This is a genomic window from Bacillaceae bacterium S4-13-56 (assembly GCA_040191315.1).
Classification (GTDB): domain Bacteria; phylum Bacillota; class Bacilli; order Bacillales; family JAWJLM01; genus JAWJLM01.
Genome location: JAWJLM010000033.1, coordinates 1 through 52761, shown reverse-complemented (window position 1 = coordinate 52761; position 52761 = coordinate 1). Strand labels below are relative to the sequence as shown.

Here is a 52761-nt window from a genome sequence, read left to right as displayed (position 1 = left end):
ATATCGATGAGGTCCACCGCCTTACGTCGATGATCGAAGGCGTTTGCGCTTTTCTTAATGTCAAAGGTATTGTATAATCAACATATCCTTAGTAAGAAACTTAGATTAAAAAAAAGGTGGGGGAGAAGACTATGCAACCACAAACGAATGAGTACTCCCAGGATATGAAGAACCGTTTAAAACGTATAGAGGGACAGATTCGTGGTGTTATTAAAATGATGGATGAAGGTAAGGATTGTAAAGATGTCATCACTCAATTGTCTGCCGCTCGTTCAGCTATAGATCGTGCAGCTGGATTTGTAGTAGCAAAAAATTTAGAAACTTGTATTCGTGTGCAACTCGATTCTGGTGAGTCAACGGATGATTTAATTCAAGAAGCAGTACAGATGCTTGTGAAAAGCAGATAAAAAGCCCGGGTGATTCCGGGCTTTATTTCAAGATAAAGTATAAAACTTGTCTAGCTCCAAAGAAAAAGCATCATCGAGTAATCTTCGAAGTTTTTGCCCCGAGTAAGGAAAGCTACATAGAGCTACTTCGCAGAAACAAGTGCTTTTCTTGTTTCGAAGGGCGCTTGCGCTTTTCTTATTCTTCTTTTTCCTCTGTAGTTGGAAATGGTTCATGCTCATCGGGTAAGTCCCTTGCATGTTCAAGATGCACATGCCCATATTCATGACTAACTGTGCCACCAGCCATTCCCTCGTTGATCATTCGGTCAACATCCACTTCTTTTTCTTCTCGAACATCTTTTTGTTTTCTAGGATGAGGCTTTGCCATCGAAAACACCTCCTTATCCCTATTGTTCACAGACTTTTCTGCCATCATGCAAGGATCCTACTCATTTTTCGTTAAGAGATATGCTGCAAAAAGAAATGGGAACCGCAATGCATTTTGTTTTAACTTCAAGGTGTTCTCTGTTTGAAATATGTGAACACCTGGCTTCGAATTTGCTTCGAATAGCCAAATTCTTCCTTCCTCATCAATACCAAGGTCAAAACCAATTTCTGCTACAGTTCCTTCTATATTCTTGTCGATGACTTTGCTCATTTGCAAAGAGACTTGAGTTAATCTTCGCTTTAACCAATCAGTTTCCTTGGCCGTAAAGATTTCCTCCAAGGAAAATACCTTTCCTCCATGTTCCACGTGTGTAGTTATACTTCCTTTGCCTGCAAATTTACAGGCAATAAGGGAAACTTCCCATTCCCCTATATCATTTTTGTTGGTATGAACTCTAAAATCGACGGGAAATCCTTTCTTTTTTTGTAATTGAACATCGGGTTGAGCTAAGTACCCCTGTGCTCCTTTCGGGAATGTACGGTCATACCAATAAGTTAGGGTCGGGTAGTAAGTAGTTTCCACTTTACCTTTATGATAGCGATCCACTTGGTAGTGATTTTTAATTCTATCTCTTTTTAATAGAATGAGACCTTTTCCTACACTTCCGTTTCTAGGTTTAATATAGATGGAAGGATGTTCCTCTATCATTGCTTTGAGTCCTTGTAGGGATGGATGGAGAATAGTTTCTGGAATATAAGGATGGCATATTGGATCCTCCATTAGCATTTCATGAATATAACCTTTGTCAAAAAAAGAGGGATTAAAAATGGTAGAATGTTTAGATATTTTTTGATAGGCATCTTTTATGAAAGGATGCTGCTCCACCTTCCTGTTTGGTAAACGGTTATAAATAACATTCGGAACAGGAAAAGATTTTTGTTTCCATTCCTCCTTTTCCCATTGAAAGCCGCGAATAGTTTTGGTTTCCCAATCTATATGTTGATAACCAAAAAGAAAGCAAGTAAATCCCATTTTTGCACCTGTTTGTAATAGTTCTTTGGCATAGGCTGTTCTTTTTGGATAGATGAGACCTTTCCAATTAAAACCAGCCATCCAAATCCCAATGAGAGGACGTAGAATTAATTTGTCTTCTGCAAAATGAAGAGGGAGTTCTTCTCCACTGTTTATATGGAGTCTTTCAAACATGTGCTGAGGTAAATGAATACTACTAGAATGGGGGTGTATAAAAAAAGAGCAAGAATAGACATCATGACCTATTTGTAATTTATTAATGTCCTTTCCTTTATGATACAGATTACTTGGAAGAGCAATTCTGTTTTTTCTACCATTATGTGAACGTACTTGGACATCAATAAATTCCATGATTTTTCCTCCTACTTTAAGCGTATTTTTACTACTATATGAGTTCCAAAATAAAAACATGAATTGCTAACTTGACGAAGGTGACAAGTTCATCCAAAATAAAAAGGATAATGAATGTAGGAAGGTAGATGTAGTATGTCCCCATTTTGGCTAATTCTTTTAATGGTTATCATCGGTGCAGTTATTGGAGGAGTAACCAATTCACTAGCAATAAAAATGTTATTCAGACCTTATCGACCAGTTTACATAGGGAAAAAACGCTTTCCTTTTACTCCTGGTCTCATTCCAAAAAGAAGAGAGGAATTAGCTGAACAATTAGGAAAAATAGTTGTCCAACACTTGTTAACACCAACAGGAATACGTAACAAATTTCAAGAACCTGAGTTTAAAAAGCAAATGGTGGTTTGGGCTCAAGATGAAATTACTCATCTTTTGAAAAGTGAGAAGACGTTGAAAGAGGTATTGCACCAACTTTCAATTGGATTAGATGAAAAAATGCTCAAGGAGAAAGCTTCCTCACTTATAGGGAAAAATATACAGGAAATTCTCTTGTCCCATTCCGATAAGACCATAAAAGAACTAATTGGAAGCGAACTCTCGGAGAAAGCGGAAACCTCCATTCAGTATGTAAGTGGTTATATTCTAAATAAAATTTCCAATTATATGAGAAGTTCTGATGGTCGCAGGATGATGGGGAATATCACGGAAAAATTTTTAGAAGGACAAGGATTTTTAGGGAATATGCTTTCCTCTTTTTTAGGAAATGACGGATTGACAGATAAACTCCAACCTGCCCTAATCGATTACTTACATTCTGAAAGTGCACAACATATGGTCTATGAATTACTTGTAAATGAATATGAAAAGCTTCTTGAAAAACCTGTAGAGGAATTGAACGAAAAAATCAGCTCTTTTCAAATTGCGGACCACTTAGGAGACGTTGTTTCCAATATGTTGCCAGTTGAAGATTGGCTGAATCGTTCTGTTAGTCAGTGGCTCGAAACTATACGTCCTTATGTTGTGGAAAAACTTGTTCCTCTTGTTGTGGAGAGTGCAGGTGATTTCCTATCCACGCGATTAGATTCCTTAATGGACCGTCTGCATCTTGCGGATATTGTGAAAAATGAAGTAGAATCTTTTTCCGTTCAACGTTTAGAGGAAATGGTGCTATCCATTTCAAAGAAAGAATTTAAAATGATCACTTATTTAGGAGCGTTACTTGGAGGAATCATAGGACTTTTGCAAGGAATTTTTGTCACACTTATGAACTAATGCCCATATTCCTATACAGAAGACTCTCACTTTGTTATAGTGGTAGGGTCAGTAAAAAATGGTTCCGACCATGAATTCCAAGGAGGAACAGTACATGTCAAAAAATACTTATGATATCGCCAATGATATGGAAAAAGCAATCCGAGAAAGTGACGAGTTCAAAAGTTTGAAACAAGCCTTTGATGCTGTAATGGGGGACGAGTCAACAAGAAGAATGTTTGATGACTTCCGTGATACACAACTTGAACTTCAACAAAAACAAATGCAAGGTTTAGAAATCACTGAAGAAGAAGTTGAAAAGGCCAGAAAAGTAGTAGAAGTTGTTCAACAAAACCCAGTGATCTCTAAACTTATGGAAGAAGAGCAACGCTTAAATGTATTAATTAATGATATTAGTACCATTATTACGAAGCCCCTTGAAGAGCTTTATGGTCAAGATCAATAGAAAAAGGGAAAGCAGACGAAGTAAGGGAATCGTCTGCTTTTTTCTTCCCAAAAGAAGGATTTTTTCAAAAAAACAAGAATTTTACAACATAGATAGACAAGGGGGGAATGGTTATGGAATTCATTCATTTAGAGAGTCGTCAGGGAGTTTCTATTCTAACTTTGAATCGACCGAAGAAGCTTAATGCTATCAATTCACAAATGTTGCTTGAATTGGATGAGGCATTAGAAATGGTGGACCAAAACGATCATAAACTTTTGATTGTGCGAGGAGCAGGGCAAGGTTTTTGTTCTGGCGGAGACATCTCAATGATGAAGGAAATCTCTGATCAACAAACTTTTAATGACATCATGGAACTTATCGAAAAGATTATCACTAAGATTTACTTGATGGATAAAATAGTAATTGCAATGATACAGGGACCTGCAGTTGGTCTGGGACTTAGTCTTGCGTTGGCGTGTGATTATGTAATCGCTCACAAAAGACATAAGCTATCCATGAATTTTATTGGAATTGGTCTTGTTCCAGATGGTGGGGGACATTTCTGGTTAAAAGAACGCCTTGGAGTGACGCAGGCATCCAAATTCATTTGGAGCGGGCAGGAATTTGAAGGAGAAGAATCTCTAACACATGGTTTAGTGGACTTAATCGTCGAAAAGGACTTGGAAAGCCTTATAGATGAAGTCGTTGCATATTGGCATAGCCGTCCACTTCAATCAGTTGTTGCAACTAAGTTAATCTATCACCGTTCCTTATATAAGGAGCTTCAAAAATACTTGGAACAAGAAAAAGAAATGCAATGGAAAATGCGACAAACTGCTGATCACCAAGAAGGTGTACAAGCCTTTTTAGAAAAAAGAAGACCCAAATTCGAAGGGAAATAAGGGTATTTCAATAGGTGATTACCTTTTGACCTATATTATTTATAAAAGGTCATCAATGGAAGGTCTAGATTACATTTTATCAAATGTTAAACAGCAAAAGGTCATCAAGATAACCCCTTGATGACCTTTTTTAAAAGATAAGCATAAAATTTGTCTAGCTCCAGCGAAAAGCTTCATCGAATAATCTTCACCCCGAGTAAGGAAAGCTACATAGAGTTATTTCGCAGAAACAAGTGCTTCTCTTGTTTCAAAGGGCGCTTGCGCTTTTCTTAAAAGATAAGAAATCATTATGGCTCGCTTCGCGGAGCCACCATCTACCATGAAAATGGATTCCTAATCAAACAAGGAGGATAAATCTTGTTCATCTTTGGGAATACCTTTAATAACAATATGACCAGGTCGAAATATACATTGGTGGATCCTGAAAAAGGATACCCTGCATAAGAAACGGGTTGTGACGGTATAGAAGTACCATCTATTGTGACTTGATCACGTATACAAAAGTTTTACAGGGTCTGTTTTCATACAAAAGTATAAAACTTTCCTATCTGCATAAGTACAACTAAGGCATTCGCTACAAAGGCTTGGCGAATGCCAAGTTTTTCTAAAAATTATCTATGGAACAGTACAAGATGTCCTTCTGGTGCTACGCAACGATGGGTGTGTTCAAGATATCCTTTTTCCTCTAATAATTGCTCCCCTTTTGTTTTGGCTTGCCTGTCATTTTCCTCTTCAAATACCTCATCTAAAAGCGATGATCCATCCTTTTCAAAAACTGTTAAGAAGTATTTTTTCACTAGTTTCTCCCCCCTTGCTTCCATATTCTTCTTTATTTTACAATATGGACTGAAAAATGAGTAATAGAATGCATGCAAATGAAAAATTTTAACAAGATTAGTATATTTGAAACTTTTTTGAAACATACCTCGTAATTTTTCATAGAAAGAAGGAGGAGTTGAATACTTTGAGTCTTGAGTTGAAAAATGTAACAAAGCGTTTTGGGAGCTTTGTAGCTGTAGATGACCTATCTTTATCCATACCGGAAAGTGAAATGTTTGGCTTTGTTGGGGCGAATGGAGCTGGAAAGACAACAACTTTTCGGATGATTTTAGGGCTTATGGATGCGACAAAAGGAAGTATTTCCTGGAACGGGCAAAGAATTGACGATAAGTTGAGTCATATTGTTGGGTATTTACCTGAGGAAAGAGGATTATATCCTAAGTTAAAGGTGAAAGATCAACTCGTATACCTAGGTCGACTTCGAGGAATGAATAAAAGCAGTATTTTAAATGAACTGGATTATTGGCTGGAACGTTTTAAGATCCCTGATTATAAAAACAAAAAAGTAGAAGAGCTTTCAAAGGGGAATCAACAAAAGATTCAGTTTATAACAGCTGTTATCCACAATCCAAAACTATTAATTTTGGATGAGCCATTCAGTGGATTGGATCCAGTAAATGTGGAGCTTTTAAAGGATGCTGTACTAGAATTAAAGGAAAATGGGACTTCTATTGTATTTTCTTCTCATCGTATGGAGCACGTTGAAGAATTATGTGAACATCTTTGTATATTACATAAGGGTAAACCGGTTGTCCATGGATCATTAAAAGATGTTAAAAGAGCCTACGGTAAGAAAACCATTAGAATTCATGCTGATTTCAATGTCGACTTTTTGAAAAATGAGAAAGGAGTCGTTCGATATTCTCCAACTGCTGAGGGTTGTGAATTACAGGTGGAGAGAGAAGAGATAGCCAAAGAATTGTATGAAATTTTAGCTGGGAAAGGATTCGTTCGAACGTTCAGCTTAGAAGAACCTTCCTTAAAAGATATTTTTATTGAAAAAGTAGGTGCTTCCTATGAGTAAGTTTTGGATTATTTTATGTCATACGTATACTAGCACATTAAAGTCAAAGGGATTTATTGCGACTACGATTATTACCATATTATTAATTATTGGGTTAACTAATTTACAATCCATTATGGATTCTTTTAGTGATGGGGAAGAAAATAATCGTAAAGTTGCCGTAATTGATGATACAGGTGCTGTATTTGATTCTTTAAGTCAACAGGTGGCGATTATGACTGAGGATGAGCTGCAAGTAGTTTCTTACTCGGAAGATTTGGAGAATGGAAAAGAAGCGGTTAATAGTGGTGAGTATGATGGCCTCCTGCATGTGACTTTAGATAATCAACAGGTACCTCAGGCAACTTATTATGCGATGCAGATTGCTGAAAATCAAGTGAGTAACCAAGTGCAACAAGCCTTGCAGCAGGTAAAAGTTAGCGTTGCAACTCAGGCAGCTGATCTTGATCCGCAAACCATCCAACAAATTTTTGCTCCTGTTTCCTTTGAAAAATCAGCTTTACAAGACAATGCAAAAACAGAAGAAGAACTTACACAAGCACGAGGATTAGTGTACATTATTCTATTCTTAATCTATTTTGCTGTTTTAATGTATGGAAATATGATTGCTATGGAAGTCGCAAAGGAAAAGGCTTCACGAGTTATGGAGATCCTTATTTCCAGTGCACCACCTGTGTTACAGATGTTTGCCAAAATATTTGGCGTAGCTCTGATTGGTTTAACACAATTCTTAGCTATTATTCTAACTGGATACTTTTCATTAAGAAACAATCAATCTGAGCTAACGGGTGGCTACTTCGAATACTTCGGTGTTCAGGACCTGGATGTTTCAATCTTTGTTTATGCTGTAGTTTTTTTCTTATTAGGATATTTACTTTATGCAACACTAGCAGCCATGCTTGGATCTTTAGTAAGTAGAATAGAGGACGCTCAGCAAATCATTACTCCTATGACATTATTGGTAGTGGCTGGGTTCATGATTTCGATGTTTGGCTTAAATATGCCTGAATCCACATTTGTAACGATTACTTCCTACATTCCATTCTTCGCGCCAATGATTATGTTCTTACGTGTCGGAATGCTTGATGTTCCGATTTGGGAAGTCGCTTTATCTATTGGAATTTTGATAGGAACTATTACATTATTTGCATGGATAGGGGCTCGAGTCTACAGAGGAGGAGTTCTTTTGTACGGTGCCTCATCCTCATTGAAGGATTTTAAACAAGCGTTGTCTTTGTCAAAGAAAGATTAACTTATTAATGGTTTTGCCGCGGTCTCTAAAGGGGGATGACCGTGTTTTTTTGGCAGATAGGAAAGTATAAAACCTTCCTATCTGCATATGTGCAACTAAGGCATTCGCTACAAAGGTTTGGCGAATGCCAAGTTTTCTTACAAGAAAGTATAAAATTTGTCTAGCTCCAGCGCCCTATCGACTAGAGTCGGTTCCCTCCTCTCCATCGATAAGTCAACATCGATGAAGGAGGTTCGGTTAAAAACGCGACATCCGATTACTCGGCCCACCGAAAACATTTGTCGCAACACCGAACTGACTCGCAGGATGCGAGCCCTCGTGAACCGTGTTTCCTTTGGGCCTACACGATGTAGGTCACCACACGATGGGACGGTTTTAGCCGACGATCCTTAATATCGACGAGGTCCACCGCCTTACGTCGATGATCACAAGAAATGCTTCTAAGAATTTTCTTCGCAGCAACAAGTGATTTTCTTGTTTCGAAGGGCGCTTACGCTTTTCTTATTAATTTGATGATGGAGCTAGGGGTGAGCATAGAAGATAAATTCTGAGCTTAATGAATCTGAATTGAGCTTAGAGAGTTCACATAGAGCATTGATTTATAAAAGCAGCGCTTAATCTCTTCTATTTTGAGCATAGGTATATCAGATTCCGAGCATTTGATGATGATTCTGAACATAAAGGAAATACTCTGAGCTATAGGGGGCAATCTTGAGCATTTTCCCTGAAAAACTAAGCATAAAATTACAAATTTTGAGCATAGGGATATCCAAACCCGAGCATAAAGGGTTAATTCTGAGCATAAGGGATAAGCTTTGAGCATAAAGGACTCAAACTGAGCAAAGACACTCTCCCACAATCAATACATAAATCTTTTTGTAAGAAACTGTACGGAATGAGCGACTATTATTATGAACACGCAAATTGGATACTGAGGTTTTGATCAAAGCCTGTTTAAATGACCCTTATCAAGAGATTTGAATTATATGTACTTGCAAAGTGGTTCTATAGAAGATGCTTATGATTTAACGCAAGAAGTATATATAAAAGTTGTAAAGCATGCGAGTCTTTTCAAGGGAACTCTCAACCACAGACTTGGTTATTCTTTATTGCCAGAAATGTTTTTCATACACATCTTCGCAAAAAATACCGTTTAAAAAAATTACTCGTTAAGATGAGAGGGCAGACGGTATTGAAAGAAGAAGAATCAGAACACGGAATACCAGAAAAGAGTGAAGTCTTTATGGTTTTAGACCAATGTTCACATGAAGATCGTCAGTTAATCATGTTTAAACACTATTTTGGGTTTTCTTATCAGGAAATCTTCGACTTAAAGATGATCACAAGCTAACAAAGAGTGTCGAACTCACATCATCTTCAGCGCAAAAATGATAAAAAGTCATTAAAGAGCGTCGAACCGCCAACAACTTCGACGCAAAACAAAAAATATGTGAGCAAAACTGCAGAAAGACCCCCCTAGGCAACTCAACAATTGCCCAGGGGGGTCTTACACTCCTACCAAACAAATAAAAAATTAATCATCTTCCTTACTCGTATTTTCAGCTCCATATTGCATATTCGTTGTCTGATGTAAGTGTTCCTTACCAAATTCCTCATTTTGACCACGATTTTTTAAACCTTTCACACTTGCTGCACTAACGGCACGTTGACTTGGGTTTTTTGTACGTTTTGGCATTCCAATCACCTCCTAATCTTTAGGATGACCATAAGAAAAAACAATATAATCCGAACGTGCATTCGTAAGAAAAGTTTGGTAAAATGAAAGGGAAGTTACGAAGAGGAGAGAGGGATCTTTATGGAAAAGATTCGTTTTATACATTGTGCTGATTTACATCTAGGATCACCTTTTAAAGGGATGACCAACATTCCTAAGGGATTATTAAAAGATATACGCGAAAGTACATATAAAGCTTTTGAAACATTAACTAACATTGCTATGGAGGAAAAAGTGGATTTCCTATTAATTTCTGGGGATGTTTTTGATGAGGATGCACGGAGTCTCACCTCGCAAATTCGCTTTCGAAAGGAATGTCAAAAGCTTCACGCAAAGGGAATTGAAGTGTTTGTGCAACACGGGAACCATGATCACCTGTCTGGTGATTATTTTCCTGTTGATTATCCTCCTAACGTAAAGATTTTTGAAACAGAAAACGTAACTACAAAGCCCTTTTTCAAAAATAATCTTCATGTAGCATCCATACATGGATTTAGCTATGAAAGAAGATCATTATATGATAACAAAGCGCTCGAATTTAATAAAGAATTCAACGAAGCTTTTCAAATTGCTATGCTTCATGGAAGTTTGGCTACCAATACCGATCATGATGTGTATGCTCCTTTTCAAAAAATGGATTTGCTTCAGCAGGGGTTTGATTACTGGGCTTTAGGCCATATTCACAAGCAACAAATATTGAACGAGGATCCACCCATTGTTTATCCAGGTAATATCCAAGGAAGACATCGAAAAGAGCAAGGAGAAAAGGGAGCTTTTCTAGTGGAGCTCTCCAAAAATCATCCTCCTGTTATGAATCAAATTTTTGTACAAGATATTCTTTTTGAGACACTGGAATACAATCTGAATCAATACTCGACTTTAGAGGAATGGATGGATTTTTTTCATAAAGAAAAAGAAGAATTGAAACGAGATCATGGAAAAATGGTTATTTCCCTGAAACTTATAGGAGATGGTCAGTTAGAAAAGAGATTAAAGGATCCCCATGCTAGAATGGAATTTTTGGATCTATTAAATGATGGAGAAGACCAAGATGATCTATGGATTTGGGTCGATCAGTTCCAAATGGAATTTCGACAAGAGTGGGATCGCGAGGAGTTAGCCCATCATTCTCATTTCATTGGGGAGTTAATCAGAATGAATAATGAAGAGCCCCCTTCTCAAGATCTATTATCCCCCATTACAAAACATTCCATTGGCCGTAAGTACATCCAAGAAATCACTGATGAGGACTGGCGCGAATTGATAAGAGAAGCAGAATTTGAACTTTTAGAAGCTTTATTGGAGGAGTAAAGATGCAAATTGAAAAAATAGAAATTTATAATTTTGCGAAATGGCAGAACTTCACTCTATCCATAAAATCTCATGGAATTACGGTAATTCAAGGTAAAAATGAATCGGGAAAAAGTTCTTTGCGAAAATTTCTCCTGTATCTGTTTTTTGGACTACCTCCTAAGCAAAGAGAATTTTTTCGGCCGAAAAAGGGGGGTCCTATTGGTGGGCGAGCCTGGATCGATCATCCCAATTATGGAAGTTTTATCTTAGAAAGGATAGATGGACAATGGAATAACGAGGCGAGATGCCTTTTCTCTGATGGAGAAGTAAAAGATGAATCGTGGTTAAGAAAAATATATGGCGGATTAGATCGAAGAATGGTTGATGCTATTTATTCTTTTGATGTCCATGATCTCCAAGATATTGAACAAATGGATGAAGGAAAACTTGGGGACTTGTTATTTGGTTTGGGAATGAGTGGTACTAAAAAGATTAATGAATTAGAAAGAAGAATCCAAGCGCAAAGAGAACAATTATTTAAAGAAAGAGGAAAGAAACCGGAAATTAATGATCTTCTCAACGAATTAAAGGAAAGTGGAGCACAACTCCACCAGCTAAAACAGCAAGAAAAGAAATATGTAGACAGTCATGAAAAACTTCAGGAACTTTCCAAGGAAATCACCAATTTAACAAAGGAAAAGAAAAATATTTCTTTTCAAATCGAGGATTTAGACCGAAAAATCCAAGCAGCTCCCTTTTTACAGGAATATCTGGAGATTAAAGAAAAATTAAGTAACATGGATGAATATATTTCCTTTCCTAGCAACGGGATCGCTAGACATCAATCGTTGAAAGAACAAATTCGCCCACTCCTAAGTGAAAAAGAGTCTATTGAGTACAGAATGGAAGAAAAAGAATCTGAACTTCAAACCTTAACACCAAAAGACAAAACAGAAGGTGAGCAAAAAGAAGTTCAAAGACTTTATAAGGGAATCCAGGAATATCAATTTAAGAGCTCAGAATTCAAACAAAAACAAAAAGATTTGGAATCTATTCAAAACAAAATTATAGAGCAGCAAAGGGAAATGGGGGTAAAAGTAGAGGAAGACATTCAGCAAATGGATTTACCCTTTTACAAAGAAGAATATTGGTTGCAGCTTTATTTAGATGATCGGAAGTATAAGGAAGAACAAGAAAAGCTGATTCAAAAAGAAAGACAACTGTCAGAAAATATTCAAACACTAGAGAATTCTCTTCAGACATTACCCAAGAAAAAAGTAGATTCAAATGAATGGGAAGACTGGAAAAAGGCACTTCAGAATATTCAACAGCTAGAGTGGAAGAAAGATTTTGAAAGAAAACAGGGAAATGAAATGAGAAAATGGCAAGAAAGACAGAGAAAAATATTCTTGGGTTTTGGATTCATAGCCACTCTATTATTCTCTGTTGTAAGTTGGTTTTCCCAGCAACCACTTTACTTGATAGTAGCAGGTCTTTTTTTAATCAGTACGATTTACATGTTAATGACTTCTAAAAAAGAAAATTTCCAAAGTGGTAATAAAAACACAATTACAAATGAACATCTTCAAGAGGAGAAACAACTCCAAAAAAATATTTTAGAGCAAGAGAAGATTTTCCAAGAAGAAAAAGAATTGATGAGACTATTAAATGAACGCAAAAAAGAGAAGAGAAATGTTTCTCTAGAAATACAACGGATTGATACCCTACTGAACGAAGTAATGGAAAACCAGAGAAAAGAAATAGAGCAATACCCTTTTCTATCAGACATTCAACTATCTTTGTGGTCTAGTGTATTTAAACATTTAAAGAAAGTAAAAGAGCAAGTGATAGAAAGGGAATCGTTAACTCGCAAAATCGTAGAATTACAAGAGGAATTGAAGAGGTTTGAAAATGACATAGAAAGATCTATTTTAGACGGGGAAACTTTTGAAGAAAAACGACTATCCCTAGAAAAGGAATATAAAAACTTGTCCTACGCCAAGGAACGTATCCAAAACCTCAAACAAGATTTAGTGGATCTTAATCGTCAGCAAACAGAGGTCATGAGAAAGTTGGCCCCATTGTTGCGTGAAGAAAGGGCATTTTTTGAACAGGCAAAAGTGGAGGGGGAAGAGGCTTACTATCTAAAGGCAGAAGAAGTAAGGGAAAAGCAAAGCTTAGAACAAGAGGAGAAAAAAGTCCAAAATCGTATTCATTCTGTCATACCATCACGTGAAAAACAAGAAGAAGTCTTACGGGAACAATTAGATATTTTTGGTTGGCAAGGGCAGTCAAAGGCTTTACAAGAACTGGGGAAAGAACTGGAGGAACAACTCGACAAGAAAAAAGAGGATATCGCTAAAGAAAAAGCTCTTATACAACATCTCGAAAATTCTACAGAAGTGGCTATCCAACAGGAAAAAATGCAACTAGAAAAAGATCGTCTACAAGTACTTGTTAAAGAATGGGTTAAGCTAACTATTCAAGAGGATATGCTTCAACGCGCCAAGAGAAAATTTAAAGAAGAACGTTTACCAGATTTGCTGATTGTCACATCGGAGCTTTTTTCTGAGCTAACAGATGGAACCTATGAGAATGTCTATGCTCCTGTTAATGTTTCTAATCGCTTTATGGTTCAACGATATGACCATGTTCCATTTGCTGTTGAGGAGTTATCCCAAGGAACAAAGGAACAATTATATATAGCTTTAAGGTTTGCTCTTTGCTTAACTTCAAATCAGGGAGTCAGGTTTCCGTTTTTTTTGGACGATGCTTTTGTACACTTTGATGAGGACCGCCGCCAAAATCTATTTCAGGCCTTAGCTAAACTAAGCGATTATCACCAGATTTTGATGTTTACAGCGAATCAATATGACTTTGAAGGGAAACACAGCACCATTCCTGTTTTAAGATTAGATGATCCTAAAATTATAAAAAAAAGTCTATAAAATCTATGAAATCTCGCGAATTGCTTTGAATCATGATAAAATTGTTTTTGCAAAAAGGTCTAACAAACGGAGGTTTCTATTTTGGCTGAAGAAAAAGCTACTAAAGAATGGAATGAGTATGAGCAAACGATTGAAAAGTTTATCCAAGTGATCGCAAAGAATATGTCCTTATATGGAATTACATCCTCAGTAGGTCGCTTATATGGAGTCCTTTACTTTTCTGAAAAGCCATTAACACTAGATGAAATGAGTCAAGCATTACAAATGAGTAAGACAAGTATGTCGACAGGTGTACGCTCGTTATCAGAATTAAGAATGGTTGAAACTGCCTATAAAAAGGGAATAAGGAAGGATTTATATCATTCTGAAGAAGATTGGTATAAATCGTTTACATCTTTGTTTGGGAATCGATGGAGAGGTTTTACGGAGACAAACATTGATGAGGCGGAGGAAACCATTGAGAGCTTACATGATCTTCTTAAGGTGACAACAGATGAACATCTCAAAGAGAAGATTACCAATGATCTAGAAAAGCTTGAGTATGCAAAAAATTATTATAAGTGGCTCATGAAATTTATCCAAGTTGTGGAGTCAGGAGAAATTTTTAAGCTTATTCCAAGGGATTAGGCATAAGGGAGGGGAATTGAAATGAGGGGAATTAGTAACTATCAAATTGGAGAAGCCTTTGATGGCTTCTTGTTAGTAAAGTCTGTAACAAAGGGGACGGCAAGTAATGGGAAGCCCTTCCTAACATTGATCCTAAAGGATGCATCAGGTGAAATGGAGGCAAAACTATGGGACTCAACCAAAGAGGATGAAGAACATTTTCAGCCACCAGAAATTATAAAAGTGAGTGGAGAAATCAATCAGTTTCGTGGGAAGCCACAATTAAAAATTCAACAAATTCGATTGAGTAGTCCAATGGACGGTGTTCAACTTTCGGACTTTCTAGAAAAGGCTCCTGTCGAGCAAAGTCAGTTAATGGACCGCATAACCGAAGTGATTTTTGAGATGAAAAATGCAAATCTCCAAAGAATTTGCCGCTATTTTATAAAAAAATATAATGATGATTTTTTTGTTTTCCCTGCAGCCACTAAAAATCATCATGAATATGTTTCGGGGTTAGCCCATCATGTGGTCAGTATGCTTAATTTAGCTAAAAGCCTGGCTCAATTATATCCTTCCCTTAACCTTGACTTGCTTTATGCCGGAGTTCTTCTTCATGACCTTGGCAAATTAAAGGAACTTTCTGGTGTTGCAGCACCTTCTTACACATTGGAGGGCAAATTACTAGGGCATATCTCTATCATGAGTGATGAAATCACACTTGCGGCACAAGAGTTGGAAATTGAAGGTGAAGATGTATTGCTACTGAAACATATGATTCTTTCTCATCATGGAAAAAACGAATGGGGAAGTCCTAAGACTCCGATGATTAGAGAAGCTGAAATTCTGCACATGATTGATTTGATCGATGCAAAAATGAATATGTTAGATCGAGCTCTTGAGAAAGTTGCTCCAGGTGAATTTACTGACCGCTTATTTGCTATGGATAATCGTAGCTTTTATAAACCATTATCACAAGGTATGGTGAAAATTGAATAGGAGAATTTTTTATGAAATGGAAAGACTGGGACTTTAATTTAAAACTACGATTGTACGGTGAAGGTGTAATGAACATTTTGTTCTGGTCCTTCTTTCCGTTTATGACGATCTTTTTTTCGGATACCTTTGGTAAAAAAGAAGCAAGTATATTATTGATTATATCGCAATTTTTCTCTGTAATTGCCAATCTTGTAGGGGGGTACTGTGCTGACCGATATGGTCGAAAAAAAATGATGGTATTATCTGTGATGGGGCAAAGTATATCTTTTGTCCTTTTTGCAGCGGCAAATTCTCCGTGGTGGAATTCTCCTCTTGCAACCTTCATTGCTTTTAGCCTATTAAGTATTTGTGGATCGTTTTATTGGCCAGCTTCCCATGCTATGGTTGCTGATGTGGTAGATGAGAAAAACCGAACACAGGTGTTTGCCGTTTTTTATACTGCAATTAATATCGCAGTTGTTGTTGGCCCTATTATTGGGGGACTTGTGTTCTTCCAATATCGATTCCAAATGCTTCTTGCTGGAGTCATAATAAGTGCTATTTTAGCTTTTGTTCTATCCCGATATCTAAGGGAAACAGCTCCTTTACAAGCAAAAAAGGAGACGAAAAAAAGATCCTGGTATTCAGCTATTTGGGATGAAATACAGGATTATAAAATTATTGTAAATGATAAGATGTTTCTACTATTTATTCTTGCTGGTATATTGATTGCTCAAACCTTTATGCAATTAGACCTCATTATTTCCGTTTATATGAAGGATAGTGTTGGTCAGCAAACTCTATTGCGAATTTTTGATTGGAAATGGGAAGTAAAAGGGGCACAAGCTTTTTCACTTGTCCTGGCTACCAATGGACTCCTTGTAGCTCTATTTACGGTTTATATAACGAAGGTTATGAGTAAATATAAAGAATCAAGAGCGTTCATCCTATCTAGCTGTTTATACGCGATTGCTATATCCCTGTTTGGTTTCTTTACGAATGTATGGGTGTTACTGATTCTTATTTCAATCTTCACACTGGCAGAGCTTATGGTGGCAGGGGTCCAGGAAAGTTTTATTTCTAAGCTTGCCCCTGATCACATGAGAGGCCGATACTTCTCTGCTGCTAGTCTGCGATTTACTATTGGGAGACTACTAGCCCCAATTAGTTTAGCCTTTTCAGATTGGTTCTCTTATCAGGTAGTGTTCATCTTATTGGGTGTTCTTGCATTAAGTGGGGCATTTCTTTACAGTATTCTGTTCCATAGGCTAGAAAAAGTCCAACCCACATCAACAACATAAGACATAGTTCTAAAATGGGACAAGGGTTCATACAATAGAAAAAAAGCGTGAGGTGACCCTTTATGTTTACTAGTGTCCCATTGTGGGTGTTGTTGATTTTCTTAATGATTCTTTTCAGTGGATATATGGCGTTGAGAGCTATGAGAGATGATTACAAAGATGAAATGCAGGTAATTGAAAAAGAAGGCCAAGTGTATATGGATAGAATAAAAAAAGATCGACATAAAAAAACAAGCTAACAAAAAGCAGTGCCAACAAGCACTGCTTTTTGTTACAAGATAAGAAAGTATAAAATTTGTCTAGCTCCAGCAAAAAAGCTTCCTCGAGTAATCTTCGAAGTTTTTGCCTTGAGTAAGGAAAGCTACATAGAGCTACTTCGCAGAAACAAGTGCTTTTCTTGTTTCGAAGGGCGCTTGCGCTTTTCTTATTCTTCATTAAACAGATTTTCAAATTCATCAATTTTGATGTCTACATTCGAATCGTTGATGAGTTGGTCAATTTTCGCTTTCGCTTCTTCCGCATTAATTTGGAGGTTAATAAGTTTGCTTTTTATGTCATCTTTTATTTCGTCAAGTGGAGGTACTTCTTCTTTGACCTCGCGTTTATCAGTTACTTTAATGATATGCCAGCCAAATTGAGACTGTACAGGTTCGCTAATTTCATTTATATCTAGGCTATAAGCTGTTTCTTCAAATATAGGGACCATTCGATCTACGCCAAAATAACCAAGGTCACCACCGGATTCAGCAGAAGGGTCTGTGGAGTATTCTTTAGCCAATTCAGCAAAGTCGTCTCCGTTTTTAGCTTTCTCATAAATCTCTTGAGCTAACTCTTCATCTGCCACTAAAATATGGCTTGCCTGTATTTCTTGCTTCATGTTGTTGTAATAATTCTCGATGTCTTCATCCGTAATTTCTATACCTTCAGTCGCTGCTTTTTCCTGCAACAAACCAAATTTCACATCCTTACGGAAATCATTTTCATTTTTATAATTATTTTGCTGCAAGGCCGCTTCAAATTGATCACCAAATTCATCTTTTAGACGTTGGACTTCAGCATCAACTTCTTGATCAACCGAACCATAAGTTTCCTCAAGAACCTTTGTTATAACCATCTCATGAAGTAGAGCCTCACCATATCGATCCTTAAGTTCTTGGTAAAATTCCTCTTCTGTAATATTCCCTTTTGAAGTTTCCACCACTAACTCCTCTTCATCTTTTTGAACTTCGTTTTCAGTACATGCAACAAGGGAAGCCAAAGATAAAACAACTACCCCTGAAATTAATAATTTTTTAAACACTTTGTCCACTCCTATATGTTGGATTTTACATTTGCTTGTCCTTTTCTCCTTAAAATAATATACCATATCTTAATAAAAAATAAATAGGGTGATTATACATCAATTTGAAGTTTCACTTTATCTCGCCTGAACGGGCAGCCAACCGTCAAGCTTCACCAACAAGAATGAAAAATTTAATGTTTTATTTCATGGGAGTAATACCCCCAACTCAAGCCTTAAGTGATACGAAAAGAGTAGGTGAGGGATAAATGCCTGTAAATGTCCAAACGGTTAAGGGCAGGGCCTTTGGGTCATACCCTTGGATGCTAACAATCAGTGGGGGACGGCAACTAATTGAAGTTTCACCTTATTTTGGGCAAAGAGCCCATTCATTCTTCATGCATCTGCATAAGATACAGTAGCCTACAAATAAGGAGGGATTTTCATGAGCCACGGTTACACTGGGGGCTTTGCTTTAATCGTCGTATTGTTCATTCTGTTAATAATCGTAGGTGCCGCTTGGTTCTAAATCTTGCATCTACCTAAAAAAACTCCGGTTTATTTATTACCGGAGTTTTTGTCTTACACTGTACCAAATCTTACCTCAACATAAAAAGACAGGAGAAGGATCGTAATCAAAATATTGATTGTCCTAAATACAAAAGGTTGTTTTTCCTGAGACATTTCCGTACGAAGGACAAGATTATGGGTCAATGAATTAAAAAGAAACAAGATAAATAAAGCATAGGGAATAAAGAAAAAAAGCATAAATGAACCTCCTTTTGCAAATACAGTAATAACTGTACCAAAAATTCATTAGCTTGAACAGAAATATCATAAAATACAAGAAAGATGCTATTCATATTTTTAAATTGTTGGACTGGAATGGCATAAGAAAAACCCACTTCAAGTAGAAGTAGGTTTAAAAAGAATTATTACGGTTTTATTAGAATATCATAACCTTCTTTTGCTTCTTCAATTATACAACGTTTAGGTGCTTTGAAGAACTGGTGCATATATATAAAGTCAGTAAAAGAAAGTGCTATATTACAAGAGGCTAATAACATAAGATACGGCATATAACCAACGAATATATTCGCCATAATTAAAAGTGGTAATGTTAATAAAATACTAGGTCCTAATGCGAGAAAAATGGAAGAAAATTTTGATAAAGGTGAATCAAGTTTATAACAAAGCCTCGGAATCAAAGGATTTTTACATTTAAACTTAACGTGTATTTTTTTGTATAGTATGACAGCCAGAAGTATATGGGTCAGCCTATGCATAAAAGGTAGTAAGATTACAAATCCCACAAAAAAGTATATTCCATTTTCATGAATTTCTATTACTCCATGATACATTGAAAAAGGTACATATAAAACTAAAAAAGATATTAGTCCTAGAATAATAGACATCAGATGAACACGTGATGATCCATAATCATGGCTGATGTTTACTGATTTCCAGCAATTCATTGTAAATCCCCCTATTAGGTCACAAAATTGGGTCATGGGATTGTTTAAAAAGGTAAACAATCTCTTTAATTCCACTCACTACTATTTTTTGCATAATAGCGCTAATTGTGAGTAGGCAAAAGATCATTTAAAGATCTTATACCATGGAATCATACGATTTTTACCAAGAGAAATCAATACTTTTTTTTATTTTTTTGCTAGGAAATATGACAATATTATTGCACAGTAAAACAAAGGAAAAGAAAAAAAAGAACGAAAGCCTTTTCAAAATTTTAGAAAAGAAATTCGTTCTCTATAGTTTATAATTTTAGGATCACGAGTCTTGTTGTTTAGTTGGTAATCTGGTCTTTTTTAAAATGCCATGCTCATCATAAAAATCTTTGTCGATGTTCTCCATACTTCTTTGGAATATTTCCATGTAATCTTTCCCGTAAATTTGGCGAACAATAGCTACTAGTTCTGACAACTCGGGATACTTTCCGTATAGTTCTTTTAAAGGCAAGGCACCTTGAAAGGAACTATGTTCAGTGGGTACATAGTTTTCTAATGTCTCCAGAAGAAGATCTTCACCAGCCTGGGTAAGCTCGATGTAAGTATTTCGCTTGTCATTCTCTTTCTTTGAAAAAGTGAGTAAGCCTCTTTCTTCTAACTTTTTGGAGAAGTTAAAAGCTGTCGAAACGTGCATAACTCCAAACTTTGAAACTTCAGACACACTGGCGCCTTTTAAATGAAAGGCAATCCATAAAATATGATGTTCGTTGATGTTTAAATTATAAGGTTTGATCCACTGTTGCCAATCTTTCTCTACAGCCTTCCATAACGCTTTACTCAACTGAACCGTTTTGTGACCGTAAAGAATGGCTTCTCTTACAGACTCACGATCCGTCATAATTCCACCAACTTCAAATAATAATAGATTACTTGTTATCTATTATTATGACAATAAAATACTTAAGAATAAAGAATAGATTTTATAGTTTTTAAATGTTCACAAAATGTTCACATTTTTCAGAGGGTGAATTAGCCTTTTTTAGCAATTCCTTTGAAAACTTTCTCTAATGAATCGTGGAATTCAATCATGTCTTGGATTTTTTCAATAAAGTGCCCAAAGTCTTGGTCACCCTTTACTTGAGAAGTTTCTATGTGATGTTTTATTTTAGATAATGCTTCTTTTTGACGGATAGTTAACTCGAGCCAACGTTGAGTATAATTGGACATAAACTTCTTGTATAGAGCTTCATCAGCTTTATAATAATCCTTTCTTTCCCCTTTTTTCCAAACGCGTTCCACAAGCTTCTGGTCTAGTAATGTACGAATTCCAGTACTCATAGATGTTTTGCTTTTCCCCAATGCTTCGCTCATTTCATCTAAGGTCATTGGTTCGCCATATAAATATAGAGTGGCGAATAACCGAGCTTCGGAAGGAGTAAGGTCGAACATTTCTATCGTTTTCGTAAACTCGTTAATGATATCCTCTTGAATTCGAAGAGCAATCGTTTTGTTCGATATCGTCATGAAGAGACCTCCTTCATCATGTACTAATATTTACCGTACATTAAAAATATAAAAAATGGAAATGGACGATCTATGTAAAAATTGGAGCATATTTAAGGAAAAAGGAGCAAGTTACATGTTTATATTGTACAGTTTTATCTGTATGAATTATATCAACTTATTTAAAAGAATATACAGTTTGTGCGAAATTAGTAGTAGAGTTATAGTTAAAGAGGCTTTTAGCGAGTGAATACTTTTGGCATTTTTATAGATTGAATGAAAAATTGAGGTGAACTTATATGCCGATTATTGAAGTGAAAGGCTTATCCAAAGTCTTTGGAAAGAACCCAAAGAATGCCTTGAAACTTATGGAAGAAGGGATGAAGAAAGAAGAGATTTTCAAAAAAACTGGTAACACAGTTGGCGTCAATCAAGCTTCTTTTGAAGTAGAAGAAGGAGAAACATTTGTTATCATGGGTCTTTCAGGAAGTGGAAAATCCACATTGGTCCGTTTAATTAATCGACTTATCGAGCCAACGGTCGGTGATGTTTTTATTGATGGAAGTAACTTGGCTAGAATGGATAAAAAAGATTTACGTCAAGTTAGACGTGAAAAGTTAAGTATGGTATTCCAAAGATTTGCTTTATTCCCTCATCGTACCATTTTAGAAAATGCGGAATATGGCTTGGAAGTCCAAGGAATGAACAAAGAGGACCGCCGCAAAAAAGCAATTGAAGCTCTAGATTTAGTTGGGTTAGGTGCAAACATTGATCAATATCCATCTGAACTGTCTGGTGGGATGCAGCAACGTGTCGGATTGGCGAGAGCTCTTGCCAATGATCCTGAAGTGCTGTTAATGGATGAGGCTTTTTCTGCACTTGATCCTTTAATCCGGAAGGAAATGCAAGATGAACTTCTTGATCTTCAAGAGAGAATGAAGAAGACTATCATTTTTATCACTCATGACTTAGATGAAGCTCTAAGAATTGGTGATAGGATTGCACTCATGAAAGATGGTTCGATTGTTCAAATAGGTACTCCAGAAGAAATATTGGTGAACCCTGCCAATGATTATGTAGAAAGATTCGTGGAAGACGTTGATCGATCTAAGATTTTAAATGCTGAAAACATTATGAAGCGTCCTGAGACTATAACGATTGAAAAGGATGGACCACGCGTAGCTCTTGAAAGAATGAAAGAAGAAGGGATTTCTAGTATCTACGTGGTAGACAAGCAAAGAAATTTGAAAGGTTATGTTACTGCAGACAAGGCATCAGAGGCTGTGAAGAATAATGTGAAGGATCTTACCGAAATTCTTGAGTCTGACGTGCCAACTGTAGATCCTGAAACCTCTATGCATGATATATTTGATATTATTTATAATTCCCATGTTCCTGTTGCAGTTCTTAAAGATGGGAGATTAAAAGGAATTATCGTTCGTGGAGCTGTGATTGCAGCTTTGGCAGGACAAAGTGAGGTGCGATTAGACCATGTTTGATTTTGTCGATAAATGGCCTCAAATACCAGTAGCGAATTGGATTAAAAATTTTACAGATTGGTTACAGGAAGCTCTAGCCGTCCCATTTGAATTTATTCGTGAAGATTTTGGGGATTTCCTTGAAAAAACAGTCACTGAAAATTTAGTTGAGATTTCTGCTGTCCCAATTATTCTGATTGTTGCCATATTAGCATTCTTTGTTTCTGGCAAAAAATTCGGTTTAGCAACATTTTCAATTATTGGACTACTTTTCATATACAATCAAGGACTTTGGACAGAACTAGTTGAAACCTTTGTTCTTGTTTTAACCGCTAGTATCATTTCGATCATTATTGGTATTCCATTGGGGATCTTAATGTCAAAAAGTAATATTTTCGAGAAAATTATGACTCCTATATTGGATTTTATGCAAACTATGCCGGCCTTTGTTTATTTGATCCCAGCAGTTGCATTCTTCAGTATTGGTATGGTTCCAGGGGTGTTCGCATCCTTAATATTTGCAACACCACCAACTATCAGGTTAACTAACCTAGCTATAAGGCAGGTACCGGATGAGCTTGTTGAAGCATCTGAATCTTTCGGAAGTACGGGTTTTCAAAAGCTTATAAAGGTTGAATTTCCACTCGCTACGAAAACAATTATGGCAGGGGTTAACCAAACAGTTATGCTATCCCTTTCAATGGTTGTTATTGCATCCATGATTGGTGCACCTGGACTAGGGAAGATCGTTCAAACGGCCTTATCTCGAAATCAGGTAGGTCTAGGGTTTGTAGCAGGTTTTGGAATTGTTATTTTGGCCATTATAATGGACCGTTTTACTCAATACCTGAATAAGCAAAAAGGTCAATAATGTGAACAATCCACTAAATAGTGGATTGAAATAAATATTAAATAAAGGGGAGAATTAATCATGTTTAAACTAACATGGAAACACTTAGGAATGGCACTAGTGCTTGCACTAGTACTTATCGTTTCTGCATGTGGTTCTGATGAAGAAAATGAACCAGCAAACAATGCAAATAACACAGAAGAAAATGGCGGAAATGATACTTCTGCTAATAATAATGCAGGAAATACAGGTGATGATGCTGCTGCTACTTATGGTGAAGAAATGGATTATGTCATTACAGGTATTGAGCCGGGAGCTGGTGTAGTTAAGGCAGCTGAACAAGCAACACAAGATTATGAAAATCTTGCAGGATGGAGTGTACAAACTTCTTCAAGTGGTACAATGGCTACTTTATTAACGGAGGCCATTGAGAACGAGGAGCCTATTATAGTAACTGGATGGACTCCACACTGGAAATTTGCTAAATATGACCTTCATTACTTAGAAGATCCACAAGGTGTATTTGGGGAAGCTGAACAAATTAACACAATGGTTCGCCAAGGTTTAGAGGAAGAAGAACCTGAAGCTTACCAAATCCTAGATCAGTTCAATTGGACTGCGGCTGATATGGAATCCGTTATGCTTGAAATTACCAATGGTGCTAGTGAAGAAGAAGCTGCACGTAACTGGATTGAAGCAAACTCAGACAAAATAGCTGAATGGCTAGATGGCGTGGACAAAGTGGATGGAAACGAAATAGAGTTAGTTTATGTGCTATGGGATTCTGAAATCGCGTCTACAAATGTTATCGCTGAAGTAATGCGTGATCATGGATTCGAAGTAGACATTAAGTCTGTTGAGAATGCAGCTATGTGGGAAGCAGTTGCTCAAGGCGGTGCAGATGGAATGGTAGCTGCGTGGCTTCCAGGAACACATGGTGACCTATATGAGCAATTTAAAGATGAGCTTGTAGATCTTGGACCAAACCTTGAAGGTGCTAAGATTGGTCTAGTTGCTCCAGACTACATGGAAATTGATTCTATTGAAGACTTACAACCAGCTGAATAAGTTAGTTGAGAAGAGAGATGGCGAACACGCCATCTCTCTTTTTTTAAATACATAGAAAATCATAAAACTTTCCTATCTAGATAAGCGAATGTGTTTATGGTAGTGGTGGGGAGAGGTGACTCGTTGGGTTCGGGCAGACTCTCTATTGACTTGTTTTACCGGTTGAGGAAGCAAATCTGGTAAATAGAACGATTCTATTGACTTATCTGGTAAATAGAACGATTCTATTGACTTGTTTTACAGATCAAGGAAGCAAACGTGGTAAATAGAACGATTCTATTGACTTGTTTTACAGATCAAGGAAGCAAACGTGGTAAATAGAACGATTCTATTGACTTGTTTTACCGGTCGAAGAAGCAACCCCGGTAAATAGAACGGTTCTATTAACTTGTTTTACCGGTCGAGGAAGCAAACCCGGTGAATAGAACGGTTCTATTGACTTGTTTTACCGGTTGAAGAAGCAAACCTAGTGAATAGAACGGTTCTATTGACTTGTTTTACCGGTTGAAGAAGCAAACCTAGTAAATAGAACGGTTCTATTGACTTGTTTTACCGGTGGAGGAAGCAAACCTAGTAAATAGAACGATTCTATTGACTTGTTTTACCGGTGGAGGAAGCAAACCTAGTAAATAGAACGGTTCTATTGACTTGTTTTACCGGTTGAGGAAGCAAACCTAGTGAATAGAACGATTCTATTGACTTGCTTTACCGGTCGAAGAAGTAAACCCGGTAAATAGAGCGATTCTATTGACTTGTTTTACAGATCAAGGAAGCAAACCCGGTAAATAGAGCGGTTTTATTTACTTGTTTTACCGGTCGAAGAAGCAACCCTGGTAAATAGAACGGTTCTATTGACTTGTTTTACCGGTCGAGGAAGCAACCCCGGTAAATAGAACGGTTCTATCGACTTGTTTTACCGGTTGAAGAAGCAAACCTAGTGAATAGAACGTTTCTATTGACTTGTTTTACCGGTGGAGGAAGCAAACCTAGTGAATAGAACGTTTCTATTGACTTGTTTTACCGGTTGAAGAAGCAAACCTGGTAAATAGAACGATTCTATTGACTTGTTTTACAGCTCAAGGAAGCAACCCCGGTAAATAGAACGGTTCTATTGACTTGTTTTACTGGTCGAAGAAGCAAACGTGGTAAATAGAACGGTTCTATTGACTTGTTTTACCGGTGGAGGAAGCAACCCCGGTAAATAGAACGGTTCTATCGACTTGTTTTACCGGTTGAAGAAGCAAACCTAGTGAATAGAACGTTTCTATTGACTTGTTTTACCGGTGGAGGAAGCAAACCTAGTGAATAGAACGTTTCTATTGACTTGTTTTACCGGTTGAAGAAGCAAACCTGGTAAATAGAACGATTCTATTGACTTGTTTTACAGCTCAAGGAAGCAACCCCGGTAAATAGAACGGTTCTATTGACTTGTTTTACTGGTCGAAGAAGCAAACGTGGTAAATAGAACGGTTCTATTGACTTGTTTTACCGGTGGAGGAAGCAACCCCGGGAAATAGAACGGTTCTATCGACTTGTTTTACCGGTTTAAGAAGCAAACCTCGTGAATAGAACGGTTCTATTGACTTGTTTTACAGAGAAGAAGGCAAACCTGGTAAATAGAAACAAACATAAATTTGTGTGTGAACACGAATTAATAAAGAAATAGGAAATCACCAAAAAAGAGATGACCATTTTAACTGGCCATCTCTTTTTTACTATATCTGTTCTTCACTCTTCGTTTGTTTCTCCAGTTCCTTCAAGCTTTCCTCGATTTCTTTTAAATGTTTCTCGATATTCCGTTGATGAGGCTCAATTGTGCTTTTCCAGCCTTCAATGGATGATCTAACATCAGACGAGAGATCTTTAAGTAGTACTACCCCTTCCTTTGAGGTCTTCAATACTTGATCTTTTATTTGCACACCTTCCTCTAAAAGAACATCCAACTTATTTCTGTAGTATTCCGTTTGGTTTTTGGCTTTTGCGCGAAGCTCTCTTCCTGATGAGGGAGCTGTAAGTAATACAGTTGCAGCACTAACTGCACCTCCAATTAAAAAGCCTGCCAATAATGATTTTCCCTTACTCATTGACATTACCCCCTTCTTTACCCTCATTATACTTGTTTTGAGTTTATTTGTTTAGTCTTATTCATATTCTATAGTACAGTTTTTCAACAAAAAATAATTAAAACATCGTTTTCTTTCTTTGATTAATGATTAGAGGTTTAAATAGGATAGTTATTCTATTATTCAAATAATTTATCCCGCATGAGCTGGCATTAATATCCCCACCTCAAGTCTTAAGTGAAACGAAGACTAGGTGGGGTATTACTCCCATGAAAATAAAAAATTAAATTTTTCATCCTTATTGGTGAAGCTTGCTTCTTGGTGAGCTGCCTGTAAATGTCCCATTGGTTCAAGGGTCTTTAGGTCTATACCCTTGAGTGCTAATAATTAGTGAGGGGACTGCCACTGGATGAAATTTCACTTTATATAAGCTATTTCAAAAAGCCTTATAGAAAACAGCAGCGGGAAATTGGGATTTACAATGGGAAAGTAAGAAAAGATAAAATCCAGCCGATTAAATCCTCCTATTAAGAATGATGTGTTTTGTTTAAAAATAAATCCAAATAGAAAAAGAAAAGACCCTCAGCAAAGGCTGAGGGTTAAATATTATACTTCTGGAATTAATTGTGAGCGTCTTGAAATGGTCTGAATGACTGGGTAAAGTACTCCCATGAGTACAGCATTGATGGCTGTTGTCGGCAAAACGATCGTTGTAAACATGAGTAGGAAACTTCCTTCTATTCCTAAGAAAAGAAGCAATACAGAAAGGAACACAAATCCACTTACGATAGTTCCTACAACAGTTAATGATATCGCCGTTACATTACTTGATAACTTCTTACGAAAGAATAGGAATAGTCCAAAAAACACAAGTGCTGTAATCGGTTTATCAATCATATTTGCAATGGCACCACCTGGGATTCCAGTGGTTAAGGCGGAAATCATTCCAGTAACAAGAGATATTAGGACAACATATGGGAGTTTAGGCACAACTAAAATTCCCAAAAACATCATCGTTAACATCATATCTGGCTTCATTCCAAAAACTAAACCTGGCACTACTGCATGTAACACTGCTCCAATACCCACAAACACAGACAACAAGACTAAACTTCTAATATTCATTTCTCCATCTCTCCTCAGCTAATCTATACTAGATTACTATTTTTCCTTCCAAACGTATCCTCATGACCGCTTGCGAAAGATTAAAGTTATTATAGCAGAAACCTTTTCTAAATGGAAGTTACATAGACTCCTATCTTATTTATTACGATTGGCCATGTAAAATCTTTTCATGAAATCTTCAAGGTATTGAACAGCTTCTAAAGGTACCGCGTTATATAACGAAGCTCTTAGTCCACCTACAGATCGATGTCCTTTCAGACCCATCATACCTTCCTTTTCAGATTCTTTGATAAAAGCTCTCGTTAATTCTTCAGAAGGGAGGGTAAATGTCACATTCATTTTAGAACGACTTTCAATAGACGCCCATCCTTTATAAAAATTATTGCTTTGATCAATGACATTATAAATGAGATTTGATTTGTAAGTGTTTCTTTCTTGCATGGCTTGAAGTCCACCTTGTTGTTCAATCCACTTAAGAGTAAGGGACAACATATAAACTGAAAATGTAGGCGGTGTATGGTAAAGGGAATTTTTCTCAGCATGCGTTCTGTATTGTAAAAAATGCGGAATCTCTTTAGCCCCTTTTTCAATCAGTTCTTTTTTAATTACAACAATAGTCACTCCGGACGGGCCAGCATTTTTCTGCGCCCCTGCATATAAAAGATCAAAGGAATCCTTAGGCATATCATAGGACAAGAAGTCACTTGAGCTGTCGATTAGAACAGGAACATCAGAAAAGGTAGGAAGCTCTTGCCATTGTGTACCATAAATCGTGTTATTTGTAGTTAAATGAATATAATCGTACACCTTAGGATCAGGTTGATGAAATTCAGTTGCAGACGGGATCTTTCGAAATTCTGAATCGCTTGGTCCGAATTGTTCTCCATGCCCCACTTGTTTCGCTTCTCGAAGTGCTTTTTTTGACCATGAACCTGTCAGAATATATCCCCCAACTTTATCTTTAGACAAAAAGTTCATAGGTACCATAGCAAATTGTAGACTAGCTCCTCCTTGAAGGAAAAGGACATCATAACTGTCATCTAAGTTCATGAGTGAACGTATACGCTCAAGTGCCGCTTTATGCAATTCGTCATAGGCCTTGCTACGGTGGCTGAGCTCCATTATATTTGCCTTGGTTCCCCGAAAATCAAACCAGTTTTCGTGGGCTTCCGTTAAGACGTCCTTTGGTAAAGCCGCTGGTCCGGCGTTAAAGTTGTACACCTGCTCCATTTTAATCCCCCTCTGTTGATTTAACGTAATACAGTATTTTTGAGTATTGTATCACAGACTTTGTGTGATAGTGAACTAAATTTCGGATAATTTTGAAAAATAATTTAGTGGTCAAAACAAAAAAGATGATTCCTCAATATAATAAAGAATCACCTTTTTTACTACAATATTACTCCACCTTATCACCAATCTGTTGGGCGATTTGTGCTAGATCTTTAGAAGAATATAGATCAGTATTTGTCTTCCATACAGCACCGAATCCATCCCCATTTCCATAACGAGGAACGATGTGGAAATGTAAGTGGAAAACGGATTGTCCTGCTTCCTCTCCATTATTGTTGAGGATGTTTAATCCAACAGGGTTAAAGGCATTTTTTACTGCTTGTGCAATTTTAGGAACTCGCTGAAAAAGTTCACTCGCCACTTCTGGTTTTGTTTCATAAATATTTTTGCTATGTTCTTTAGGGATGACTAGGGTGTGCCCCTTGGTTACTTGGCTAATATCCAAAAATGCATAAACCTGTTCATCCTCATAAACCTTAGCAGATGGGATTTCTCCATTTACAATTTTACAAAAAATACAGTCCGATTGTTGATGTACCACATATATTCCTCCTTCGTTCTTTTTACCATTGTATAGAAAAGCAGGAAATAAACGCAACTTTAAGGAATATAAATAAGACAAGTTTGGTAAGAATAAAAAAGGATGTCCGTAAAACGGACACCCTTCTCGTAGATGAGACAGTGACTTTGATCTTAGGTCAGACCGCCATTATACCTGCCGTCAACACCTCATTTTACATTTTGACATAGTCAAATACATAAATATATACGTGTTTAAAGCTGTTTAATGGTCTTTCACCGACACCTCATTTCAAGAATTCATCATCGAATAGACGACTCCATCTGAACATTGGAACTCAAGTGAAATTGTTGACTGCCTCACTACAAAACTTATTATGCTTCAATTCAAAAATCCTATACATAATTTTTTGGTTGCTTTTCTGAATAAGGGCAACTAGGAATACGCCAAAAAGGGCTTGCACTCAAGAGTATAAGGGCTTCTAAGAAAGTAAAGTACGCTTTCAAGAATCCCTTTAACGTATTCCAAGTTTTCTAATATTCATGTTAAAATTGATTTAATACGATGGAAGGAAAGTGATACCGTGACTGCACGTTTACATATTGAGGATTTAGTAGGGGGATATACCCAAAAGCCTGTCTTACATGGCATCTCTTTTGAGGTGAAGGCACATGAAATTGTCGGTCTCATTGGATTAAACGGGGCTGGTAAGAGTACCACCATAAAACATATTATTGGACTGATGCAGCCAAGAAAGGGCAAAGTTTTGATAGAGGGTAAGTCCTTCGCAGAAGATTCTGAAGGGTATCGCCAAAAAATTGGATATATTCCTGAAATGCCTATACTATATGATGAGCTTACCCTTCATGAACATTTAAAATTAACAGCCTTAGCCTATGGGTTAGACGAAGCTACCTTTGAAAAAAGACTTCCACCCTTGTTAAAGGAATTCAGAATGGAAAAAAGACTAAATTGGTTCCCCGTACACTTTTCAAAAGGCATGCGCCAGAAAGTAATGATTATGTGTGCCTTTTTAATTGAGCCTCCATTATATATCGTGGATGAACCTTTTGTTGGTTTAGATCCTTTAGGCATTCAATCCTACCTTCAGTTAATGGAAAAGATGAAGCAACAGGGAGCAGGAGTGCTCATGTCGACTCATATATTAGCAACAGCGGAAAGATACTGTGATCGTTTTGTTATTCTACATGAAGGACAGGTACGTGCCCAAGGAACCATATCTGAACTTAGGAAAGCTTTTAACATGCCTGATGCCACTCTTGATGACCTATATATACAGTTAACAAAGGAAGATGCTCATGTTTAAATTTGACGCTACTTCTTTATGGAAGGAAAGGCTCGTTGCTTACGGAAAAGAAATTAGCCGTTATCTAAGGTATATGTTTAATGGGCACATTGCCGTAGTTCTTTTCTTCTTAATTTCAGCACTAGCCTTTTATTATCAACAATGGTTAATGCAAATTCCTGAAAATTTTCCTGCGGCATGGGTTATAGCATTGTCTTTAGGTCTAGTAGCAACAAATAGTTCTGTTCGTACTTTTATCAAAGAACCAGATCTTGTTTTTATCATTCCTGCTGAATCAAAAATGGGACCTTATTTTCGTTCAGCGATTATGACTAGTTTTTTCATGCAGTTGTACTTAGTGATTTTAATTGGTGCAGCCTTAGCGCCACTTTTCTTTGCGACCTTAGAATCCAAGTCATTATTAGGCTATCTTCCGTTTTTAGTAGTTGTTATCCTATTTAAGGCTTGGAATTTGTTAGCGGGTTGGTGGGTCCTTTATTCTAAAGAAAAAAAAGGACACTACATAGATCTTTTCCTGCGATATATAGTAACTACCTTAACTTTTTATTTCATCGTTCAAGGAGCTTCCTTTTGGTTTCCAGCAATTACGACTTTGATTTTGTGGTTCTTAATGATGTACAACTACCTTCAAGCCAAGAAACAAGTACAAATTCCATGGGAACTCTTAGTCGAAAAAGAAACAGCGAAAATGCAAACCTTTTATCGAATTGCCAATCTTTTTACCGATGTCCCCCATGTTAAGAAAAAATTAAAAAGAAGAGCTATACTCTCCAAACTTGCTAAAAAAGGAATTGGATTCAATCAGGAGAATACCTTTGATTTTCTTTTTCGAATATCTTTTGTACGAAGCAGTGACTATTTAGGGATGTTTGTTCGTCTTGTTGTGGTAGGTGGATTGGTTATATTCTGGATGTCACAGGAATGGGCCCAATTATTGTTCGCCATCCTGTTCCTTTACATCACAGGATTTCAAATGCTTCCTTTAATTCAACATCATCGTGTCAGCGCATGGATGGATCTTTATCCTGTACCTAAAGATAGACAAGTAAAAGCAGTACAGACTTTAGCTTTTCAACTGCTAATTATACAAACTATATTGTTTGGTATTCTTGCGTTAACTAGTGGTAATATAATGGGAGCTGTGCTGATTTGGGTAGGAGGAGGATTATTTACTTACCTCTTTGTCTATGTTTATGCCAAAACACGATTAAAACCAAGCCTTTGAGAACTCAAAGGCTTTTCTTAATATTAGGGGTGATCTCATGAATTATGAACAAAAAGCCTATCAAGAGGCTCAACGTTGGCTTGTTAAAATGGAAAAGAATGAGGGTTTGTTTTATAAGAAATCTAAACAAATGCAAAACGTTTGGAACAAAAAGATTCCCCAGAGATTTCATCAGATTGTAACTGAGTCCATTAAAAAAATGATTCAACTTTCTATTACTTCTTCTGAATATATTTATAAAATTTCAGTAGACGATCAATGGGATTTGGAGGAAAGAGAAAAGAAAATAGCCGATCGGTTTGAATACTACAAAAAAACAGCCATGGTCGAGGGAGCAAGTACTGGGGCTGGAGGTTTGTTTTTAGGGATGGCAGACTTTCCTTTGCTTCTTGGGATTAAAATGAAATTTTTGTTTGATCTAGGTCAACTGTATGGTTTCGATGTTAAAAAACACGAGGAACGAATGTTTTTACTTCATCTCTTTTTCCTAACGTACAGCCGCGATAAGAAAAAGCAAGAGGTATTACATATAGTAAAAAATTGGGATCGTTTTAAGTGGAAATTTGAAGAAGTTGATTGGTATCATTTACAGCAGGAATATCGTGATACATTAGATGTCGTAAAATTGTTCCAATTGATTCCTGGTTTTGGCGCAGTAGTCGGTGTATGGGCTAATGCACGCTTATTGGAACAACTAAAAGAGACGGCTATGAATGCAAGCCGTCTCCGATTAATGAACGATAATAACTAAATGGCATGAAAAACCTCGTAAGCCTTAAGCAGTGTTTTAGCTGCCAATGGGAGGGCCGATTCATCAATATCGAAAAGAGGGTGGTGATGCGGAATATCATGCCCTTCTTTTTGTGCCCCTACAAAGAAAAAGGCTCCAGGTCTTTCAATGAGATAATAGGCGAAGTCCTCTCCAGTCATATACGGGTCAACCCATTCCGCTTTTTGAATCCCAGCTATATCTGTAACTTTCTCCATAACTCCCTTTGCAAATGTAGGGTGATTAATGACTGGCGGATACCCTTTTAAGTAATCCATTGTGTAACTTGCACCATTGCTCAAGCATACTCCTTTAATAATCCGCTCCATTTCTTCTATAATCCTATCCTGAACGAAATCATCAAATGTTCGTACGGTTCCGATGAGCTTCGCTTGATCCGCAATAATATTAAATGCATCCCCAGCCTCAAATTTTCCGATACTCAAAACAGCGGAGTCTAAAGGATTAATCCTTCTACTCACTACTTGTTGGAGTTGGGTTACAACTTCAGAAGCTATAACAATCGAATCCTTGGTCTGATGTGGCTGTGCCCCGTGACCACCTTTTCCTTTAATGACGATTTCAAACCGGTCTGCTCCTGCCATAAAGGCTTCTGGACTAGTTTGAATGACGCCAACTGGTGTATTGGACCAAAGATGGACTCCAAAAACATAGTCAACGCCATCTAAACAATGATCGTCAATCATTGGTTTCGCACCACCAGGGGCATATTCTTCTGCATGTTGATGAAGAAATACCACTGTGCCAGGGAAGTTTTCTCTTTCTTTCTGAATAGCTTTTGCTAAACAGAGTAAGGTAGCCGTGTGGCCGTCATGTCCACAGGCATGCATTACACCAGGAACTTTGGATTTATAGGGAACGTCTTTTTGATCCTGGATAGGTAAGGCATCAAAGTCAGCTCTTAACGCTATTGTTTTCCCCGGTTTTCCACCCTTAATTTTGGCAACCACTCCATTACCACCTACATTGGTCCGAGGTTCAATCCCAAGGTTATTATAATAATCTGCAATAAATGCTGCTGTTTTTTCTTCTTCAAAGGACAATTCTGGATTTTGATGCAAATAGCGACGAATGTCGACCATCTCGCTATATAGATCGTCGATATGCCCTTCAATTAACTTCCACATATGATCCTCTCCCTCCCGTTGGTTTCTACTAGTATATCAAATCGGTCACAGGGATAAGAACAAATTCTTTCTGGTTATTTTGGTGATTAGGAAAAAATAGTAAATGCCTGTCCTAAAACGAGACAGGCATTATTCTCACTATTGGAGACGCGGATCTTCTAGTAGACGTTCGAGTTCTTCTTTGTGTCCTGTTTCATCAGCTATCAAATCTTCTAATTTAACAACAAGCTCTGTTAAGCTAAGTGCTTCTGCCTGTTTCTTTCGTACCTCATAACGTTCAATCGTTTCAGCTTCTGCTTGCTGTGCTTCTTTAAGCATGTCTTTTACATCTGTTATCTGTTTAACTGGTGCTGCCGTAGTGGTAGGGATTCCACCAAGTGTTTTGATTTTTTCCGATAGATAAAGAGCGTGGCTCGTTTCATCTGTAATCTCACCCTCAAAAAAAGGTTTTAATACTTGACGATAGAGTCCAGATACCACAGCCGCATTATACGTATACATGATAGTTGCTGCATACTCGTTAGATAAGTCTTCATTTAAACCGTCAATTAATTCTTTTAGTTTTTCGTCCATTTTCTCCTCATCCTTTCCTAATGTTCTATATTTTTTTCATACCCTTTATTTGTTTGGATAAACATACAGAAGTGAATGGAGAAGTAGGAGTTGATAAATATAGGGTCAAAAAATAAAAAAAGTGATTACCGTATGGTGGCTCTCTCAGAATTTTGTTTGTAGTATGGTTTCTTTTTGTAAGAGGAAGGACCTTCCCTGTTTTTGATCAGTGATCCCAGGAATTTTTATATCAATAGCAACCATCTTACAAAAGTAAGTGTTTAGATGAATCATTAGAAAAAACTGAAATATCAGACCTAAGGCGGAGTCTGTTCCCATCCAACGATTGTTCGCAAAGTGAAGAACCCCTTATATAATAAAAACAAAAAAAGGTATTTGTTACACCAGTGTCAAAAGTACTAAGTATTATAAAAAGAGGAATGAGCTCAAATGAGAAAAATAGGATTCTTTAAAATTATAGTGGCCTTTTTATTTATTATAGTTGGAATTGGGTTAATATTGTCGAATATTGGTGTTATTTCCCTGGAAATAAACGAGGCCTTTCATTATATTTATCAAATTTTCTTTGTGATTTATGGAATTAAGCTAATGATTGACTTTTTTCGTGGTTCTAGAGGTTCCTGGATTTTCGGGTCCTTCTTACTTGTTTTTGGAGGACTATTATTATTAGGAACTTTTGAAATTATCCCATTTGTCTTTTCTGATATCTGGCAGCTGTGGCCCATGCTACTAGTTTATATTGGAGTAGGAATGTTCACTGGAGGCCGAAGCCGTAAAAGAAAAAAAGTTAAGTTTGAATTCTCGTCAGATGATAATAGTAAGAGAAAAAAGATACACAAGGTAGGTGGGATTGGCGATGTTAATTTCACGTCTCCAAACTGGAACCTTGAACCACTGGATCTTTGGAATGCCATTGGTGATTATAAGATTGATTTTTCAAAAGCCTTTATTCCTGAAGGAAAAACGCCTATCCATATAGGTGGTTGGATTGGTGATGTTCATATTTTGATACCAGAACATATCCCTGTCTCCATTGATGCTGTTGTCAAAACAGGAGATATTAAGTTATTTGGTCAAAGGGCGGATGGCTTTAATCGACAACTACATTTTGCAAGTGAAGACTATGAGAACGCCACCCGTAAATTATCCATCACCATAGAATTGAAAATTGGTGATATTCGAATAGACCAAGTATAGGGGGATTAGGATATGCTATCAAAAATTCAAAGTATTCGAGTTCAAACGATCCAGTCCCATCTAACGGCAGCAATGATCAGCACGATGGCCTTTATCATTATTCTATTTACACTATCTTATTTTTTTCATATTGAATTAGTAACAAAATCATTTATTTTTATCATTAGTTTATTAGCTTTTGCGACATCCTCTTTTATTGCTATTTATCAAGGGTATAAATCAGGAGGAACTACTAAAAAAAGACTTGATGAAATTTCAACCATGATCGCTTCTCTCTCGAGAGGGAAGTATCATTCCCAATTAATGATGGAAGGAAGTGACGAAATTGCTCAGTTAAGTGCTGATTTAAATCAGCTTAGTCATAATCTTAAAAACCAAGTTATCTCGATGCAAAGATTAGTAGATGAGAAAACTGATTTTGCCAAAACAGCCGAAAAAGCCGCTGCTATTGAGGAACGACAGCGACTGGCTCGAGATTTGCATGATGCTATCAGTCAACAGTTGTTCGCTTTAAGCATGATGAGTCAAGCTACTGTAAGAATATTTGAAAAGAAACCTGAACTTGCAAAGCAACAAATGGAAGAAATAGCTAAAATGGCTCAGCAAGCTCAGACCGAAATGAGGGCCTTGCTTCTACATTTACGCCCAGTTCATTTGTCGGGCCAATCGCTAAAAGAAGGCCTCCCGGCTTTAATTGAAGAATTAAAAGGCAAAAGTCAAATTCTTTTTGACCTTTCAATAGAAGATTCTGAACAATTATCGGAAGGAATTGAAGAACACTTATTCAGAGTGATTCAAGAAGCCCTATCTAATATTCTCCGACATGCTGATGCCACAACCGTAAAGCTAAAGATGTGGGCAGATGGCAAAAATTATTATACGTATGTTCAGGATAATGGGAAGGGGTTTTCTACTGCGCTCAAAAAGGAGAATAAAACTTCTTACGGTCTTAAAACGATGAAAGAAAGAATTGAAGAAATCGGAGGGACACTGGTTATTCGGTCTAAGGAGCAGGAAGGAACTTATATTGAAATTCAGGTTCCTATACAAGGGGAAAGGGGAAAGGAAAATGAGTGACTCTATAAGGGTTGTTGTAGTGGATGACCATGATGTAGTGAGAAAAGGAATTATTGCTTATTTAATCACGGAGGATTCTATTGATGTTGTTGGGGAAGCTCACTCGGGAAAAGCTGGAGTCACTCTAGTTCAAAAAGAAAACCCTGATGTAGTGTTAATGGATTTAGTCATGGAAAACGGAACAGGAATTGAAGCAACCGAACAAATTATGAAAAACAACCCATCTTGCAAGGTCATCATCTTGACTAGTTTTTATGATGACCAACAAGTTTTCCCTGCTTTAGAAGCAGGAGCCTTTAGTTATTTACTTAAAACTTCCTCAGCGCAAGAAATTGTCGAAGCTATTAAAAAAGCCCATTCAAATGAATCGGTCATAGAATCAAAAGTGGCAAACAAAATGATGACTCGTTTCAGGTCCAAGCCCAAGGCCCTCCATGAGGATTTGACGGAACGGGAGTTGGAGGTTCTTTTATGCATTGGGAAAGGATTGTCTAATCAAGAAATAGCCAATTCCTTATTTATAGGTATAAAAACTGTGAAAACTCATGTGAGCAATATTTTAAGTAAACTTGGAGTGCAAGACCGTACACAGGCAGCAATTTATGTTCATGAAGAAGGACTGTTAAAAAAAGAAAGTTTATAAAAATAGAAAAAACAAGAGGTCTTTAGGTAAAGATCTCTTGTTTTTTTTGGCAAATAGAAGTATAAAACCTTCCTATTAGCGTAAGTGCAACGCCCAAAGGCTTGCACTCAAGGGTTAAAGTGCTTCTAAGAAAGCAATACGCTTTCAAGAAGCCCTTTAACGGTAAGCCGAGTTTTTCTAACCTTTATAAAATTCATATCAATCAAGTTCGGTCATAAAATACTGAGTAGTGTATGATGGGCCAGCTGCAAAAGGTGGTCGTTTACTTTCTTTCCCTTTTTGATGAGCTTTTTCAAAGCTTTGGGAATCTTTCCATGCTTGAAAGCTTTCCACATCTTTCCACTGAGTAAATACAATATAGGTGTTTCCAGTAGTAGGTCTCAGAATTCTAATCGCTTGGAAACCGGGCATTTCTTCCACTTTTCCTTGGCGGTTTTTAAACATATCTTCAAAAATTGGCCTTCCTTCAGTCGTGACAGGAATATTATTCATTACTACATATCCGTCTTGATTTACCGTACCTTTTGCATCTACAATTTCATATTCTCTACCTTCTTGCAAGACAGTAAGATTCTCGGTTTCTTCGTAAAGTATGGCTGATTCTGAATTATTCATTAAAAACAAATGATGGCTTGGATAATTCTCAATAGTCTTACGTAAAAAGTCTACCGTTCCATTAGTCATATAGACATTCATCCCAATTCACTCCTTTCCCTTTATAATATCAAGACTTAACAAGGATAAACAAGCTTTCGGTCTTAGTGCTTTTGACAAAAGGGAAGGTGTCGTATAATGAAGAAGTATGTAAAACAAAGGGTGAACATAATGAAAGAGAAATGGAAGACTTGGTTGGAGCGTTATCATTTAAAAACAAAAAAGATAATAAAAGACAGTGGACGATGGTTACTGAACAAAAAATGGATCTGGATTGCAGTTCTATCTACTATTGCCGTTAGTTTTATTGGATATGGCCTTATTTATTATGGTGGATCAAAAATTGTTGATGAACGTGAATTTGTCTTAGATACAACGACAACTATTGTAACAGAAGATGGTGAAGAGATTGCACAGTTATATAATCAGAACAGGACTCTTGTGCCAATCGATGATATTCCACATCATGTTCAGGAGGCTTTCATTGCAGTAGAAGATAAACGATTCTACGAACATGCTGGGATAGACAGTCGTTCCGTTCTTCGAGCCATTTTCCGAAATATTGCCTCAGGGAAGAAGGCGGAAGGGGCAAGTACGATTACGCAACAGCTCGTTAAGAATATTTTTCTAACTAATGAGAAAACATGGACCAGAAAAATAAAGGAAGTAATGGCTGCTACTTATCTTGAGCATAATTATACAAAACAAAAAATACTGGAATATTACTTGAACACTATTTATTTTGGGCACGGAGTTTATGGAATAGAGGCTGCTTCAGAATATTTTTTTCAGAAAAAGTCTGAGGAGCTTACAACGGTAGAAGGTGCTATGTTAGCAGCTATTCCTAAAGCACCTAATTATTACTCTCCAACAGTTAATCCGGTACAAACTAAGGAACGAAGAAATCTGGTTCTTCGTCTTATGCAGGAAGAAGACTATTTGACTGCAGAAGAGGCTGTTCGACTCTCGGGTAGAGGCTTGGGTGTAACGATTGATGAGGAGCAAGAAAAACCATGGATAGAAAGCTATGTAGATTTAGTCATTAGAGAAGCAAGTCAAAAATATCATATCGAATCTCAGGAGCTTCGGCGTGGTGGCTATAAAGTTGTTGTTGGCTTAAATCCTGACCTACAAAAAATTACTTATAATTATTTTCAAAAGGAAGAATTCTTTCCAGGAACCCAAAAAGGAGCTGAAGGGTCTGTTGTGTTCTTGGATGCTGATTCTGGTAACGTTGTAGCTGCCTTAGGAGGAAGAGATTTTTCATACGGAGATTTGAATCGTGTTAACGTTAAAAGGCAACCAGGCTCCACAATCAAGCCTTTAGCCGTTTATGGTCCTCTGCTGGAGTTACCAGCTTTTAACCCTTACACATTAATTCCAGATGAACTTAAAACCTATGAAGGAGATTACAAGCCTCATAACGTAGACGAAAAATATCAAGGAGAGATTTCGATATATGATGCACTTCGTCTTTCTAAAAATACATCTGCTGTGTGGGCACTAGATCAAATCGGAATTCCAGATGCAAAAGACTATTTGGCCGAAATGGGAATACAGTTAGACGATAACGGACTTGCTATTGCTTTAGGCGGTTTAAATAAGGGAGTAACTCCCCTACAAATGGCAGGAGCCTTTCGAACCTTTCGCGCAAACGGAAACTATATAGAGCCCTATTTTATAGAGGCCATTTATGATAAACATAATAATCTACTTTTTTCTGCTGAGAAAAAATCAAAACAAGTATTTAATTCCCAAACTGCCTGGGATATAACAAGAATTTTAGAGTCTGTTGTTCAAAATGGAACTGCTCAAACCGGTTCATATTCAGGACCGCTTGCAGGCAAAACAGGGACAACACAACTACCAATTGTTCAAGGGGGAATAAGGGATAGTTGGTTTGTTGGATATACTCCAGAGTTTGTTGGTTCTTTGTGGATGGGATTTGATCAATCCGATGAGGAGAGGTATTTGACAAGAGGGAGTGCTGCTGCAACCACTTTAATGAAGGCAATATTAGAGGAGTATTCTAAAGAAAATTCTGTAGCTTCCGCATTTCAAAAGCCTGATGGAGTTTCTGACTTGGAACCTCCTATGGATTTACCGGTTATAAATGATGTCCAAGAAAAATTAAAGCTTAATGGACTTTCTTTAAGAGTTGAACTTAGTTGGTCTGCCTCTCCAGATAAGCGAGTGGTTTATAGAGTTTATCGCTGGGAAGGCAATAAAAACATGAAATTAATTGGTGATGTGAAAGGAAAAGGGAAAGCTACTATTAAAAATGTGTCTCTTTTTGAAACGGCAAGATATGTTGTTGTTCCTTATAATCCGTTAACACAGCAAGAAGGAGAACCATCTAATGTTGTAACAGTTTCCTGGGGATTTCGGTAGTGTCACAAATTCGTCATTTTTTTGACAAAAAGTATCGAAAGCTATACACCCCTTCAAGAAATGATATAGTGAAATAGAATGCATTTTGATACGGATGTAAATGAAAGGTGAGATAGTAATGACAAGAATGATTAATGATACTATGCTTCGAGCCTTTAGAGGAGAAAAAACAGATTATGTTCCTCTTTGGTATATGCGACAAGCTGGAAGGTCACAGCCAGAATATCGAAAGTTAAAGGAAAAATACTCTCTGTTTGAGATTACTCACCAGCCTGAGTTGTGCGCTTATGTAACGAAGCTTCCAGTAGATCAATACGGAGTAGATGCCGCCATTCTTTATAAAGATATCATGACACCCCTACCTGCCATAGGGGTTGATGTTGAGATAAAAAGTGGAATTGGTCCAGTTATTGACCAACCTATAAGGTCTTTATCGGATATAGAAAAACTTGGTGAAATTAATCCTGAAGTAGATGTTCCTTATGTTTTAGATACGATTAAATTACTTGTACATGAGCAATTAGATGTTCCACTTATTAGTTTCAGTGGAGCACCATTTACACTTGCGAGCTATATGATTGAAGGTGGGCCATCAAAAAACTACAATAAGACTAAGGCTATGATGTACAGTGAACCTAAGGCATGGTTTTTACTTATGGAAAAGCTTGGGGATATGATTATCCGTTATGTTCAAGCACAGATTCATGCAGGAGCCAAAGCCATTCAAATCTTTGATTCTTGGGTGGGCGCACTAAATGTTGAGGATTATAGAACATTTATCAAACCTGTAATGATGAGAATATTTTCAGAACTACAAAAAGAAGATGTTCCTCTCATTATGTTTGGAGTTGGAGCAGGTCATCTAGCTCTAGAGTGGAATGATTTACCTTTAAATGTGGTTGGGCTAGATTGGAGAACATCTATTGCAGAAGCAAGAGCAATGGGTATTACGAAAACCTTACAGGGAAATCTTGATCCAGCCATTTTACTAGCACCTTGGGAAGTAATTGAAGAACGAGTGAAGCCAATACTAGATGAAGGTATGAAGACTCCAGGGTATGTCTTTAACTTAGGGCATGGGGTATTTCCTCAAATCCAACCAGAAACACTAAAAAGGCTTGCTAATTTTACTCATAGTTATACACAGAAATAAAACATTTAAAAGAGGTGAAGAAATATGGCGAAAAAAACAGTAGGCTTACTAGTAATGGCCTATGGCACGCCGTATAAAGAAGAAGATATTGAACGTTATTACACACATATTCGACATGGGAGAAGGCCTTCCGATGAAATGCTCGAAGACTTAAGAAATCGCTATGATGCTATTGGAGGAATATCTCCGTTAGCCAAAATTACACGGCAACAGGCGGAAGGGCTAAGAGATGAATTAAATCGAATACAAGATGAAGTGGAGTTTAAGATGTATATTGGGCTCAAGCATATTGAACCATTTATTGAAGATGCTGTGGCTCAAATGGCTAAAGATGGTATAGAAGAAGCAGTAAGTATAGTTCTCGCTCCTCATTATTCCACTTTTAGTATTAAATCGTATAATGAACGAGTTCAAGAGGAAGCAGAGAAGCATGGTCGTCCAAAATTTGTTATGGTTGAAAGTTGGTATAAAGAACCAGGATTTATTAATTATTGGGCAAGTAAGCTTGAAAAAATCTATCAAGGTATGAGCGATGAGGAAAAAGAAAAAGCTGTTCTTGTTGTTTCTGCCCATAGCTTACCAGAAAAAATACTCCAATATGGAGATCCTTATGCTGATCAACTTAAAGAGACAGCAGACATACTTGCAAATGAAGCGGGCATTACCAATTATACTATTGGGTGGCAATCTCAAGGAAACACTCCTGATCCTTGGTTAGGGCCCGATGTTCAGGACCTCACAAGGGACTTGTACGAACAAAAAGGATTCACCTCCTTTATTTATGCTCCTGTTGGATTTGTTTCTGATCATTTAGAGGTTTTATATGATAATGATTATGAATGTAAATTGGTTTGTGACGAAATAGGTGCTAACTATTATCGCCCTGAAATGCCTAATGTACATCCGGATTTTATTCACACTCTTGCTACAGTTGTCTTAAGAAAGACAAAAGTACTTGAGGAGGAAATCAGTTGAGAAAAATTATAATTGTTGGTGGCGGAATTACTGGACTTACCGCTGCTTATTACTTACAGAAGGAAATTAAGGAAAAAGGTTTACCATATGAAACGATGCTTATCGAAGCAGGTGAAAAACTAGGGGGTAAGGTTCAAACGGAAGTGAGAGACGGGTTTACGATAGAAAAGGGCCCAGACTCTTTCCTAGGACGTAAACCTAGTGCTTCAAGGTTGGCTAAGGAAGTTGGGTTAGAAGATGAACTTGTTGGGAATGCAACAGGTCAATCTTACATACTTGTTCATAACAAACTTCATAAAATGCCAAGTGGCTCATTTATGGGTATTCCAACCGAAGTGACCCCCTTTTTATTCTCAGGGCTGTTTTCACCCTTAGGGAAATTGAGGGCTGCAGGGGATTTTATATTGAAAAAGAGTGAGCCAAAAGATGATCAGTCTCTTGGAGCATTTTTTCGGAGAAGATTAGGAAATGAAGTTGTTGAGAACTTAATTGAGCCACTCTTATCAGGAATTTACGCTGGTGATATTGATCAAATGAGTTTGATGGCTACATTCCCCAATTTTTATCACTTGGAACAAGAGCACGGAGGATTGGTAAGAGGTTTAAATAAGACGATGCCAAAGAACAAAGGTACGAAAGAAAAGAAAAAAACGGGTATGTTTTTAACGGTTAAATCTGGACTAAATAAGTTAGTTAGTGAAACTGAAAAACGATTAGAGCAAGGCTCAGTACTAAAAGGAGTATCGGTGGACCATATTGAAAAAAAAGAGGAAGGCTATCATCTCCTCTTAAGTAATGGAGAGGTTGAAATGGCAGATGCTGTTATTCTAGCTGTTCCACATCGTAGTGTTCAACGAATGCTCACGCAGTACGACTTTTTAGATCCTTTAAAAGAAGTACCTTCTACATCAGTGGCCAATGTGGCACTTGCTTTTGACGCAAGTGCTGTCGAACATGATATTGATGGAACAGGTTTTGTTGTCTCCAGAAATAGTGATTTTCGTATTACGGCCTGTACATGGACACATAAAAAATGGCCCCATTCAACACCTGAAGGCAAGGTGCTATTGCGTTTATTTGTTGGGAAGCCTGGTGATCAGGAAATAGTTAACTTATCTGATGACGAATTGATTGATGTCGTCTTAAAGGATTTAAATAGGACGATGAAGATCACTGGGAAACCAGAATTCTCTGTTATTTCCAGGTGGAAGAATGCTATGCCACAGTATACTGTGGGGCATCTAGAAAGAATGGACAACATTAAAAAACATATAGACCAAGAACTTCCAGGCTTATATTTGGCTGGTGCGTCATATGAGGGACTTGGTATACCTGATTGTATTGATCAAGGTGAGGCGGCTGTACAAAAAGTACTTAGCTATTTAGATTAATAATGAAAGAAAGGACTAGCTTCATCTAGCTAGTCCTTTTAAATATGCCAAACATGATCAGGTGTATACAAACAAAAGAAAGCAACCTTTTTTCCAAGGTTGCTGAATTACTATTCATATCATCTTTGAGTTAGATTATCGTGCTGGATGATCGCACTCATCACATATGTTATGGTAGCAATCTGCTTTTTCATCCATTTCATTTCCGCATTTGGAGCATTTTTTTCTAGGTAGGTTTTTGAAGAATTCAATCGCGCTGATCATGTACAATCCCTCCAATTAGTTAATATAATTATATTGTAATACAACAGTAGTGAAAACACAATACATTGTAATATAACAATTAATACACAGTGATAATAGTGTAAACTTGATTTACCAATGCTTTAAGGGTATTTTGGTAATAAAATTGGACATTCACATAAAGTTCATATAATATGGTGGCAAATATTAGTATTTATCTGTAGATGGGAGGATCTTAAATGCGTGTGAAAGTTATTGGATATTGGGGAGGTTTTCCTAAAGCAGAAGGAGCGACTTCTTGTTATTTAATAGAAGAAAATAGTTTTAAATTATTAGTGGATTGTGGGAGTGGTGCCTTATCGAGGCTAAGTCGCCATCTTGATCCTTACGAATTAGATGCGGTCATTCTTTCTCATTATCATCAAGATCATATTGCAGATATTGGAGTACTTCAGTATACTTTTTTGGTTCAAAATCAAATACAAAATAAAGAAAGAGTATTACCTATTTATGGTCATGAAGAGGAAAAAGATAAGTTTGAATCATTACATCATATGTTCACAAAAGGGATTTCCTATAATCCAACTCAGCCTTTAAACATAGGTCCGTTTGAAATTCAGTTTCTAAAGACACTTCATCCTGTACCATGTTATGGCATGAGAATTGAAAGTAGAACGGGAGCGATTGTGTATACAGCTGATACAAGCTTCTCCAATCAGTGGATTGACTTTAGTAAGGACGCTAATCTCCTTATTACAGATTGTAATTTTTATCATGGAATGAATGGAGAACAAGCCGGTCACATGACAAGCACTGAGGGAGCAGAAATTGCAAAAAATGCAAAAGTTGAGGAACTATGGCTAAGCCATCTCCCGCATTTTGGTGAACACGAACAGCTGCTAGAAGAAGCCAGTAAAGAATTTAACGGGGAAATTCGAATTGCAGAAGAGGGACTTTCCAGAGAAATATAAATGCAGGAAAATTGCTTGTTCTTTTTCTATCCCTTAAAATAATAGTCGTATGATCTGAATAAGTAAGGAGGCATATATAAATGAAGTTTATTGATAATAAAGGAATAACAGACCCACAGATTAACTTAGCTATTGAAGAATATGCATTAAAAAACTTAGACATAAATGATACATATCTATTGTTCTATATTAATGAGCCATCGATTATCATTGGTAAGAATCAGAACACGGTGGAAGAAATTAATACAAAATATGTAGAAGACAATGGAATTAAAGTAGTTCGCCGATTATCTGGTGGAGGAGCCGTTTACCACGATTTAGGTAATTTGAATTTTAGTTTTATAACAAAGGACGATGGGAACAGCTTTCATGATTTTCAAAAGTTTACGAAGCCGGTTGTCGAAGCACTCCACAAATTAGGAGTAAATGCCGAGCTTTCTGGTCGTAATGATATTACTGTAGAGGGCAGAAAGATTTCTGGGAATGCCATGTTCGCGACTGGGGGTCGAATGTTTAGTCATGGAACATTGATGTTTGATTCAGAAATTGAACATGTGGTTTCAGCCTTAAATGTGAAGGCGGAAAAAATTGAGTCAAAAGGAATCAAATCTATAAGAAGCAGGGTTGCAAATATATCTGAGTTTCTACAAGAAAAAGTAACGATTGAAGAATTTAAGCAGATGATTTTACGTTATATTTTTGATGGAGAAGAAAATATCGAGGAATATGTTCTAACTGAGCAGGACTGGGAGAACATACACCAACTTTCTAAGGAACGTTATCAAAACTGGGATTGGAATTATGGCAAGTCACCATCTTTTAATATTCAGCATTCTCACCGCTTTCCATCTGGCTCAGTTGATGTAAGGTTAGATGTTAAAAAAGGAATCATAGAGAACTGCAAAATTTATGGGGACTTTTTTGGTGTAGGAAATGTAGAGGATATTGAGCAAAGGCTTGTTGGTTCAAAGTACGAAAAAGCTTCTATAGAAAAAGCTATGGAGAACATAGATATTCCACACTATTTGGGCAAAATCACTAAAGAAGAATTTATAGAATTAGTATATTAGAAAAAAGTGGGGATCACTTCCCCGCTTTTTTCATGGTTGTAACTTTAGCACAAAAAGTTTTCTTGAATAAGAAATACTTGTATCTTAACTTTCAGTATTTTATAATTAATTTGACTATTTTCGAAATGAAAATGAATGACGATTCACTCATTTTTATTCGTCTATGGAGGAAACAATTAATTTAGGGAGGGGTTTCAATGAATCTTAGTTCTAAGCTCTCGCAAACCGCAGAGCAATCAGGGGGTAAAGTGGCTCTTGTTTTTCAGGGGAAAGAAACAAGCTATCAGGAACTAGACATTATGATTAGTAAGTTTGCATCAAGTTTAAAGGATATGGGGTATCAGCAAGGAGACCATGTTGCATTGGTGGTTGGAAATACTCCTCACTTTGTCATCGGTTTATATGGTGCATTACGCTTAGGATTGACAGTTATACCAATCAATCCACTATACACTCCAGATGAGTTAACCTATATTTTGAAAAATGGTGATGCGAAAGGCGTCATCACACTAGATGTCCTTTTACCAAAATTCGAGGCGATATCACAGGGACTTCCAGATATTATGGCTTATATTGTGGCAGAAACAACTCCTGACGCTAAATGGGATGGGATGTCTATTTCGCCTAAATTGAAACCGTTTTCACAAGTTGTGCAAGAAGGGTCTGCTACAAATGACTTTCCACAATTAAAGGATGATGACACGGCTGTTATTCTATATACCTCTGGAACAACCGGGAAACCAAAGGGAGCCATGCTTACTCAACAGAACCTATATAGTAATGCTCAAGACGTAGCAGATTATCTTGATATTACAAATAAAGATCGAGTTATTGCGACCTTACCAATGTTCCATGTATTTTGTTTAACTGTTGCATTTAATGCACCATTAATGAATGGCGGAACTGTAATAATAGTTCCTAAGTTTTCTCCTGAAGAAATTTTTAAATTAGCTAAAGAAGAAAACCCGACTGTTTTTGCTGGTGTCCCAACTATGTATAATTATTTATTGCAATATCCAAATGGGAAAAAAGAAGACCTTGAAGGGTTGCGTCTATGTATTTCAGGAGGAGCACCTATGCCGGTTGCTCTTTTAGAAAATTTTGAGAAGAAGTTTGAAGTGAAAGTTTCAGAAGGATATGGTCTCTCCGAGGCATCGCCAGTGACATGTTTTAATCCGTTAGACAGACCTCGTAAAGCGGGATCAATCGGAACGAGTATCATCCATGTGGAAAATAAAGTTGTCGATGAACTTGGGGATGAAGTACCTGTTGAAGAAGTTGGAGAGCTAATTGTAAGAGGACCAAATGTGATGAAAGGGTATTATAAACTGCCAGAGGATACAGCAAGTGCCCTTCGTGATGGATGGCTCTATACAGGGGACTTAGCAAAGAAAGATGAAGATGGATACTTTTATATTGTAGATCGAAAAAAGGATATGATTTTAATTGGTGGTTATAATGTATATCCTCGAGAGGTTGAAGAAGTTCTCTATCAGCACGAAGATGTAGTAGAGGTGGCTGTTATTGGAGCCCCAGATCCTAATACCGGAGAATGCATTAAGGCCTATGTTGTTAAGAAAAACCCTGAGTTAACCGAACAAGATTTACACGATTATTGTAAAGAACGCTTAGCTAAATATAAATTACCATCTTCAATAGAATTTTTAGATGAACTTCCTAAAAATACAACAGGTAAAATACTTAGAAGAAGCTTAAGAGATTCTGTAACACAATAGAATGAGAGAGTGCTTTAACAAGAGTGTGGAGAATAACCAGTTCTCCGCACTCTTTTATTGTTCACAGGGAATTATCTCCATTTGAAATAAAAGGGTTGCACGTTTCAAAAAGATTCTGTATATTTTATTACATAAAAGCATAAAAGCATAAAAGTAAGAAAGTGAAATGAGGGGGATCATATTTATGAAAAAATGGTTAACGGTACTTGTGTTAGCTGGTCTACTAGTTTTGTTTGGCTGTGGGACTTCGGAGGACGCAGGTTCAGCCAATGAGAACAACACAAACAATTCCAATGCTGAAAATCAAAGCTCAAGCGAAGGGGAAAAAGCTTATACAGTAGGGGTAACTCAAATTGTAGAACATCCTTCCTTGGATGCCGCTTTAGAAGGGTTTCAGAAAGCTTTAGAGGATGCTGGCCTAAATGTGGAGTACAGTATTGAAAATGCCCAAGGAGATCCTAAGAATAACCCTACTATTGCCGATAAGTTAATTGGGAATGGGGTAGATTTGATTTTTGCTAACTCTACTCCTAGTGCACAAAGTGTACTTGCAGCAACCGAAGAAATACCTATTGTGTTTACATCTGTAACAGATCCAGTAGGAGCAGAGCTTGTGGGGTCAATGGATCAAGGTGGACCTAACATTACGGGAACCACTGACACACATCCAGATGCAATTCCGAATACGATAGATTTTATGAAAAATGAAATAGGAATTGAAACCATCGGTGTCGTATATAATGCTGGGGAACAAAATTCTGTCGCTCAAATTGAGAGAGTAAAAGAGTTAGCTGATGAAAAGGGGATTTCAGTAGAAGAGGCAACTGTATCCACTTCTGCAGAGGTAAAACAAGCGACTGAATCTCTTTTAGGTAAGGTGGATGCTTTTTATATCATCACGGATAATACTGTTGTTAGTACCTTAGAGTCCGTATTAATGGTGGGGGAAGCTGAAAAATTACCTGTTTTCGTCGGAGAATTAGATTCTGTTGAACGTGGTGGTTTTGCAGCCTACGGATTTGACTATTACGACATTGGCTACGAAGCAGGAGAAAAGGCTGTACAAATCCTTAAAGGGGAGAAAACTACAGCGGAACTACCAGTTTCTTATCCTCAAAATTTAAAACTAGTAATTAATAAAACCGCTGCTGGAAATATGGGTGTTGAATTGAAGGACAGCTGGAACGATATTGCAGAATTTACTGAGTAATGAAAAAGGGTGATTGAGATGGCAACTGCGTTATATGGAGCATTAGAATCAGGTCTTATTTATGCCATAATGGCTTTAGGAGTCTATTTATCATTTCGTGTGTTAGATTTTCCTGATTTAACGGTAGATGGTAGTTTCGTTACAGGAGCAGCTGTAAGCTCTGTTCTTATAGTAAACGGGGGAATGTCTCCTGTTCTAGCAGTTGTGATTGGGGGAGTGGCTGGTTTCCTAGCGGGATGCATTACAGGACTTATTCATACGAAAGGGAAAATTAATCCATTATTAGCAGGGATTCTCATGATGATCGCTCTTTATTCTATTAATCTTAGAATAATGGGACGTCCGAACATTCCATTATTTAATCAGTCGACAGTGTTTGAGCCCGTGGTTTGGCTGCAATGGCTTAATGAAGCATTGATGACTCCATTTACATGGCTTGGAATCACAGATTATGCTCCAAAGACTTTTCAAATCATCATTACCATGTTTCTTGTTGTAGTGGTTATGAAAAAGGCAATTGATTGGTTACTCAGAACAGAAATGGGGCTTGCACTAAGAGCAACAGGTGACAATGATCGTATGGTGAAAAGCCTATCTGCTAATACAGATCGTTACACAATCGTTGGTCTCGGTCTTTCGAACGGTCTTGTAGCTATTAGTGGCGGGTTGATTGCTCAATATAATGGCTCTAGTGATGCTGGAATGGGAATAGGGATCATTATTGTTGGTCTTGCTTCTGTTATTATTGGAGAGGCCATAGTTGGCACTCAAACTGTATTGAAAGCTACATTAGCTGCGGTTATTGGTGCAATTGTTTATCGCTTTATTATTGCACTAGCTTTACGAATTGACTTTTTAAGTGCAAGTGATATGAAACTTATAACGGCCATCATTGTTATTGTTGCACTTGTACTTCCTTCTACATTGGAACGACTAAAACAATCGAGGTCTCGTTACTTGAAGCAAAAAAGCTTAAGCAGGTCCCAGGCTCGGGAAGGGAGGAATTCCATTGCTACAACTAAGACAGATTCGTAAAACCTTTTATCCTGAAACGCCAAATGAAAAAAAGGCCATAAAGAATTTATCATTAACACTGAATGATGGAGATTTTGTCACTATTATTGGAAGTAACGGAGCAGGTAAATCAACATTACTCAACCTTGTTGCGGGGGTTCTCTTTCCCGATGATGGGGAGATACACATTGATCATAAAAATTTAACTTGGTTACCTGAGTTCAAAAGATCTAAATGGATTGGAAGAGTGTTTCAGGACCCAATGGCCGGAACAGCTCCCAATATGACGATTGAAGAAAATCTTGCATTGGCCCTGGGTCGTACACAGCAACGTTCCTTGAAAAAAGGTGTAGGTAGGAAAAGAAGAGTCGAATTTCAAGAGCATCTGCAATCTTTAGATTTGGGACTTGAGGATCGCCTAACGACTAAGGTAGGGCTTCTCTCTGGAGGAGAAAGGCAGGCATTATCACTTTTAATGGCGACCTTCACTCAACCTCGAATTCTACTACTTGATGAGCATACAGCCGCCTTAGATCCTGCACGTGCAGAATTAATTACTAAAATAACAGAACAAGTCATTCAAAAATATCATTTGACTACTTTAATGGTGACTCATAATATGGAGCAAGCACTCCAATTAGGTAATCGAATGATCATGATGGATGATGGAGAAATAATCTTTGAAGCAAATGAGGAAGAAAAAAATAATTTAACTATTCCGGACCTCATGGAAAAGTTCGCGAAGCTAAGAGGCAGGCAAATGGCAAACGACCGAGCGCTTTTACAAATGAATTAATCAAAGGGGCAACTTCCTATCATGGAGTTGTCCTTTTTCTATAACATTTTACTTTTTGGAAAAGGATCAGTACAATTAAGAGAACAATTGTTAGTTTTTGGTAGAAACTCATAAAGTAAGGCTTGTAGCATTTGTGTACTAAGATGAGGTATAAAAATGGTAAGTTTTTAAGAACAGAAGGTGTGAATTTGAAGAAACTTTACTGGGGATATGGAATATATGCGGTAATCATAAGTATTTACTTTCTCTATTTTTATCCATTAGAGACATTTGGTCCTAGTCGAATAGCTGCGTACTCACATGCTTTTTATTTTGCATTATTGCCATTTGAATGGATTTTCCTTATATCGATCATTTGTCATAAAAAGCTATGGACGAAGATTGAAGAGGATTTGAATAGAGGGCTATCTTGGTGGAAGGAAGGCAAATGGACCATCATTCTTGGGCTTTTTTATTTACTCCTTAGATTGCCTTTTCAAGTGGTTTATTTTGAATTGGTAAAATATTATGGGCTTTCCCATGAAACTTTGGCAAACTGGTTTTATAAATGGAGTCTAGATGCTTTCGCATTTTTAATTGGGGCCATATTTTTGGTTAGACTCCTTCGATTTGCTCTAGCACGCTTCCCTAAAAAATGGTGGCTTTTTTCATGGATAACCATACTTCCTTTCGCTCTTTTTCTTGTTTATATTCAGCCAGTCTGGATTGATCCTCTATATGAGGAATTTACTCCTATAGAGGAAGGAGCAACCAGAGAAGCTATTGAAGATGTTGTTGAAGACGCAGGTATTTCAAATGCTGAGTTACTCCAGGTTGAAAAAAGTGATGAAACGAATCGTTATAATGCTTATGTTACTGGAATTGGAGATCATGCGAGAATTGTTCTTTGGGACACTACTTTAAATCATCTTTCCATTGATGGAATCACCTTTATTCTTAATCATGAAATTGCCCATTATATTGAAGGACATTTTTATTGGGGAGTATTTGGATATCTTTTGTTGAGTTTAAGTATCCTTTTTGTTCTAGCAAACGTCTATAGTTTATATAATAGAAATATAGGGAATGTAAATCAAAGACATCCAAAAACGATACCTATATTGATCTTGATGACTTCTATCCTGCTTTTCATCTTGCAACCGGGGAGTTTATATGTTTCTAGACATATGGAATGGCGTGCAGACGAGTATGCTGTGGAACATACTGACAATTTAGAGCCCGCTATTGAAACTTATGAGAAGCTTGCAATAGAGTCACAATCAGATCTCTATCCTCTGTGGTGGGTTAAATGGTTGAGGAATAGTCATCCCCCAATGGGAGAACGTTTGGATTTTATCGAAAGGTCTGCAAATACAAAGTCTGAGGGTGAGATTAGTGGAACCAACAAATGAATTTAAAGTGTATATATCCAAACAAAGAAAAGATCCTGAAATTGAAATGATTCAAGAGATTCGGACATTATTAAAAAAATTCCAGGAACCAACAACATCGGAAAGTGAAAAAATCGACTTATTAAAAAGGATTAATCTGCTGACACAACAACTAACAAGCAAACAATTTAAATAAGGGCGCATCCAATTTTGGGTGTGCCCTTTTTTGCAGTATCAGAATTTATAAATTGTTAAAGAATTTGTCTAGCTCAGCGAAAAAACTTCATCGAGTAATCTTCTAAGTAATCGCAGGGAGTGCGGACAAGGCGAATCATCGGAAATCGAATGGACGCACAAATCCCCGAAAGCGACGCACGGACAAGGTAAATAGACGCACGGATCATGCAAATTGACGCACGGACATCGAATGGACGCGCAAATCGCGGAA

52 protein-coding genes are annotated in these 52761 nt (G+C 37.2%); 35 read left to right on the top strand and 17 right to left on the bottom strand.

Annotation, left to right across the window (positions count from 1 at the left end; translation table 11 throughout):
* The first annotated feature begins 131 nt into the window (after positions 1–131).
* A complete protein-coding gene (locus tag RZN25_10545; protein ID MEQ6377260.1) occupies positions 132–407 on the top strand; it encodes a metal-sensitive transcriptional regulator in 276 nt (91 codons plus the stop codon).
* A gap of 175 nt (positions 408–582) precedes the next feature.
* On the opposite strand, the gene RZN25_10540 is transcribed toward RZN25_10545, so the two are convergent.
* Positions 583–774 (bottom strand): hypothetical protein, encoded by a 192-nt coding sequence (locus RZN25_10540; GenBank protein ID MEQ6377259.1) that lies wholly within the window; start codon positions 772–774, stop codon positions 583–585.
* A 57-nt stretch (positions 775–831) separates the two neighbouring features.
* Complete coding sequence (locus RZN25_10535; GenBank protein ID MEQ6377258.1) at positions 832–2157, bottom strand: YheC/YheD family protein; 1326 nt, start codon at positions 2155–2157, stop codon at positions 832–834.
* A 135-nt stretch (positions 2158–2292) separates the two neighbouring features.
* On the opposite strand from RZN25_10535, the gene RZN25_10530 reads away from it, so the two are divergent.
* The 3 genes from RZN25_10530 (at position 2293) to RZN25_10520 (ending at position 4758) form a co-directional block, all read left to right on the top strand.
* On the top strand, positions 2293–3429 hold the full coding sequence (locus tag RZN25_10530) for a DUF445 family protein (GenBank protein MEQ6377257.1): 1137 nt from the start codon (positions 2293–2295) through the stop codon (positions 3427–3429).
* A gap of 94 nt (positions 3430–3523) precedes the next feature.
* Complete coding sequence (locus tag RZN25_10525; protein ID MEQ6377256.1) at positions 3524–3874, top strand: YlbF family regulator; 351 nt, start codon at positions 3524–3526, stop codon at positions 3872–3874.
* A 113-nt stretch (positions 3875–3987) separates the two neighbouring features.
* Positions 3988–4758 carry an enoyl-CoA hydratase gene (locus RZN25_10520; GenBank protein MEQ6377255.1) on the top strand — a complete coding sequence of 257 codons (771 nt, stop codon included), beginning with the start codon at positions 3988–3990 and terminating at the stop codon, positions 4756–4758.
* A gap of 611 nt (positions 4759–5369) precedes the next feature.
* Here the strand turns inward: RZN25_10520 and RZN25_10515 are convergent.
* Positions 5370–5555 carry a YhzD family protein gene (locus RZN25_10515; protein ID MEQ6377254.1) on the bottom strand — a complete coding sequence of 62 codons (186 nt, stop codon included), beginning with the start codon at positions 5553–5555 and terminating at the stop codon, positions 5370–5372.
* A gap of 167 nt (positions 5556–5722) precedes the next feature.
* Between RZN25_10515 and RZN25_10510 the strand changes: the two genes are divergently transcribed.
* From RZN25_10510 to RZN25_10500, 3 genes are all read left to right on the top strand, one after another.
* Positions 5723–6622 carry an ABC transporter ATP-binding protein gene (locus RZN25_10510; GenBank protein MEQ6377253.1) on the top strand — a complete coding sequence of 300 codons (900 nt, stop codon included), beginning with the start codon at positions 5723–5725 and terminating at the stop codon, positions 6620–6622.
* Positions 6615–7874, top strand: a complete 1260-nt coding sequence (locus RZN25_10505; GenBank protein MEQ6377252.1) for an ABC transporter permease — start codon at positions 6615–6617, stop codon at positions 7872–7874. Before RZN25_10510 ends, RZN25_10505 begins: the two co-directional genes overlap by 8 nt.
* 1192 nt (positions 7875–9066) lie before the next feature.
* Complete coding sequence (locus tag RZN25_10500) at positions 9067–9225, top strand: hypothetical protein (GenBank protein ID MEQ6377251.1); 159 nt, start codon at positions 9067–9069, stop codon at positions 9223–9225.
* Positions 9226–9408: 183 nt separating this feature from the next.
* Here the strand turns inward: RZN25_10500 and RZN25_10495 are convergent, their stop codons facing one another.
* On the bottom strand, positions 9409–9570 hold the full coding sequence (locus RZN25_10495; GenBank protein ID MEQ6377250.1) for a YuzL family protein: 162 nt from the start codon (positions 9568–9570) through the stop codon (positions 9409–9411).
* Positions 9571–9690: 120 nt separating this feature from the next.
* On the opposite strand from RZN25_10495, the gene RZN25_10490 reads away from it, so the two are divergent.
* From RZN25_10490 to RZN25_10465, 6 genes are all read left to right on the top strand, one after another.
* The gene (locus RZN25_10490) at positions 9691–10920 is read left to right on the top strand and encodes a DNA repair exonuclease (GenBank protein ID MEQ6377249.1); all 1230 of its coding nucleotides are present in this window, start codon (positions 9691–9693) and stop codon (positions 10918–10920) included.
* A 2-nt stretch (positions 10921–10922) separates the two neighbouring features.
* Positions 10923–13850, top strand: a complete 2928-nt coding sequence (locus RZN25_10485) for an AAA family ATPase (GenBank protein MEQ6377248.1) — start codon at positions 10923–10925, stop codon at positions 13848–13850.
* Positions 13851–13931: 81 nt separating this feature from the next.
* Positions 13932–14477, top strand: coding sequence for a GbsR/MarR family transcriptional regulator (locus RZN25_10480; GenBank protein MEQ6377247.1), 546 nt, complete (start codon positions 13932–13934; stop codon positions 14475–14477).
* Between the two features lie 21 nt (positions 14478–14498).
* The gene (gene yhaM, locus RZN25_10475; protein MEQ6377246.1) at positions 14499–15455 is read left to right on the top strand and encodes a 3'-5' exoribonuclease YhaM; all 957 of its coding nucleotides are present in this window, start codon (positions 14499–14501) and stop codon (positions 15453–15455) included.
* An 11-nt stretch (positions 15456–15466) separates the two neighbouring features.
* Positions 15467–16735 (top strand): MFS transporter, encoded by a 1269-nt coding sequence (locus RZN25_10470; GenBank protein ID MEQ6377245.1) that lies wholly within the window; start codon positions 15467–15469, stop codon positions 16733–16735.
* 62 nt (positions 16736–16797) lie between these two features.
* Positions 16798–16974 carry a sporulation YhaL family protein gene (locus tag RZN25_10465; protein ID MEQ6377244.1) on the top strand — a complete coding sequence of 59 codons (177 nt, stop codon included), beginning with the start codon at positions 16798–16800 and terminating at the stop codon, positions 16972–16974.
* 185 nt (positions 16975–17159) lie between these two features.
* On the opposite strand, the gene RZN25_10460 is transcribed toward RZN25_10465, so the two are convergent.
* Positions 17160–18035: a peptidylprolyl isomerase gene (locus RZN25_10460; GenBank protein ID MEQ6377243.1), complete on the bottom strand. Its 876-nt coding sequence runs from the start codon at positions 18033–18035 to the stop codon at positions 17160–17162.
* A gap of 424 nt (positions 18036–18459) precedes the next feature.
* Between RZN25_10460 and RZN25_10455 the strand changes: the two genes are divergently transcribed.
* Positions 18460–18543: a YjcZ family sporulation protein gene (locus RZN25_10455; GenBank protein MEQ6377242.1), complete on the top strand. Its 84-nt coding sequence runs from the start codon at positions 18460–18462 to the stop codon at positions 18541–18543.
* 53 nt (positions 18544–18596) lie between these two features.
* Here RZN25_10455 and RZN25_10450 read toward each other — a convergent pair whose 3' ends face one another.
* The 4 genes from RZN25_10450 to RZN25_10435 form a co-directional block, all read right to left on the bottom strand.
* Entirely contained in the window at positions 18597–18782 is a 186-nt protein-coding gene (locus RZN25_10450) for a hypothetical protein (protein MEQ6377241.1), read from the bottom strand.
* Between the two features lie 167 nt (positions 18783–18949).
* Positions 18950–19489 (bottom strand): DUF3267 domain-containing protein, encoded by a 540-nt coding sequence (locus tag RZN25_10445; GenBank protein MEQ6377240.1) that lies wholly within the window; start codon positions 19487–19489, stop codon positions 18950–18952.
* 313 nt (positions 19490–19802) lie between these two features.
* The gene (locus tag RZN25_10440; protein ID MEQ6377239.1) at positions 19803–20378 is read right to left on the bottom strand and encodes an HTH-type transcriptional regulator Hpr; all 576 of its coding nucleotides are present in this window, start codon (positions 20376–20378) and stop codon (positions 19803–19805) included.
* Positions 20379–20509: 131 nt separating this feature from the next.
* The gene (locus RZN25_10435; protein ID MEQ6377238.1) at positions 20510–21004 is read right to left on the bottom strand and encodes a MarR family transcriptional regulator; all 495 of its coding nucleotides are present in this window, start codon (positions 21002–21004) and stop codon (positions 20510–20512) included.
* Between the two features lie 278 nt (positions 21005–21282).
* Here RZN25_10435 and RZN25_10430 point away from each other — a divergent pair, with 278 nt between their 5' ends.
* The 3 genes from RZN25_10430 to RZN25_10420 are packed head-to-tail and all read left to right on the top strand — an operon-like array spanning position 21283 to position 24379.
* Positions 21283–22482: a glycine betaine/L-proline ABC transporter ATP-binding protein gene (locus tag RZN25_10430; GenBank protein ID MEQ6377237.1), complete on the top strand. Its 1200-nt coding sequence runs from the start codon at positions 21283–21285 to the stop codon at positions 22480–22482.
* Positions 22475–23332: an ABC transporter permease subunit gene (locus RZN25_10425; protein MEQ6377236.1), complete on the top strand. Its 858-nt coding sequence runs from the start codon at positions 22475–22477 to the stop codon at positions 23330–23332. Before RZN25_10430 ends, RZN25_10425 begins: the two co-directional genes overlap by 8 nt.
* Before the next feature lie 60 nt (positions 23333–23392).
* On the top strand, positions 23393–24379 hold the full coding sequence (locus tag RZN25_10420; GenBank protein ID MEQ6377235.1) for a glycine betaine ABC transporter substrate-binding protein: 987 nt from the start codon (positions 23393–23395) through the stop codon (positions 24377–24379).
* Positions 24380–26094: 1715 nt separating this feature from the next.
* Here RZN25_10420 and RZN25_10415 read toward each other — a convergent pair.
* The 4 genes from RZN25_10415 to RZN25_10400 form a co-directional block, all read right to left on the bottom strand.
* Positions 26095–26463, bottom strand: coding sequence for a YtxH domain-containing protein (locus RZN25_10415; GenBank protein MEQ6377234.1), 369 nt, complete (start codon positions 26461–26463; stop codon positions 26095–26097).
* Positions 26464–27048: 585 nt separating this feature from the next.
* Positions 27049–27567, bottom strand: a complete 519-nt coding sequence (locus RZN25_10410) for a tryptophan transporter (protein MEQ6377233.1) — start codon at positions 27565–27567, stop codon at positions 27049–27051.
* Positions 27568–27702: 135 nt separating this feature from the next.
* A complete protein-coding gene (gene serC, locus RZN25_10405; GenBank protein ID MEQ6377232.1) occupies positions 27703–28797 on the bottom strand; it encodes a 3-phosphoserine/phosphohydroxythreonine transaminase in 1095 nt (364 codons plus the stop codon).
* Between the two features lie 169 nt (positions 28798–28966).
* Entirely contained in the window at positions 28967–29401 is a 435-nt protein-coding gene (locus RZN25_10400; GenBank protein ID MEQ6377231.1) for an HIT family protein, read from the bottom strand.
* A gap of 562 nt (positions 29402–29963) precedes the next feature.
* On the opposite strand from RZN25_10400, the gene RZN25_10395 reads away from it, so the two are divergent.
* Genes RZN25_10395 through RZN25_10385 form a run of 3 tightly spaced genes read left to right on the top strand, consistent with a single transcriptional unit; the run spans position 29964 to position 32683 of the window.
* A complete protein-coding gene (locus tag RZN25_10395) occupies positions 29964–30707 on the top strand; it encodes an ABC transporter ATP-binding protein (protein ID MEQ6377230.1) in 744 nt (247 codons plus the stop codon).
* Positions 30700–31932: an ABC transporter permease gene (locus RZN25_10390; protein MEQ6377229.1), complete on the top strand. Its 1233-nt coding sequence runs from the start codon at positions 30700–30702 to the stop codon at positions 31930–31932. The genes RZN25_10395 and RZN25_10390 overlap by 8 nt, the downstream gene beginning before the upstream one ends.
* A 37-nt stretch (positions 31933–31969) precedes the next feature.
* A complete protein-coding gene (locus RZN25_10385; protein ID MEQ6377228.1) occupies positions 31970–32683 on the top strand; it encodes an EcsC family protein in 714 nt (237 codons plus the stop codon).
* On the opposite strand, the gene RZN25_10380 is transcribed toward RZN25_10385, so the two are convergent.
* Both RZN25_10380 and RZN25_10375 read right to left on the bottom strand, forming a co-directional pair.
* A complete protein-coding gene (locus tag RZN25_10380) occupies positions 32680–33849 on the bottom strand; it encodes a M20 family metallopeptidase (GenBank protein MEQ6377227.1) in 1170 nt (389 codons plus the stop codon). The genes RZN25_10385 and RZN25_10380 overlap by 4 nt on opposite strands.
* A 138-nt stretch (positions 33850–33987) precedes the next feature.
* Positions 33988–34422 carry a ferritin-like domain-containing protein gene (locus RZN25_10375; protein ID MEQ6377226.1) on the bottom strand — a complete coding sequence of 145 codons (435 nt, stop codon included), beginning with the start codon at positions 34420–34422 and terminating at the stop codon, positions 33988–33990.
* Positions 34423–34851: 429 nt separating this feature from the next.
* Between RZN25_10375 and liaF the strand changes: the two genes are divergently transcribed.
* Genes liaF through RZN25_10360 form a run of 3 tightly spaced genes read left to right on the top strand, consistent with a single transcriptional unit; the run spans position 34852 to position 37339 of the window.
* On the top strand, positions 34852–35619 hold the full coding sequence (gene liaF, locus RZN25_10370; protein ID MEQ6377225.1) for a cell wall-active antibiotics response protein LiaF: 768 nt from the start codon (positions 34852–34854) through the stop codon (positions 35617–35619).
* 12 nt (positions 35620–35631) lie between these two features.
* Positions 35632–36696: a sensor histidine kinase gene (locus RZN25_10365; protein ID MEQ6377224.1), complete on the top strand. Its 1065-nt coding sequence runs from the start codon at positions 35632–35634 to the stop codon at positions 36694–36696.
* Positions 36689–37339, top strand: a complete 651-nt coding sequence (locus RZN25_10360; protein MEQ6377223.1) for a response regulator transcription factor — start codon at positions 36689–36691, stop codon at positions 37337–37339. The genes RZN25_10365 and RZN25_10360 overlap by 8 nt, the downstream gene beginning before the upstream one ends.
* Positions 37340–37537: 198 nt before the next feature.
* Here the strand turns inward: RZN25_10360 and RZN25_10355 are convergent, their stop codons facing one another.
* Positions 37538–38035 (bottom strand): antibiotic biosynthesis monooxygenase, encoded by a 498-nt coding sequence (locus tag RZN25_10355; GenBank protein ID MEQ6377222.1) that lies wholly within the window; start codon positions 38033–38035, stop codon positions 37538–37540.
* 129 nt (positions 38036–38164) lie between these two features.
* On the opposite strand from RZN25_10355, the gene RZN25_10350 reads away from it, so the two are divergent.
* From RZN25_10350 to hemY, 4 genes are all read left to right on the top strand, one after another.
* The gene (locus tag RZN25_10350) at positions 38165–40384 is read left to right on the top strand and encodes a PBP1A family penicillin-binding protein (protein MEQ6377221.1); all 2220 of its coding nucleotides are present in this window, start codon (positions 38165–38167) and stop codon (positions 40382–40384) included.
* Between the two features lie 118 nt (positions 40385–40502).
* Positions 40503–41537 carry a uroporphyrinogen decarboxylase gene (gene hemE / locus RZN25_10345; GenBank protein MEQ6377220.1) on the top strand — a complete coding sequence of 345 codons (1035 nt, stop codon included), beginning with the start codon at positions 40503–40505 and terminating at the stop codon, positions 41535–41537.
* Between the two features lie 24 nt (positions 41538–41561).
* Positions 41562–42512, top strand: a complete 951-nt coding sequence (gene hemH, locus RZN25_10340; GenBank protein ID MEQ6377219.1) for a ferrochelatase — start codon at positions 41562–41564, stop codon at positions 42510–42512.
* The gene (hemY, locus tag RZN25_10335; GenBank protein ID MEQ6377218.1) at positions 42509–43903 is read left to right on the top strand and encodes a protoporphyrinogen oxidase; all 1395 of its coding nucleotides are present in this window, start codon (positions 42509–42511) and stop codon (positions 43901–43903) included. Before hemH ends, hemY begins: the two co-directional genes overlap by 4 nt.
* Before the next feature lie 135 nt (positions 43904–44038).
* Here the strand turns inward: hemY and yhfH are convergent, their stop codons facing one another.
* A complete protein-coding gene (gene yhfH / locus RZN25_10330; GenBank protein ID MEQ6377217.1) occupies positions 44039–44167 on the bottom strand; it encodes a protein YhfH in 129 nt (42 codons plus the stop codon).
* 218 nt (positions 44168–44385) lie between these two features.
* Here yhfH and RZN25_10325 point away from each other — a divergent pair, with 218 nt between their 5' ends.
* The 8 genes from RZN25_10325 (at position 44386) to RZN25_10290 (ending at position 52509) form a co-directional block, all read left to right on the top strand.
* Positions 44386–45117: an MBL fold metallo-hydrolase gene (locus RZN25_10325; GenBank protein ID MEQ6377216.1), complete on the top strand. Its 732-nt coding sequence runs from the start codon at positions 44386–44388 to the stop codon at positions 45115–45117.
* Between the two features lie 80 nt (positions 45118–45197).
* On the top strand, positions 45198–46187 hold the full coding sequence (locus RZN25_10320) for a lipoate--protein ligase (GenBank protein MEQ6377215.1): 990 nt from the start codon (positions 45198–45200) through the stop codon (positions 46185–46187).
* A gap of 197 nt (positions 46188–46384) precedes the next feature.
* On the top strand, positions 46385–47923 hold the full coding sequence (locus RZN25_10315; GenBank protein MEQ6377214.1) for a fatty acid--CoA ligase family protein: 1539 nt from the start codon (positions 46385–46387) through the stop codon (positions 47921–47923).
* 184 nt (positions 47924–48107) lie between these two features.
* Positions 48108–49133 (top strand): ABC transporter substrate-binding protein, encoded by a 1026-nt coding sequence (locus RZN25_10310; protein ID MEQ6377213.1) that lies wholly within the window; start codon positions 48108–48110, stop codon positions 49131–49133.
* An 18-nt stretch (positions 49134–49151) separates the two neighbouring features.
* Positions 49152–50168, top strand: a complete 1017-nt coding sequence (locus RZN25_10305) for an ABC transporter permease (protein ID MEQ6377212.1) — start codon at positions 49152–49154, stop codon at positions 50166–50168.
* Positions 50143–50943: an ATP-binding cassette domain-containing protein gene (locus RZN25_10300; protein ID MEQ6377211.1), complete on the top strand. Its 801-nt coding sequence runs from the start codon at positions 50143–50145 to the stop codon at positions 50941–50943. The genes RZN25_10305 and RZN25_10300 overlap by 26 nt, the downstream gene beginning before the upstream one ends.
* Before the next feature lie 188 nt (positions 50944–51131).
* The gene (locus tag RZN25_10295) at positions 51132–52334 is read left to right on the top strand and encodes a M48 family metalloprotease (GenBank protein ID MEQ6377210.1); all 1203 of its coding nucleotides are present in this window, start codon (positions 51132–51134) and stop codon (positions 52332–52334) included.
* On the top strand, positions 52318–52509 hold the full coding sequence (locus RZN25_10290; GenBank protein MEQ6377209.1) for a hypothetical protein: 192 nt from the start codon (positions 52318–52320) through the stop codon (positions 52507–52509). The genes RZN25_10295 and RZN25_10290 overlap by 17 nt, the downstream gene beginning before the upstream one ends.
* Positions 52510–52761 lie beyond the last annotated feature (252 nt).

Bases quoted from the DNA above. Each gene is read 5' to 3' on its own strand.
- RZN25_10545 (MEQ6377260.1), top strand. From the start codon at position 132: ATGCAACCACAAACGAATGAGTACTCCCAGGATATGAAGAACCGTTTA.
- RZN25_10540 (MEQ6377259.1), bottom strand. From the start codon at position 774: ATGGCAAAGCCTCATCCTAGAAAACAAAAAGATGTTCGAGAAGAAAAA.
- RZN25_10535 (MEQ6377258.1), bottom strand. From the start codon at position 2,157: ATGGAATTTATTGATGTCCAAGTACGTTCACATAATGGTAGAAAAAAC.
- RZN25_10530 (MEQ6377257.1), top strand. From the start codon at position 2,293: ATGTCCCCATTTTGGCTAATTCTTTTAATGGTTATCATCGGTGCAGTT.
- RZN25_10525 (MEQ6377256.1), top strand. From the start codon at position 3,524: ATGTCAAAAAATACTTATGATATCGCCAATGATATGGAAAAAGCAATC.
- RZN25_10520 (MEQ6377255.1), top strand. From the start codon at position 3,988: ATGGAATTCATTCATTTAGAGAGTCGTCAGGGAGTTTCTATTCTAACT.
- RZN25_10505 (MEQ6377252.1), top strand. From the start codon at position 6,615: ATGAGTAAGTTTTGGATTATTTTATGTCATACGTATACTAGCACATTA.
- RZN25_10495 (MEQ6377250.1), bottom strand. From the start codon at position 9,570: ATGCCAAAACGTACAAAAAACCCAAGTCAACGTGCCGTTAGTGCAGCA.
- RZN25_10490 (MEQ6377249.1), top strand. From the start codon at position 9,691: ATGGAAAAGATTCGTTTTATACATTGTGCTGATTTACATCTAGGATCA.
- RZN25_10485 (MEQ6377248.1), top strand. From the start codon at position 10,923: ATGCAAATTGAAAAAATAGAAATTTATAATTTTGCGAAATGGCAGAAC.
- yhaM (MEQ6377246.1), top strand. From the start codon at position 14,499: ATGAGGGGAATTAGTAACTATCAAATTGGAGAAGCCTTTGATGGCTTC.
- RZN25_10470 (MEQ6377245.1), top strand. From the start codon at position 15,467: ATGAAATGGAAAGACTGGGACTTTAATTTAAAACTACGATTGTACGGT.
- RZN25_10465 (MEQ6377244.1), top strand. From the start codon at position 16,798: ATGTTTACTAGTGTCCCATTGTGGGTGTTGTTGATTTTCTTAATGATT.
- RZN25_10455 (MEQ6377242.1), top strand. From the start codon at position 18,460: ATGAGCCACGGTTACACTGGGGGCTTTGCTTTAATCGTCGTATTGTTC.
- RZN25_10450 (MEQ6377241.1), bottom strand. From the start codon at position 18,782: ATGCTTTTTTTCTTTATTCCCTATGCTTTATTTATCTTGTTTCTTTTT.
- RZN25_10445 (MEQ6377240.1), bottom strand. From the start codon at position 19,489: ATGAATTGCTGGAAATCAGTAAACATCAGCCATGATTATGGATCATCA.
- RZN25_10440 (MEQ6377239.1), bottom strand. From the start codon at position 20,378: ATGACGGATCGTGAGTCTGTAAGAGAAGCCATTCTTTACGGTCACAAA.
- RZN25_10435 (MEQ6377238.1), bottom strand. From the start codon at position 21,004: ATGACGATATCGAACAAAACGATTGCTCTTCGAATTCAAGAGGATATC.
- RZN25_10430 (MEQ6377237.1), top strand. From the start codon at position 21,283: ATGCCGATTATTGAAGTGAAAGGCTTATCCAAAGTCTTTGGAAAGAAC.
- RZN25_10425 (MEQ6377236.1), top strand. From the start codon at position 22,475: ATGTTTGATTTTGTCGATAAATGGCCTCAAATACCAGTAGCGAATTGG.
- RZN25_10420 (MEQ6377235.1), top strand. From the start codon at position 23,393: ATGTTTAAACTAACATGGAAACACTTAGGAATGGCACTAGTGCTTGCA.
- RZN25_10415 (MEQ6377234.1), bottom strand. From the start codon at position 26,463: ATGAGTAAGGGAAAATCATTATTGGCAGGCTTTTTAATTGGAGGTGCA.
- RZN25_10410 (MEQ6377233.1), bottom strand. From the start codon at position 27,567: ATGAATATTAGAAGTTTAGTCTTGTTGTCTGTGTTTGTGGGTATTGGA.
- serC (MEQ6377232.1), bottom strand. From the start codon at position 28,797: ATGGAGCAGGTGTACAACTTTAACGCCGGACCAGCGGCTTTACCAAAG.
- RZN25_10390 (MEQ6377229.1), top strand. From the start codon at position 30,700: ATGTTTAAATTTGACGCTACTTCTTTATGGAAGGAAAGGCTCGTTGCT.
- RZN25_10385 (MEQ6377228.1), top strand. From the start codon at position 31,970: ATGAATTATGAACAAAAAGCCTATCAAGAGGCTCAACGTTGGCTTGTT.
- RZN25_10380 (MEQ6377227.1), bottom strand. From the start codon at position 33,849: ATGTGGAAGTTAATTGAAGGGCATATCGACGATCTATATAGCGAGATG.
- RZN25_10375 (MEQ6377226.1), bottom strand. From the start codon at position 34,422: ATGGACGAAAAACTAAAAGAATTAATTGACGGTTTAAATGAAGACTTA.
- liaF (MEQ6377225.1), top strand. From the start codon at position 34,852: ATGAGAAAAATAGGATTCTTTAAAATTATAGTGGCCTTTTTATTTATT.
- RZN25_10365 (MEQ6377224.1), top strand. From the start codon at position 35,632: ATGCTATCAAAAATTCAAAGTATTCGAGTTCAAACGATCCAGTCCCAT.
- RZN25_10360 (MEQ6377223.1), top strand. From the start codon at position 36,689: ATGAGTGACTCTATAAGGGTTGTTGTAGTGGATGACCATGATGTAGTG.
- RZN25_10355 (MEQ6377222.1), bottom strand. From the start codon at position 38,035: ATGAATGTCTATATGACTAATGGAACGGTAGACTTTTTACGTAAGACT.
- RZN25_10350 (MEQ6377221.1), top strand. From the start codon at position 38,165: ATGAAAGAGAAATGGAAGACTTGGTTGGAGCGTTATCATTTAAAAACA.
- hemE (MEQ6377220.1), top strand. From the start codon at position 40,503: ATGACAAGAATGATTAATGATACTATGCTTCGAGCCTTTAGAGGAGAA.
- hemH (MEQ6377219.1), top strand. From the start codon at position 41,562: ATGGCGAAAAAAACAGTAGGCTTACTAGTAATGGCCTATGGCACGCCG.
- yhfH (MEQ6377217.1), bottom strand. From the start codon at position 44,167: ATGATCAGCGCGATTGAATTCTTCAAAAACCTACCTAGAAAAAAATGC.
- RZN25_10325 (MEQ6377216.1), top strand. From the start codon at position 44,386: ATGCGTGTGAAAGTTATTGGATATTGGGGAGGTTTTCCTAAAGCAGAA.
- RZN25_10320 (MEQ6377215.1), top strand. From the start codon at position 45,198: ATGAAGTTTATTGATAATAAAGGAATAACAGACCCACAGATTAACTTA.
- RZN25_10315 (MEQ6377214.1), top strand. From the start codon at position 46,385: ATGAATCTTAGTTCTAAGCTCTCGCAAACCGCAGAGCAATCAGGGGGT.
- RZN25_10310 (MEQ6377213.1), top strand. From the start codon at position 48,108: ATGAAAAAATGGTTAACGGTACTTGTGTTAGCTGGTCTACTAGTTTTG.
- RZN25_10305 (MEQ6377212.1), top strand. From the start codon at position 49,152: ATGGCAACTGCGTTATATGGAGCATTAGAATCAGGTCTTATTTATGCC.